Source organism: Stutzerimonas stutzeri, assembly GCF_024448985.1.
GTDB classification, from domain to species: Bacteria; Pseudomonadota; Gammaproteobacteria; order Pseudomonadales; family Pseudomonadaceae; genus Stutzerimonas; species Stutzerimonas stutzeri_AP.
Window position 1 is genome coordinate 57,672 of record NZ_JAMOII010000009.1, and the last position, 57,671, is coordinate 115,342.

Sequence of the window (57,671 nt, forward strand, 5' to 3'; positions counted from 1 at the left end):
CAGGCGCGACTTGGTCGGGCTAATCAACCGCTACCCTGCCGAGCTTCAGCGAACGCGGGAACAAATCCAACAACGCAGCGAACTGATGACCAGCAGCACGCAAAAAATCGCTGCGCTGCAGCTGGCCCTCGCCGAACTGGAACCGGTAATCCGCGCCGAACATGGACGTATCCAATCGGAGGTTCGCATCATCCAGGGCACCATCATCGCCCTGATCTTACTGGTCGCGCTCGCCATTGATCGCTTGCAGCGCCAGTTGACGCGCTCGTTGGGGCAGCTCGCGCCGGCGCTTTCGGCATGGGCCCGGGGCGATTTCGAAAAGCCCGTCGAGCTCGACACCAGAACACCTGAAATGATCGAGATCGGCACATCGCTCAACCAACTGCGCAGCTATCTGCTCACGCTGGTCGGAACGCTGCGCCAGCACGCACAAGAGGTCACTGGCAACAGCCGCAGCCTGGCGGATATGAGCAGCGACCTGCACCGAAGCGCCAGCCGCCAGAGCAGCGATACCGCTCAGATACGAGACGCTCTTGGAGAACTGGAAGCAACCATTCAGGAAGTCGCCAATGGCGCCGAACAGACAGCCGACGCCGGCCGCGCCGCTAGCCTGGCCGTCAACCAGGGACAGGACGTCATCGGCAAGAGCCTGACGGGACTGCATAGTTTGGTTAGCGAAGTGCACGGCAATGCCCAAGCCATTGAGCACCTTGCCGATGAAACCGGTACCATCGGTAAGGTGTTGATCGTGATTCGCTCGATCGCCGAGCAGACCAATCTACTTGCGCTGAACGCCGCGATCGAGGCGGCCAGAGCAGGCGAGCAGGGCCGTGGCTTCGCCGTGGTCGCCGATGAAGTTCGCACCCTGGCGCAGCGCACCAGCGGCGCTACCGAAGAAATCCAACTGCTGATCGGCAATTTGCAAAAAGCCGCCCATCAATCCGTAGAGGCCATGCGCATCCAGGTCGATCATGCCGAAGCCACCGCCCTGCTGGCCGAAACAGCCGATTCGGCTTTGGATCAGATCGTCGTCACCATCGGCTCGATCGAACGCATGGCGGCGCAGATCGCCCATGCCACCGCACAGCAGAGCGAGGCGGTGAGCGAAATTCGCGGTCACAGCGAACGCATCCATCAGTTAGGGGATAGCAACCTGACGCATATCGGTCGCGGTCGCGAGCAAAGCGAACAGATGCTGCGCCTAGCCAGCGAACTGAACCAGGCGACACTTGCTTTCAAGAGCTGAGAGCGCCACCGGACCATCGAAGCTGGGGTGGCGACAACCTCAACGCGGCGCGGCGGGACGCTGCGAAGGTTTACGGCTCTTGCCGGATGGCTTTCCAGCACCGGCCGCGGCCTTGCGTCGCGCTTCAGCAGCGGCCTTGGCCTGCTCGCGCTTGTCCCAGGCATTGCCGTCGTGGCTGCGCGGCGGCAGGCCGTTGTGCTGGGTTAGGATTTTGCCGCCCTGCCCGGCCTTCTTGCTTCCCACCGGCGTGGAATTCTTGCGCCGTGCGCTCTGGTAGCCATCCGCTGCCGGCTGATGCACAGGAATCAGTTGGTGCTTGCCGGACCCGATCAGATCGGCGCGCCCCATGCGCTGCAGAGCTTCGCGCAACAGCGGCCAACCCTTAGGATCGTGGTAGCGCAGGAAGGCCTTATGCAAGCGGCGCTGCTCCTCGCTCTTGACGATGGTGACGCCCTCGCTTTTGTAGGTCACCTTGCGCAACGGGTTCTTGCCGCTGTGGTACATCGCGGTGGCCGAGGCCATAGGCGAGGGATAGAAGGCTTGCACCTGATCGGCACGGAAGCCGTTGGCCTTCAGCCATAGGGCGAGGTTCATCATATCCTCGTCGGTGGTCCCCGGATGCGCGGCGATGAAGTACGGGATCAGGTACTGCTCCTTGCCCGCCTCCTTCGAATACTTCTCAAACATCCGCTTGAAGCGATCGTAGGAACCGATGCCCGGCTTCATCATCTTGTCCAGCGGGCCGCGCTCGGTGTGCTCCGGGGCGATCTTCAGATAGCCGCCGACATGGTGGGTGACCAGCTCCTTTACGTATTCCGGCGATTCCACCGCCAAGTCGTAGCGCAGGCCCGAGGCGATCAGGATCTTTTTCACACCCGGTAACGCACGCGCCTTGCGGTACAGCTCGATCAACGAGCTGTGATCAGTATCGAGGTTCTCGCAGATACCCGGGAACACGCAGGACGGCTTGCGGCAGTGCTTCTCGATGTCGTGGCTCTTGCAGGCCAGCCGGTACATATTGGCGGTCGGGCCGCCGAGGTCCGAGACCACGCCGGTGAATCCCGGCACGTTTTTCATCTCCTCGATCTCGTGCAGGATCGACTCGTGCGAGCGGCTCTGGATGATGCGTCCCTCATGCTCAGTGATCGAGCAGAAAGTGCAGCCGCCAAAGCAGCCGCGCATGATGTTCACGGAGAAGCGGATCATCTCGTAGGCGGGAATCTTCGCACCGCCATAAGACGGGTGCGGGACACGCGCGTACGGCGAAGCGAAGACGTAGTCCATCTCTTCGGTGGTCAGCGGTATTGGCGGCGGATTCAGCCAGATGTCGTGATCGCCGTGACGTTGCACCAGCGCACGGGCGTTGCCCGGATTGGTCTCCAGATGCAGCACGCGGTTGGCATGGGCGTACAGCGCCGGATCGTTTCGCACTTTCTCGAACGACGGCAGACGGATCACCGTCCTGTCGCGTTCAACCTTCGGGTTCGGCAGCAACTGGACGACCTTCGGCTCGTTCGGATCCTCGGCAGGTCCCTTGTCCTTTTCGATGGCGCAGGCCTGAAGATCCTGGGTGCTGACGTAGGGATTGATAATCTGGTCGACCTTGCCGGGCCGGTCGATCCGGGTCGAATCGATCTCGTACCAATCTGGAGCCGGGCTCTTGCGGATGAAGGCGGTACCGCGCACATCGGTAATCTGCTCGACCGCTTCGCCACGCGCGATGCGCTGGGCCACCTCGACAATGGCACGTTCGGCATTGCCATAGAGCAGGATATCCGCAGTCGCATCCATCAGGATCGAACGGCGCACCTTGTCGGACCAATAGTCATAATGCGCGATGCGCCGCAGCGAGGCTTCGATACCGCCCAGCACCACCGGCACGTGCTTGTAGGCTTCCTTGCAGCGCTGGCTATAGACCAGACTGGCACGGTCCGGACGCTTTCCAGCCAGGCCACCGGCCGTATAAGCGTCGTCTGAACGCATTTTTCGATCGGCCGTGTAGCGGTTGATCATCGAGTCCATGTTGCCGGCTGCGATGCCGAAAAACAGGTTCGGCTCGCCGAGCTTCATGAAGTCATCTTTGCTGTGCCAGTCCGGCTGACTGATGATGCCAACGCGGAAACCCTGGGCTTCCAGCAGCCGCCCGATGATCGCCATGCCGAACGACGGATGGTCGACGTAAGCATCACCGGTGACGATGATGACGTCGCACGAATCCCATCCGAGCTGATCCATCTCCTCCCTGCTCATCGGCAGGAAAGGCGCCGGGCCGAAACACTCGGCCCAGTATTTGGGATAGTCGAACAAGGGCTTGGCAGCGTGCATGGCGAAAAACCGGGCAACGAAAACGGGCGCGGAATATAGCACAAAAAATGATCAGGAAGGCCCAGCGCAGAGGTCGGATTTCGTAGGGTGGATGTCGTGTTACATCCGCCATTCCGCCGGTGGATGAGCTTCGCGTCATCCACCCTACGCGGCTGGAGCGTGGGCCACCTATCCTGTAGGGCCGAATTCATTCGGCCAGCGGATTTCGCAACGGCCGAACAAGTTCGGCCCTACGCATCAGGCCGGCAGTCGAGGGGGCTTTAACCGAGGTATCTGCGCGGCACCCGCCGCGTCACCTTGGTGAGCAGTTCGTAACCGATGGTGCCGCAGGCGTGGGCCAGTTCGTCGACCGGCATCTGCGCGCCCCAGAGCTCGACCGCATCGCCGATGGCCGCATCGGGCATATCGGTCAGGTCTATCGCCAGCATGTCCATCGACACCCTACCTACCAGCGGTACGCGCTGACCACGAACCACGACCGCCGTGCCCGATGGTGCATGACGTGGATAGCCATCGGCATAACCACAACTGACTGTGCCGATACGCGATGGGCGCTGCGCTATCCAGGTCGCGCCATAACCGACGCTTTCGCCGGCCGGCACTTCGTGCATAGCAATTACTTCGGCGTTCAACGTCATGGCTGGCTGCAATCCCAGCTCGACGGCACTGCGCTCGGCAAACGGCGAGGCGCCATAGAGCATAATGCCGGGGCGCAACCAATCCATGTGCGCCGGGGCCAGCGTCAATACGGCTGCGGAGTTGGCAAAGCTGCGCTGGTCGAAGGCGATGTCCTGCAGCCCCTGATAGCTTTCCAGCTGGCGCTCGGTCAGCTGATGCATGTGTTCATCGGCGCAAGCGAAATGGCTCATCAGATTCAGCTCCGCCACCTGCGGCGCAGCACGCAAACGCTCGGCCCAAGACCTCAATTCAGCCGTATCGAAGCCTAGTCGATGCATCCCTGAATCGAGCTTGAGCCAGACATTTAGCGGGCGCGTCGTCGCGCAATCCAGAAGCCGCTGCGCCTGTTCGGCACCCTGCACCGAGATATCCAACCCCCACTCCATCGCCGCCCGGCAATCCTCTAGATCGAAGCAACCTTCAAGCAGCAGCACGCGTGCTTCGGGCGCCTGTTCCCGTACGATGCGCGCTTCCTCGACGCTGCACACCGCAAAGCCATCGGCTTCGGTGCGTAACGCCGTCACTACCGACGCCGCGCCATGCCCATAGGCATCGGCCTTGACCACAGCAAAAGCCCGCCGCCCCGGCGCGCAACGTTTCGCAAGGGCGTAGTTGTGACGGATGGCGGCCAGATTGATCGTGGCAACGAGGGGGCGCATGGGAGGGTTCCTGGCAACGAAGGGAAGTGGAATCTTAGGCTGAACCGCTGGAAGCTGGAAGTCAGCTCGGACGCTGATCACCAAACACAGTCAGGCTTTTATACTTTTACTTCAAGCTACCAGCTTCAGGCCTCAAGCTACCCCTTACCTACTCATCATCAAACTGGTAACTACCCGGCGCCAGGTTCTCGAAGCGGGAGTATTTGCCGAGGAACGCCAGCCGCGTGGTGCCGATGGGACCGTTCCGCTGCTTGCCAATGATGATTTCGGCCACACCCTTGTATTCGGTTTCCGGGTGATACACCTCGTCCCGGTAAACGAACATGATGATGTCGGCGTCCTGCTCGATAGCGCCGGACTCACGAAGGTCTGAGTTGATTGGGCGCTTGTTGGGTCGCTGCTCAAGGGAGCGGTTAAGCTGCGAGAGTGCGATGACTGGACAATTGAATTCCTTGGCCAAGCCTTTCAGCGAGCGCGATATCTCGGAAATCTCGTTGGTACGGTTGTCGCCACTGGAGCCAGGGATTTGCATCAGCTGCAGATAGTCGACCATGATCATGCCGATCTCCCCATGCTCCCGAGCCAGACGCCGCGTGCGGGCGCGCATTTCCGATGGTGAGATGCCTGCGGTATCGTCGATGAACAACTTGCGGTCGTTGAGCAGGTTCACCGCAGAGGTCAGCCGTGGCCAGTCGTCGTCGCTGAGCTTGCCGGTCCGCACCTTGGTCTGGTCGATCCGGCCAAGGGAGGCCAGCATACGAATTACGATGGAGTCCGCGGGCATTTCCAGCGAAAAGACCAGGATCGCCTTGTCGGAACGCAGTGCAGCGTTCTCCACAAGGTTCATCGCAAAAGTGGTCTTCCCCATGGAAGGACGACCGGCAACGATGATCAGGTCAGCCGGTTGCAGACCGCTGGTGGCCTCGTCCAGATCAGCGAAGCCGGTCGACAGCCCGGTAATGTCCTCGCCAGCATTGAACAGCGAGTCGATCCGGTCGATGGCCTTGACCAGAATGTCGTTGATTCCTATCGGCCCACCCGTATTGGGGCGAGCCTCGGCAATCTGGAAGATCATCCGCTCGGCTTCGTCGAGAATTTCATCGCCCGTCCGCCCCTGCGGTGCGTATGCGCTGTCGGCAATGTCATTGCTGATACCGATCAGCTGACGCAGCGTGGCACGCTCACGAATGATTTGCGCATAGGCCTTGATGTTCGCCACGGACGGGGTGTTCTTGGCCAGCTCACCCAGATAGGCGAGCCCGCCGACCTGCGACAGATGCCCCTCTTTATCCAACTGCTCGGACAGCGTCACCACGTCGAACGGCGAGTTGCGCTCAGCCAGCGTATAGATGGCACGGAAGATCAGCCGGTGATCATGGCGATAGAAATCACCATCTGACACCTGGTCAAGCACACGCTCCCAGGCATTGTTATCCAGCATCAGTCCCCCAAGCACGGCCTGCTCGGCCTCGATGGAATGAGGCGGCACTTTGAGCGCGGCGGTTTCCAGGTCGTATTGCTGGGGCACACTGATGTCGTTCATGGCACTCGGAATTCTTTGACGTTCAGAAAGACAAAAGGCACGTTCCACTCGCGTGGAAACGTGCCCGATGTTACCCGTCAGGCACCAGTGGTGCCAGACGACGGCCAGTATCAGCCAGCGATCACGATCAGCTTCACGGTCGCTTCAACGTCGGTGTGCAGGTGCACAGCCACGTCGTACTCACCAACCTGACGGATGGTGCCGTTCGGCAAGCGGATCTCGCTTTTCGCAACTTCGACGCCGGAAGCGGTGAGTGCGTCAGCGATGTCATGAGTACCGATCGAGCCAAACAGTTTGCCCTCATCGCCCGCAGTAGCGGTGATGGTGACTTCCAGTTCAGCCAGCTGAGCAGCGCGAGTTTCGGCAGAGGCCTTACGATCGGCAGCAGCTTTTTCCAGGTCGGCACGACGAGCTTCGAACTCGGCGATGTTGGCCGGGGTTGCAGCGGTAGCCTTGCGCTGCGGCAGCAGGTAGTTGCGACCGTAACCAGACTTGACGTTTACCTTGTCGCCCAGGTTACCCAGGTTTGCGACTTTTTCTAGCAGGATGACTTCCATTTGAGTCTTACCTCTTAACTTTTAACCTTCACCGTTCGCAGGTCCCGCATCGTCATCACGAGATGCCCGACCGCGAAAATCAAACAAACTGTCGACAATAGCCATGACGGCCAGTAACGGATAAATCAACTGCATGAACAGCACCAGCGTGACGTAAAGCCCCACCAGCCAGAACCGCGACATCCGATTCTTCGCCACCAGCCCGTGCACCAATGCAATACCGGCAAACGCCAGCGGAACACTGCACAGCGGAGCCAGCATCGCCATCTGCACACCAAGGCTTGGCCCTAGCAACATGCCCGCTAGAAGCACCATCGCCGGTACCGGCGAAAAGCGCAGCGCCCGGAACTCGAGTCCGAAGCCACCCGGGTTGTACAACAACGCTTGCCAATAACGTCCGAGCATCAGACTGAGCAGGGTGATTATCTGCAGCAGCGCTGCAAGCAATCCGGTTAGAACCGGTATCAGCAATGCCCCCAAGCGGGTCTGCTCTTCCACCGAGAGCTGCTGATAGGCCTCCGACAGCATGTCGGGCAGCACTTTCTGCAACTCGGTGGCGAGCGCCGCGATCGGCTCGCCGAAAACGATTCCAAGCGCCCAGGCATACAACACCCCGAGCCCCACACTGCACAACATCACTCGAGGCCAGGAGCTCCGGTTGCGCAACAACAACGCCAACCCGAACGATCCCAGCAGTACCAGCAGCGTGCGTGGATCCCCGAAATACCACCAGGCCAGTGCGGGCAATACAGCCCAGACCAATACGCCTAGCGCGTCATTCAGACCACGACGCAACAACACCAGGCTTCCTGCTGCAGCACATAGCCAGAACAACATCGGCAACGCCGCAGAGCCAGCCACTACAACAATCGCCTGCATACGGCCGCGCATGATGAAGTCAGCCAGGGCACGCATGCGATCTATCCTTTACGTCTGTCGAACAGCTCGATCAACGGCCGTGGCTGTCGGTGTAGGGCAGCAGGGCCAGGAAGCGGGCGCGCTTGATAGCGGTAGCCAGCTGGCGCTGATAGCGTGCTTTGGTTCCGGTGATACGGCTAGGAACGATCTTGCCGGTTTCGGAAATGTAGGCTTTCAGCGTGTTGAGATCCTTGTAGTCGATCTCTTTCACGTTTTCTGCAGTGAAACGGCAGAACTTACGACGACGGAAAAAACGTGCCATGAAATAGGCTCCTCAATAGGTCCGTGGATTACTCGTCAGCGTTGTTGTCGCGGCTGTCGCTGTCGCTGTCATTTTCGTTGACAGAGTCAGATTCAGGGCGATCACGACGCTCACGGCGCTCGCTACGGTTTTCCTCAGCCTTGAGCATCTCGGACTGTTCAGTCTCGGCTTCATCGCGACGAATGACCAGGTTACGGATGACGGCGTCGTTGTAGCGGAAGTTGTCTTCCAGCTCGGCCAGAGCCTTGCCACTGCACTCGACGTTCAGCATCACGTAGTGGGCCTTGTGGACGTTGTCGATGGCGTAAGCCAGCTGACGACGACCCCAGTCTTCCAGGCGATGGATCTTGCCACCGTCCTCTTCGATCAGCTTGGTGTAACGCTCCACCATGCCGCCAACCTGCTCGCTCTGGTCGGGATGGACCAGAAAGATGATTTCGTAATGACGCATTGTTGCTCCTTACGGGTTGCAGCCTGCCGCAACGCGCGGATCAGGCAAGGAGTGAATGAGTATGTTGTCTTGCCTGCCAGAGAGGCGCGCAAACGCCTGCCATCCGGGCAAGGGGCGCAATTCTAGAGAAGCCCGCCCAACCACGCAAGGCGCTTTGGTGATTATTTAACCAGCCAGGCTCAGCCGCGCGCAGTGCTTATTCGTTCGGCCCGAATGCTCTCGAGCAGCGTTCTGACCTGATGAATGTCATAGGGCTTGAGCATGGTGCGCAGATTGTCCAGCCCTTCTTCACGGGCATTGATGGCGTATCCGGAGGCGATCACGACGCTCAGCGCGGCATCGCGCGACCGCGCCTGACGCACCAGTTCGATACCGCTCATGCCTGCCAACCCCACATCGGTCAGCAACACATCGAAGCGACGTTGTTCCAGCATTTCCAGCGCCGCCTCCGCCGATTCGCAGGGGCTGACCTGGTGCCCGAGCTCCTCCATCACCTCGCCGGTGAGCATGCGCAACGTGGGATCGTCCTCGACGAAGAGAATGTTCAAACCTGCAGCCTGCTCCGGAATCGGCTCGGCGATGCCGACGCTGGATGCCGACGCTGGGCTGTGCACTTGATCGCCGCCCGACTCGCCCTCTTCAATACCCTCGGCAGCGGCCCTCGGCAGATAAACCCGCACGGTTGTGCCTTTGCCCTCTTCGCCTTCCAGCACAACAAAGCCCCCGCTCTGCCGAACGAAGCCATACACCATACTCAGACCGAGCCCCGACGCATTGGCGTCCTGGCGCGTGGTGAAGAAGGGCTCGAAGGCGCGCGCCAGCACCTCGGGACGCATGCCCTCGCCTTCGTCGATCACGCTCAACTCCACGTAAGCCCCGGCAGCGACACCAGGCTGATCGGCCAGCTGCGCGGCACCCAGCGAACGGTTGCGCAGCTGTATGGACAGCGCACCGCCACCGGCCATCGCATCACGTGCGTTGACCGCAAGATTGAGAATGGCGGCCTGCAGATTGCCGACATCGGCGAAAACCGACCAAAGATCCGACTGGATATCGACCTTCACCTGCACAGCCCGCCCCAGCGCGCCGTTCAACAACTCGCTCATCTGCTCCAGCAGTTCACCCAGATCGATCGACTGCGGCTGAAGCGGCTGACGGCTGGCAAACGCGAGCAGCTGGGAAGCCAGACGTGCTCCTTTTTCCACGCCGCCAACCGCCGATTCCAAACGCCGCTGCGCCGTCTCGTCGCCGCTCAGATTGCGGCGCAGCAACTGCAAATTTCCACCGATGATCTGCAGCATGTTGTTGAAGTCATGGGCGATGCCGCCGGTCAGCTTTCCGACCGCTTCGAGCTTCTGCGCCTGCATCAGCGCCGCCTCTGCTACCCGGCGCTCGGACTCACTATGCAACAGCTCACGCGTTCGCTCGCGAACCAGCTCTTCGAGATGTTCGCGGTGCTCTCGCAGCTCTTGCTGGCTGCGATGCTGCTCGGTCACGTCGCTGCCCTGCACAAAAATGCCAGATGTCCGCCCATCACGCCCGATGATCGGCTGGAAGACCAGATCGAGGTAGACCTCCTCGGGCTCGACACCGGGACGGCGCTGCAAAAGTGCCCGCATCCCCGTGCCGCGGTACGGCTCACCCGTGCGATAAACCTGATCGAGCAAATCGATGAAACCCTGCTCCGCCAGCTCGGGCACGCCGTCAGTCACGCGCTTGCCGATCAAATGACGGTTACCGGTGACTTGTTGATAGGCCTCATTGACCATCTCGTACACGTGCTCCGGTCCGCGCAGGAAGCAGACGAAACCGGGAACTTGCGCGAACAGCTGGCGCAACTGGTTGCCTTCGTCCTGGATCAGCCCAGCACGGGACATAATCGCCGCCCCGATCTGCTGCCACGACGGCCCCCAGCTTTCGGCCGAGCGCAGCGAAGCCTTCATCGTCTGCATCTCGGTGATATCCATGGTGTGCTGCAGAATCGCGATCACCTCGCCCCGCTCATCCAACAGGGGCGTGTGCGTCGCACTCCAGTAACGGTCTTCGTAGGCCGCCCCGCTATCAGCGCTCACGGCGATCGAGTAGCGAATGATCGGCAGCGTATCCACAGCGCCAGTGCGGAGCACACGGGCAAACGATTCCAGCAGCTCCTCGACATGGGTCGTTTCCGGCGCTTGCGGATCAGCGGCGAACGCGTCGTGTATGCGGCGCCCGACGATGTCGTCCAGCTCGCGCGCGGTTAGCTTCAGGTATGCCTCGTTGGCATCCAGGATGGTCAACTCGCGATCAAGCAATAAATAAGCGTTCGGAGAAGCCCTGAACAATGCCTCGAAAGGCGGGCGCTGCGGCATATAACCTCCATGATGCGCGCTTGACTTGGCCGCTAACGACAGCGGCCATCATGCACGACCAAACCAATAGTCGACCAGAAACGGGCTAATGACCGTTACAGGAGCGATCCGTTTCGCGATGAACGGCAACGCGGCGGGAGCTTGTCAGCCAGCCTTTACCCTGCCGAACGACGCTGGCGTAGCGCCTCGAACAGACAGACGCCCGTGGCGACCGACACATTGAGACTGCTAACGCTTCCAGCCATCGGCAGGCGGACCAGGAAGTCACAGTGCTCGCGCGTCAGACGGCGCATGCCTTTGCCTTCCGCGCCCATCACCAGAACGATAGGACCACTGAGATCCTGATCGTAGATCTCCTGCTCGGCTTCTCCCGCCGTACCGACCACCCACAAGCCACGTTGCTGCAGCTTTTCTAGCGTCCGCGCCAGATTGGTCACAGCCACCAGCGGAATGACTTCCGCCGCACCGCAAGCCACCTTGCGCACCGTGGCGTTAAGGGTTGCGGATTTGTCCTTGGGAATGATCACCGCCAGCGCGCCGGCCGCGTCGGCGGTGCGCAGGCAGGCACCGAGGTTGTGAGGGTCGGTTACACCGTCGAGCACGAGCAGCAACGGCGCGCCCTCGGCCCGGTCCAGCAACTCTTCGAGCATGGCATCGCCCCAGACCTGACTGGGGCTGACATCAGCAACCACGCCCTGATGCACGCCTTCGACCCAAGCATCCATTTCACGACGCTCGCACTGACCGACGCGGACTTTCGATTGCGCAGCCAATTGAACCAGCGTCTGTACTCGAGGATCGTCGCGCCCCTCGGCCAGCCAGACCTGCTTGACCCGCTTCGGATGGTGACGAAGCAAAGCCTCCACGGCGTGCAGGCCGTAGATCTTTTCAAGATCACTCATGACTTGGCCTTACGCTTTCGCGGGGCACCGCCTTCAGCCTTAGCGGACGGCTTGCTGCCAACCTTGGGCTTCGAGGCGCTGCGTTTGGGCTTGCTCGCGGTCGACTTGCCTCCTTTCGCATCCGCGAGCAGCGCCTTCTTTACTTCCCGGCTCTTGCGAACCTCTGCGCTGACCGGCTCCCCGCCTTTGGCGGAACTTTCGGTGCCTTTTCGGCCGCGCCCTGTCTTACGGCTATCACCTTTGTCACCAGCCGAGCCACGTTCGCCCGCGCCAGCTTTGCTGCCGCCGCTAATTAGTTCGAAGTCGATCTTGCGCTCATCGAGATCGACACGCATCACCCGCACTTCGACGCTATCACCCAAGCGGAAACTCCGCCCACTGCGCTCACCTGACAGCCGATGGTGCAACGGATCGAAATGGTAGTAATCACCCGGCATTGCGGTGACGTGAACCAATCCTTCCACGTAAATATCAGTCAGCTCGACGAACAAGCCGAATCCGGTCACTGCGGTAATCACGCCGGGGAAGGTTTCGCCGACGCGATCCTTCATGAATTCGCACTTGAGCCAGTTCACCACATCCCGCGTCGCCTCGTCGGCGCGCCGTTCGGCCATCGAGCACTGCTCACCGAGCTGCTCCAACGCAGCCTCATCATAGGGATAGATGCGCGCCTTCGGCATGCTGGTCGCGCCCTCGCGACGCACATGCTCCGTATCTCGACGCGAGCGGATCACGCTGCGGATCGCACGGTGAATCAACAGATCCGGATAGCGGCGGATGGGCGATGTGAAGTGCGCATAGGCCTCGTAATTCAGACCGAAATGACCGTTGTTATCCGGGCTGTAAACCGCCTGACTCAACGACCGCAGCATTACCGTCTGGATCACATTGAAATCGGGCCGCCCCTGAATCCGCTCCAGCAGCGCCTGATAATCTTTGGGCGTTGGCCCTTCCTTGCCCTTGTGCAGCGTCAGCCCCAGCTCGCCGAGAAAGGCCCGCAGCTTTTCCTGACGCTCCAATGGCGGCCCGTCGTGGACACGATACAGACCGGGAATGTCATGATCTTGGAGAAAGCGCGCCGTGGCCACGTTGGCGCACAGCATGCATTCCTCGATCAGCTTGTGCGCATCGTTGCGCTCGGTAGGCGTAATAGCCGCGATCTTGCGCTCCGCCCCGAAGACAATGCGCGTTTCCTGAGTTTCGAAATCGATCGCACCACGCGCGTGGCGCGCCTTGAGCAACACCTTGTACAGCGCGTGGAGCTGCTTGAGATGCGGCAATACTTGCGCGTACTCGCCAGACAATCGCTTGCCTTCGGCCGAGGAAGGCTGCTCAAGCATGCTGCTGACCTTGTTATACGTCAGCCGCGCATGGGAGTGGATAACCGCTTCGTAAAACTGGTAATCGGTCATTTTCCCTGATTTGTTCAGGGTGATTTCGCAGACCATGGCCAGCCGATCGACGTGCGGATTGAGCGAGCAGAGACCGTTGGATAGCTCCTCCGGGAGCATCGGCACGACCCGCTCGGGGAAGTACACCGACGTGCCCCGCAGTTCGGCCTCCTTGTCCAGCGCCGATCCGACTTTCACATAATGCGATACGTCTGCAATCGCGACGTACAGCCGGAAACCGCCAGAAAACAGCTTCCAGCCACTCAGCTTCTCGCAATAGACCGCATCGTCGAAGTCACGAGCGTCTTCGCCATCGATGGTGACGAAAGGCAGATGCCGCAGATCGACACGTTTCTGCTTGTCCTTTTCCTCGACTTCAGACCTGAGCTTGGCCGCTTCACGCTTCACCGCATCCGGCCAGACGTAGGGGATATCGAAACTGCGCAGCGCAACGTCGATTTCCATGCCTGGGGCCATGTAATTGCCGATTACCTCAATTACGTCGCCCTGGGGCTGGAAGCGCTGAGTCGGCCAGTGGGTGATCTTGATCTCGACGAACTGGCCCGGCTTGGCATCCATTGAGCGGCCGGGTGTCACCAGCACTTCCTGCTGAATTTTTGGGTTGTCGGCCATGACGAAACCGATGCCGCTTTCTTCCTGGTAACGCCCGACGATGGTTTCATGCGCGCGACTGATCACCTCGACGATCGCACCTTCGCGCCGCCCGCGGCGATCGAGTCCGGCAACCCGAGCCAGGCAGCGGTCGCCATCGAATACCAGACGCATTTGCGCAGGGCTCAGAAACAAGTCGTCGCTTTTATCGTCGGGAATCAGAAAACCGAAACCGTCGCGATGACCACTGACGCGCCCGCAAACCAGGTCAAGCTTGTCCACCGGGGCATAAGTGCCACGCCGGGTATAGATCAATTGACCGTCACGCTCCATCGCACGCAAGCGGCGGCGTAGAGCTTCGATATCGTCTTCGGAGGATAATCCGAACTCTTCCACCAACTCCTCACGCGCCGCTGGCGAGCCGCGCTCGCTCAGGTGCTGGAGAATCAGCTCGCGGCTGGGAATAGGGTTTTCGTACTTTTCCGCTTCACGCGCGGCCTCGGGATCGAGGGATTGCCAATCGGCCATTAAGAGATGTCACCTTTCATTCATTTTTAGAGGCAGAACGCCCCTATCTATTGAAGCGCGAAACGCATGCCGGCGGCAGCTTTCGAGCGAATTATTTTTCCTGGGCGGGGCTTTACAAGGCATAACCTCGCCCGTATAGTTCGCGCCCACAATGTCTGGTAGACGTTGTAACACGGAAACGATGAAGTATCATCGTTTGCAGTGCCCAGGTGGCGGAATTGGTAGACGCACTAGGTTCAGGTCCTAGCGGTGGCAACACCGTGGAAGTTCGAGTCTTCTCCTGGGCACCACTTATTCGATGAAGCTTTTGCCTCGGCAAGAATTTCATAATCACGAGGTTTGTCGGCCTCGACCAGCAATCGACAGAAGTCGATGAGTAATCATCGCAACGTGCCCAGGTGGCGGAATTGGTAGACGCACTAGGTTCAGGTCCTAGCGATGGCAACATCGTGGAAGTTCGAGTCTTCTCCTGGGCACCACTCTTCAGAAAAAACCGAGCCATTGGCTCGGTTTTTTCGTTTCCGCTACGGCAAATCCGATAGCGCCCCAACAATGCTGATCGCATCGCCCCGGCATCCCGAGATGCTCAGCGCGACTTAAGCAAAAATGGAAAGACCGCCCTGAGGCGGTCTTTTATCATCAGCCGCGATCAGGCGTAAGGATGACGCAGCACGATGGTCTCGTTGCGATCCGGCCCGGTTGAGATGATATCGATTGGCGCCTCGACCAACTCCTCCAGACGCTTGATGTAAGCGCGGGCGTTAGCCGGCAGCGCATCGAGCGACTTGGCTCCGACGGTGGATTCGGCCCAGCCCGGCATTTCTTCATAGACCGGCTGCAGACCCTGGTAGCTATCCGCGTCGGTCGGCGCATCGACGAGCACGTCGCCATTGCGATCCTTGTAGGCAACGCAGATACGGATGGATTCCAGCCCGTCGAGCACATCCAGCTTGGTCAGACAGATACCCGATACACTATTGATCTCGATGGCACGACGCAGCACCACGGCATCGAACCAGCCACAGCGACGAGCACGACCGGTGGTAGAACCGAACTCGTGACCGCGCTCGGCCAGGCGCGCACCGGTCTCGTCGAACAACTCGGTAGGGAACGGACCGGAACCGACCCGCGTCGTGTAGGCCTTGGTGATGCCCAGGATGTAGTCCAGATACAGCGGACCGAAACCGGAACCGGTGGCTGTGCCACCAGCGGTGGTGCTGGAACTGGTGACATACGGATAGGTGCCGTGGTCGATGTCCAGCAACGAGCCCTGAGCACCTTCGAACATGATGCGCGCGCCCTGCTTGCGCAGCTCATGCAGGCGAGCCGACACGTCGGTCATCATCGGCTTGAGAATCTCAGCGTAACCCAGCGCCTCATCCAGCGTTTTCTGGAAGTCGACAGGCTCGACCTTATAGAAATTCTGCAAAATGAAATTGTGGTACTCGAGCAGCTCACGCAGCTTGACGGTAAAGCGCTCAGGATTGAACAGATCGCCGATGCGCAAGCCGCGACGCGCGACTTTGTCTTCGTAGGCCGGCCCGATGCCACGGCCCGTCGTACCGATCTTGCCTTCGGAACGCGCCGCCTCGCGCGCCTGATCCAGCGCCACGTGATACGGAAGGATCAGGGTACAGGCCGGACTGATGCGCAGGCGTTCACGCACCGGCACACCCTTCTCTTCCAGCTTGGTGATCTCACGCATCAACGCGTCCGGCGCCACGACCACGCCGTTGCCAATCAGACACTCCACGTTTTCACGCAGAATGCCGGACGGGATTAGGTGCAGCACAGTTTTTTCACCATCAATAACCAGCGTGTGACCGGCATTGTGGCCGCCCTGGAAGCGGACTACAGCCGCCGCCTGATCGGTCAGCAGATCGACGATCTTGCCCTTGCCCTCATCACCCCACTGGGTGCCCAGGACCACGACATTCTTACCCATAAACCTTTGTCCTCTTGGCGAAGCATTACCGGTCACGACCGGCGAATTCTGGAAACCAGCCTGGCGCTTACGATCCAGCCCGCATCAGCGGGTCAGCGGCGTTACGGTCCAGGACCCCTCTTGCAACACTAGCTGCCGGTCGCAGCCAACACTTAGCGCCGCATCGTCCTGCTGTCCATCTAGAGCCTGCACTACACGCTCGCCCTGGGCGCGCAGCCGACAGATCGACTTCCATAACGCCGGGTCGGTGTCATAGGGCGCCCAGATACCGACTGTGGGGGACGCTAATTCGGCATTACCGAGGCTGACCAAGGTTTTCAGATCCGTCGAGAAACCGGTCGCCGGACGCGCCCGCCCAAAATCCGCACCGATGTCGTCATAACGACCACCCTGCGCGATCGACTGCCCAACGCCGGGCACGAACACCGCGAATACGACGCCGGTGTGATAGTGATAGCCGCGCAATTCGCCCAGATCGAAATACAACGGCAGATTGGGATACCGCACTGCCAGCTGTTCAGCAATCTGAATCAATCCATCGAGCGCTTCTCGCACTGCCGACGGAGCGTCAGCCAGAACGACTTTCGCCGCATCCAGCGTCTCGCGCCCGCCGCAAAGCCGTGCCAGTGCGCGCAGCATGCTCGCCAGCGACGGCTCAACGTTGGCGGTCAAGGCCGCAATCTCATCCATCGCCTTACGCTGCAATGCGTCGAACAGGCGCTGCTCGGCATCTCCCGACAAACCTGCCGCACGCGCCAACCCGCGATAAATGCCTACATGGCCGAGATCCATGTGCAGATCAGGCACACTGGCGAGACCAAGGGTCTCCAGCATGAGGCTAATCACTTCGAGATCGCTTGAGGTGCTGCTGTCGCCATAAAGCTCGGCGCCCAGCTGGATCGGACTACGCGACGTCGCGAGCGCCTGAGGCTTGGCGTGCAGCACGCTGCCGGCGTAGCACAGGCGACTGGGACCCTCCCGACGCAACGTATGCGCGTCAACCCGCGCCACCTGTGGGGTAATATCCGCACGCAGGCCCATCTGCCTGCCGGACAAGGGATCGATGACTTTGAATGTCTTCAGATCCAGATCCTGCCCCGCTCCCGTCAGCAGCGACTCGAGAAACTCCACATGTGGAGTGATGACCAACTCGTAACCCCAGCACTGGAACAGGTCCAGCACACGGCGCCTTGCGGTTTCGATACGCGCCGCATCGGGCGGCAGCACCTCTTCGATGCCATCTGGCAGTAGCCAGCGGTCTACCGTTGCCATTTCGCCAATCACCTCTCGATACGGCAAGCCTAGTCAAGCAGACGAACACCGGGGCTCCGGCCTGGGCCACCCATCGGTCGCGTGCGATTGTGTTCGAACCATGGCAACAGCGCCACGCCCCATAAGGGGATCGGCATGGCTGGCCACGCCCGGATCGGTCTGTTCCACCAGGGCGCAGACGCAAAAAAGCCGGGTTTTTCCCGGCTCGCGGATCATAACAATGTTTCGCCAATGGGTCACCCGGTGGACGGCATCGTCCAGCCGGATGACCCTTGCGGTCATTGTGCCGTAGCGGACTCCAGGTAGCGGAAGAAGTCGCTATTGGGATCCAGCACCAGCACATCTTCCTTACTGGCAAAGCTGTCCCGGTAGGCCTGCAGACTGCGGTGGAAGGAATAGAATTCCCGGTCCTGTCCGTACGCAGCAGCATAGATAGCGGCCGCCTGCGCGTCACCATCACCACGCAACTCTTCAGCCTCACGGAATGCCTCGGCCAGCAGGACGCGCCGCTGCCGGTCGGCATCCGCGCGGATACCCTCGGCCAGCTCTTTACCTTTTGCCCTGTGCTCACGCGCTTCACGCTCCCGCTCGGAGCTCATACGCTCGAACACGCTGCGATTCACTTCGCGCGGGAGGTCGATGCCCTTGACACGAACATCGACGACTTCGATTCCGAGTTCCTGCTGCGCGGCTCGGTTCAGACTATTGGTCACAACGGCCATCAGCTCATCACGCTGACCCGACACCGACTCGTGCAGGGTCCGCTTACCGAACTGGTCTCGTAGCGAGGCTTCCAGCCGGCGCGCGAGGCGCTCGTCCGCGATCTGCTTCATACCCGACGTCGCGGTATAGAAGCGCTCGGCATCATCCACACGCCACTTGGCGTAGGAATCAACCATCAGCGCCTTCTTTTCCAGCGTGAGGAAACGCGAGGTGGAAGTATCGAGCGTCATCAACCGCCCGTCGAATTTGCGAACACTGTTCACGTACGGAATCTTGAGATGCAGACCCGGCTTCACGTCGGGCTCGACGATACGACCGAAGCGCAGCATCACCGCACGCTCTGTCTGCGAGACGATGTAGAAGCTGTTCCAAACGACGATCGCCAGCACCACACCCACAATCAGGGCGGTCAGGGATTTATTGCTCATTAGCGGACCTCCCTTGTACGCACTTCACGCGGATCCAGTTCCGGAGGCATTCGCGTAGTCTGAGTCGAAGCGCCCGAAACGGATGCCGCAGCAGAACGCTCGGCAGAAGCGCCACGACTGTTGATCATCTTGTCCAGCGGTAGGTAAAGCAGATTGTTCTGCCCACTCTCACCGGTCACGAGAACCTTACTGGTGTTACTCAGGACTTCCTGGATGGTTTCCAGATACAGACGTTCACGCGTCACGTCAGGAGCCTTGCGGTATTCGGCAACCAGTTTGGAGAAGCGATCCGCCTCACCCTGGGCACGGGATATCACTGCATCGCGATAACCGCTCGCCTCTTCCAGCATGCGCTGGGCCTGACCACGCGCTTCGGGAATGACGCCGTTGGCGTAGGACTCGGCCTGATTCTTCTCGCGCTGCTCGTCTTCACGCGCACGAATCACGTCATCGAAGGCTTCCTGCACTTCACGCGGCGCTGCCGCACTCTGAAGGTTGACCTGAGTGACGATGATGCCGGTGCCATAGTTGTCGAGGAAGCGCTGTAGCCGTTCTTCGACCTCGTTCGCCATGGCCTCACGACCCTCGGTCAATACCTGATCCATCGCTGTGGAGCCTACGACATGGCGAACCGCACTATCGGTCGCATGTTGCAGCGAGGCTTCTGGATCTTCGACGTTGAGTACGAAGGCTTGCAGGTCGCTGATCTTGTATTGCACCGTTAGCGGCACTTCGATGATGTTCTCGTCCTCGGTCAACATCTGCCCTTGCTTGCTATAAGAACGCTCGCGAGTGACGTTAGCCTGGAACTTGCGATCGAACGGCGGGAAATAGATATTCAGGCCGGGACCGACAGTTTCGTGATATTTGCCGAAGCGCAGCACCACGGCCTGCTCCTGCTCATCGACGATGTAGATCGCATTGGACAACCAGACGGCCAGCAGCACGACCAAGCCGATCCAGAGCAGCGCGAAACCGCCACGCCGACCACTGCCGCCACCCGACGAGCCGCCGCTGCCGCGCTTCTTTTTGCCGAACATGCCGTTGAGGCTGTCCTGTAATTTGCGGAAAGCCTCATCCAGATCCGGCGGACCTTTCTGATCGCCACCACCGCGACGACCACCGCCACCGCTACCCCAGGGATCCTGGTTGTTCGAGTTGCCACCCGGCTCATTCCAAGCCATAGCGCTCTCCATTCAAATAAAGCTAAAGGCGCGCCAACGGCGCGCCCGCCAATGCTACCGAAAGCCCGGAACGAACGGCTTAAAAGCCCCCCGAGCTTTATTGCAAAGTGTGTTGTTCGAAGAACAGTTCCGCTTCGAGACCCGCGCGACTGATGAGACGATGCAGCTCGACACGCTGCAATCTCACGTCGAGTAGACTACCGCCCTCATCGTCATGGGATTCGGATTGCACTGCGCCCAAGTCAAACAACTGCGCCCGTAGCCGCCCAAGATTTTGCGGAAGCCGAAGCGTTCCCACGAACAGATCGTCGCCCAGCAATTCGGCCACAGCCTGCTTCAACAGGTCGAGCCCAAGCCCCTGCTGCGCCGATACCCAAACGCGCTGCGGCACACCGTCTGCGTTGCGCTGGATCTGCGGCTCGATACCCTCCAGCAGATCCACCTTGTTGTAGACCTCCAGTATCGGCAGCTCGTGAGCACCGATCTCGGTCAGCACCGCCAACACCTGCTCGATCTGCTGATCGCGCTCAGGCTCATGCGCATCGATGACATGCAGCAGTAGATCAGCATTGCTGGACTCTTCGAGGGTGGCGCGAAAGGATTCGACCAGTTTGTGCGGCAAATGACGAATGAAACCCACCGTATCGGCGAGCACCACCGGCCCTAGATCATCCAACTCCAGACGACGCAAGGTCGGATCAAGCGTCGCGAACAGCTGATTGGCTGCGTAGACGTCGGCTTCGGTCAACGCGTTGAATAACGTGGACTTGCCGGCGTTGGTGTAGCCCACCAGAGAGATCAGAGGAATGTCGGCACGGCGACGCCCTCGGCGAGCCTGCTCACGCTGGCCCCGAACCTTCTCCAGCCGCTGTTTGATCTGGCGAACCCGCACACGCAACAGCCGCCGGTCCGTTTCCAACTGGGTTTCACCAGGGCCACGCAGACCGATACCGCCCTTCTGCCGCTCAAGGTGAGTCCAGCCACGTACCAGACGAGTACTCATGTATTCCAGCTGGGCCAGCTCGACCTGCAGCTTGCCTTCATGCGTACGCGCACGCTGAGCAAAGATATCCAGAATCAAACCGGTTCGATCGAGCACACGGCATTCCAGGGCACGCTCGAGATTGCGTTCCTGACTGGGAGTAAGTGTGTGATTGAAAATGACCAGCTCGACCTCGCCATCCTTGACGAGGTCACGCAGCTCTTCGACTTTGCCGCTGCCAATCAGAAATTTGGCGGACGGCTGGTGCCTTGCCACATTGACGAAGCCAACAGCTTCAGCGCCAGCTGACCGTGCCAGCTCCTGAAACTCCTGAGGATCTTCACGCGCCGCTGGATCCTGACCATCCAGATGAACCAGGATAGCCCGCTCACCACCACCGGGACGTTCGAAGAACAAAGAAGGCCCCCCTTAGTCGTTACCCGAGTCGGACTGCTCCGCGTCGCCAGCGGCTGGCAAGCGCACCGGACGGCCTGGAACGACGGTCGAAATGGCGTGCTTATAGACCATCTGGCTGACCGTATTTTTCAAGAGGATGACGAACTGGTCGAATGACTCGATCTGCCCCTGGAGCTTGATGCCGTTGACCAGGTAGATAGAAACCGGAACGCGCTCCTTACGCAGTGTGTTGAGGTAAGGGTCTTGTAGCGAATGCCCTTTTGACATGTGCCGCACTCCTTAAAGGATCTTTTCATTAATTTTTAGAATCGAACACGGCTGGCCAGTGATGTGAGGATAGCCGGTCAAATTACAGTGTCAGCTCAATATGGTGAGCCTCTCCAAGTATTTCAATGCTCGCGGCAGATTGTCGCAGGCCGAACTCTCCAACCAATGAACGCCCTCCCAGCCACGCAACCAAGTGAACTGCCGCTTGGCCAGCTGCCGGGTTGCGATGACACCGCGTTGAACCATCTCATCGCGCGAATACGAGCCGTCCAGGTAGCTCCAGACCTGGCGATAGCCTACGGCACGCATGGAGGGTAGCTCAGGATGCAGATCGTCGCGCCTACGAAGCATTTCGACCTCTTCGACAAAGCCCTGTTCAACCATCGCGACGAAGCGTTGCTCGATACGCTGATGCAAGACCTGCCGCTGCGTAGGCGCGACGGACAACTGGGCGACAGTATAGGGCAAGACGCCGCCGTCTGGCGTGCCCGCTCCGGCTTTTTGCGACCTTTGTCGGGCACGGTGTTCGGACATGCTAATGCCGCTGACTCTGAAGACCTCCAAAGCCCTGACCAGCCGCTGGGGGTCGTTGGGGTGAATTCGAGCCGCGGACTCCGGGTCGACCTCGGCTAACTGCCGATGCAGCGCCGCCAGGCCCTCTAGCTGTGCCTGCGCTTCCAACTCAGCACGTACAGCAGAATTGGCAGCAGGCATATCGGCGAGGCCCTCGCTCAACGCCTTGAAGTAGAGCATGGTCCCGCCAACCAGCAACGGGATACGCCCTGCCGCAGTACTTTCCGCCATCGCAGCCAGCGCATCGCCTACGAAGTCCGCGGCCGAGTAGCTCTGCGTCGGGTCGCGGATATCGATCAGCCGATGCGGAAACTCTCGAAGCACTTCGGCCGAAGGTTTGGCGGTGCCGATGTCCATCCCACGATATACCAAGGCCGAATCGACACTGATCAGATCGCAGGGCAGCACACGCGCTAGCTCCAGCGCCAGATCGGTCTTGCCGGCAGCTGTAGGACCCATGAGAAAGATGGCGGGGGGTAACGGGGGCATCGGTGAATCCATTAACAGAAAGCTGGAAGCTGGAAGCTGGAAGCTGGAAGCTGGAAGCTGGAAGCTGGAAGCTGGAAGCGAATCAGTCTGCGGACGCGGCCAGACTTTGCGAAGCTCTTACTTCCAGCTTCGGGCTTTCAGCTTCAAGCTCATATCCGCTAGCGCCCACGCAAAAACAGCTTGTCCAGCTCTCCCATGCCCAGCTGCGTCCAGGTCGGCCGGCCATGATTGCATTGACCGCTGCGCTCGGTCTGCTCCATGTCACGCAGCAGACCATTCATTTCCGGCAGGGTCAGGCGTCGATTCGCACGCACCGCACCGTGGCAGGCCATGGTGCCGAGGAGTTCGTTGAGATGAGCCTGAATACGATCGCTGGTGCCATATTCGAGCAGGTCGGCGAGCACGTCCTGCACCAGCCGCGTGGCTTCGGCCTGCTTGAGCAGGGACGGAATCTGACGAATCGCCAGACTCTCGGGACCAAGCCGCTGCAGTTCGAAACCGAGCATTTGGAACCAGTGTGCATGCTCTTCGGCACAGTCCGCCTCACGCTGGCTGACGGCAATCGATTCGGGTACCAGCAACGGCTGGCCTCGCAGCCCTTCACTGGCCATCGCCGTCTTGAGCCGCTCATACATGATTCGCTCATGGGCAGCATGCATATCTACAAGCACCAGCCCAAGAGCATTTTCCGCAAGGATATAGATACCCTTGAGCTGGGCCAACGCATAGCCGAGCGGCGGGGCGTCATCCTGGCTCTCCGGCAAGGGCGCAGGGCTCACGTCGGCCAGCGGCGAAAAAAACTCACGATAGGCGCCCTGTGCTTCCGCGACATTGCCGGTCGGCATTGGCCGAGGCGCCTGGTAGCCAGCTCCCGCTCCGCGCCAGGGCGGTTGTTGAGTTTGTGGCTGTTCGAGGACGCTGGCAGCGAGGCTCATCTCGTTCTGCCCGGCAAACTCGCCCGCAGCGAGGCCAGTGACCTGACTCATCGGCGTCACGCTGGCCGGCGCGGCCAGTTGATCCTCTGGACGTACATCTCCGAGCGCACGGTGCAGCGTGCCGTACAGGAAGTCGTGCACCATGCGGTTATCGCGGAAGCGTACCTCGTGCTTGGTCGGGTGGACGTTGACGTCCACCACGGCCGGATCGACATCGAGGAACAGCACGAAAGTCGGATGGCGCCCATTGAACAGCACATCCCGGTACGCCTGACGCACCGCATGTGCGACCAGCTTGTCGCGCACCATGCGCCCGTTCACGTAGAAATACTGCAGATCCGCCTGGCTGCGGGAAAACGTCGGCAGACCGACCCAACCCCAAAGATGCAAACCGTTGCGCTCGATTTCCACCGGCAGCGCCTGCTCGAGAAAAGCCGGACCGCACACCGAGGCCACACGCCGCGCCCGCGACGCAGCATCGCTGGCCTGATGCAGGGCGAGTACGACCTTTCCGTTGTGCCGCAGATGAAACGCTACATCGAAACGTGCCAGCGCCAGCCGCTTGATCACTTCCTGCAAATGATCGAATTCAGTTTTCTCGGTGCGTAGAAACTTGCGTCGTGCCGGCGTGTTGAAGAAAAGATCACGCACTTCGACCGAGGTACCAACCGGATGCGCCGCAGGCTGAACGCGAGCCTCCATGTCCCGGCCTTCGGTTTCGACCTGCCAGGCCTCAGCGGCATCGGCGGTGCGCGAGGTGAGCGTCAGACGCGACACCGAACTGATCGACGCCAGCGCCTCGCCGCGGAAACCCAGGCTCATAACACGCTCGAGGTCTTCCAGGTCGCGGATCTTGCTAGTCGCATGCCGAGCCAGGGCCAGCGGCAGATCATCGGCGGGAATGCCGCAGCCATCGTCACGCACGCGCAGCAGCTTCACCCCACCCTGCTCGACATCCACCTCGATACGCGTGGCGCCCGAATCGAGGCTGTTCTCCAACAATTCCTTGATGACCGACGCGGGCCGTTCGACCACTTCCCCAGCGGCGATCTGGTTCGCCAGCCGCGGGCTAAGCAGCTGGATGCGCGCAGCTTCGGTCATGGCTGCGATGCCAGGGTCGTAGCGGGAATGTTCAGAGTCTGTCCAACCTTGATTACGTCGCCTTTCAGGCCGTTGGCACTGCGCAGCGCGGGCAAGCTGATCTGATAACGCTGAGCAAGCAAGGCCAGGCTTTCACCGGAGCGCACCACATGCTCACGGGGAACACTGGCAATCTTGCCGGAGTCCCTCAGCCAGGCGACATAGGTGCCAGGCGGCGGGTTTTCGTGGAAGAACTGCCGCACACCGCTGTGAATCGAGCGAGCCAGCGACTGCTGGTGGGAAGCGGTTTGTAATTTGCGTGCTTCGGACGGGTTGGAGATGAAGCCAGTCTCCACCAGGATCGACGGTATATCCGGCGACTTCAGCACCATGAAACCGGCCTGCTCCACTCGACTCTTGTGCAGGCGCGTGATCCGGCCCATGTTGCTCAGCACCTTCTGCCCCACGTTCAGACTGGACGCCAGCGACGCCGTCATGGACAGATCCAGCAACACGCCGGCAAGCATCTGGTCCTCGCCAAGGTTGACGCTGCCGGCACCGCCGATCAGGTCGGAGCGGTTCTCACTATCCGCCAGCCACCGTGCAGTTTCCGAGGTAGCGCCGCGGTCGGACAGAGCAAACACCGAGGCCCCATAAGCGGACGAGCGCGGCGCCGCGTCGGCGTGTATCGAAACGAACAGATCCGCGCCCTTCTTGCGGGCGATTTCGGTACGTTTGCGCAATGGAATGAAGTAATCACCGGTTCGGACCAGCTCGGCGCGGAAGCCCTTTTCGGCATTGATCTGGCGCTGCAGCTCTTTTGAAATTTGCAGTACCACGTTCTTTTCGTACGCCTTGCCCGGGCCGATCGCGCCTGGGTCCTCACCACCATGGCCAGCATCGATGGCGATAATGATGTCACGCTTGCTACTGGGCAGCGGTGGCAGTTTCAGCGCAGGCAGGGTTGGTGATACGGGCGCGGCAGGCGTGCTCGGCGTGGTCGTTGCTGGAATATCCGCCGTGGTGGACGGATCGGCACCCTCATCGTACAGATCGACCACGAGCCGATGACCGTATTGCTGATTCGGCGTCAGGGTGAAACTCTTGGGCGTGACCTGGGCGGAGAGATCGATTACCACGCGCAACGTATCGGCATCGAACTTGGCCGCACGCAGCCCGGAAATCGGCGTATTTTTCAGCGCAAGCTGCTCGAACGGCTTGGGTAGATTGCCACCATCGACGTCGATAACGATGCGATCCGGCGCCGTCAGGGTAAACACGTTGTGCTGTACCGGACCGGAAAGATCGAACACCAGACGCGTATTGTCCGGCGCACGCCAGAGCCGCACGCTTTGCACATCGGACGCAGCCAGGGCCTGTACGGCCGCGAGCATCAATACCAAACCACTCACCAGCGCGCGCATGCGCATACCCAACCCCATGTTGTTCATTGTTCACCGATGGTCAGGATGGAACACCAGCTTTCACCACGCTCGCCTCGTGGCGTCAGGCGCAGCAACCGGCCGGCGCCCTGGGGCGTAATGGTAATGTCCAGGTCGGCCTTTGGCAAAATGCCGGCGCCACGTTCTGGCCACTCTATAAGGCACAGCGCGTCCCCTTCGAAATAGTCACGAATGCCGAGAAATTCCAGTTCTTCCGGATCGACGAGCCGGTACAGATCGAAGTGAAAGACCCGCGCAGCCGGTGTTTCGTAGGGCTCGACCAGGGTAAAGGTTGGACTCTTGACCTTGCCTTGATGGCCGAAACCACGAATCAGCCCGCGCGATAGCGTCGTCTTGCCCGCACCGAGGTCACCGTGCAGATAGATCACGCCCCGACCGCCGGTCGTCTGGGCGATGCGTGCGCCGAGCACCAGCATCGCCTCTTCGTCTGCAGCAAACAGCGTCACGTCCGGCATGGCGAGCACTCCTCGAGTAACTGGCGGATGGCAGGAATCAGATCGGCGGCAGCCAGCCCGCGCCCTTGCTTGCCGAGACGCTCGCCAGCTACTGCGTGCAGCCACACGGCGAGGCAGGCCGCACCGAACGGCGCGAGCCCCTGGACCAACAGAGCTCCAGCGAGGCCCGCCAGAACATCGCCAAGCCCCGCGCTGGCCATGGCCGGATGGCCGCGATCACACAGCGCCAGTCGTCCATCAGAGTGCGCGATCAGCGTTCCCGCCCCCTTGAGCAACACGGTGCAACCGTAGCGGCTCGCCAGCATTCGGGCCGCCGCGGGACGATCAGCCTGAACGTCACCAACCGTGATACCCAACAACCGCGCAGCCTCGCCCGGGTGCGGCGTCAGCAGGCAATCGCTCGGCAGCTCGACCGCGCCTGCCGCCAGCAGATTCAGTGCATCAGCATCCCATACCTGAGGTACGCGACACTGCGGCGCCAGCGACAGCAAACTGCGCCCCCACGGCGCCTGCCCCAGACCCGGACCGATCACCAGCACATCGGCGCGCTGGGTCAGTGCAGTCAACGCATAGGTAGACTCCACGCCACTGCACATGATTTCCGGACGCCGCACCAGCGATGCCGTCACGTGCTCGGGCCGCGTCGCCAAGGTCACCATGCCGGCACCGCAACGCAGCGCCGCTTCGGCACTGAGCAATGCCGCGCCGCCAGTGCCCAGATCGCCTCCTATCACCAGCACCTGACCGAAGCTGCCCTTGTGCGCCGTCGGCTTGCGAGGCGCCAAGGTCGGAAGGTTCGCCGCACACAGGCGCTCTATGCCGGGTTGGACTTGATCAACGATGGCCCCGTCGACCTGCAAGTCGTCGAATACCAGCTCACCGACCCGATCCGGCCCCTCGCCCGTGAACAGTCCGACCTTCAGGCCGATAAAGGACACCGTGAGGTCCGCCGTCACCGCCTCCCCCAGCACGCGCCCGGTATCGGCACAGAGGCCGGACGGCAGGTCGACAGCGAGAACCGGCTGACGACTATTGTTCATAGCACGAATGGCACTGGCGTACGGCTCGCGAACCTCTCCGGAGACCCCAGTGCCCAGCAGCGCATCGACCAGCACACCTTGCAGGCTTGCCTCCGGCGTCCATGGCAGCATGGTGACGCCAGCCTCCCGGGCCACAGCGAAAGCCTGAGCGGCATCACCTTGAAGCTGCTGCGGATCACCCACCGCGAGCACCTGAACCTGACGACCACCACGCTGCGCCAAGGCAGCGATCAGGTAGCCGTCACCGGCATTGTTGCCACGTCCAGCCATCACGGTGATCCACTGCTCGTCAGGCCAACGCCGACGCAACGAACGCCAGGCAGCGTGGGCAGCGCGCTGCATCAGTTCGAAACCGGGTGTACCTGCGGCGATCAGACGTGCGTCGATCTCTCGCACCTGGGCGGCAGTATATAAAGAGGTGGGCAAGGTATCGGTGGTCTGAGACATGAATCACCCGAACGAATATCTGGCAGAATTATACGCATGCGCCACCCGGCCCGCCCGCGGATGCATCGAGTTTCACCGCAGCCGCTCAAGCGCAACGGGCGCCAGCCGATGCATTCACCACCCTTTCCTATACCGCGCCGAACCAAACGCCCCCCATACGCGACGAAGTCTCGAAGACCTTATCCAATGTCCAACCAAACCCTCGACCCCGCCGCTCTCGCCCAATCCATCAAGGAATGGGGACGCGAGCTGGGCTTTCAGCAGGTCGGCATCACTGGTGTCGACCTGGCCGAGCATGAGGCGCATCTGCAGCGCTGGCTCGCCGAGGGCTACCAGGGCGAGATGGATTACATGGCCGCCCACGGCAACAAGCGCTCACGGCCCGACGAACTGGTGCCCGGCACCCTACGCGTAATCTCGTTGCGCATGGATTACTTGCCCGGCGACACGCGCATGAGCCAGCGTCTGGCCGAGTCGGAAAAGGCCTACGTCTCGCGCTACGCCCTTGGCCGCGACTACCACAAGCTGATCCGCAAACGAATCCAACAACTGGCCGAGCGTATCCAGCAAGTAGTCGGCCCGTTCGGCTTCCGCGCCTTCGTCGACAGCGCGCCGGTGCTGGAAAAAGCCGCGGCGCAGCAGGCAGGACTCGGCTGGATTGGCAAGAACACCCTGCTGCTCAACCGCAAGGCCGGTAGCTGGTTCTTCCTCGGCGAGCTGTTCGTCGATATCGACCTGCCCGTCGACGAGCCCGTTACCAGTCAGCATTGCGGCAGTTGCCAAGCCTGCCTGGACATTTGCCCCACCGAGGCCTTCGTAGGCGAACGGATACTGGATGCGCGGCGCTGCATTTCCTACCTGACCATCGAACTGAAAGGCCCGATCCCGGTGGAATTGCGCAGCAAGGTCGGCAACCGCGTGTTCGGCTGCGACGATTGCCAGATCGTCTGCCCTTGGAATCGTTTCGCCAAACCGACCGAACAAACCGACTTCCAGCCGCGCCACAGCCTGGACAATGCCGAGTTGGCGGCGCTATTCCGCTGGGGCGAAGACGAATTTCTCAGCCGCACCGAAGGCTCGCCGTTGCGCCGCGCCGGTTACGAGCGCTGGTTGCGCAACCTGGCGGTCGGGCTGGGCAATGCACCGTCGAGCATTCCGGTGCTGGAAGCCTTGCAAGCCCGCCGTGACGATCCCTCGGAGCTGGTGCGTGAGCATGTGGAATGGGCACTGGCTCAGCACGGCAACCGTCTAGAGCCCACCGCTCACGCCCAATCCGACGCCGAGCTCCGCCGCCACGGCGAAGGGCAATAACAGCGTATCGAGCAGCAGACTGGCCGGCAGATCCAGAGCGGCATGTTTCGGCGCGGTGGCACCGAAGCGCTCGTGAGGACAGCAGCCGCCGTTGAGGCTGTACCAGTCGAGGCGCGTACCGGAATAGATGATCGGCGCGCCGGGCTTGGCCGCATCGAGGGTGCGGACCGTGGCGCAGCCAGATAGCAGAAGGACGGCAAGCAGAGTCGACCCGAGGGTAGCCTTGTGTTTCACCTGCAGCTCCTGAATATGGGTATCGCTGCGAACAATGCCATCCTCGGCGCGCTTCACTCGTCGCTGACGAAATGGTGCTCACCCCAACGCGGCAGCATGTCCTGGGGAATCTGCAGCAGATTGAGGATGCGCGCGACGACGAAATCCACCAGGTCGTCGAGGGTCTGCGGCTGGTGGTAGAAGCCGGGCGAAGCCGGCAGGATCACCGCACCCAGATTCGACAGCTTGAGCATGTTCTCCAGGTGGATGCTCGAATACGGCGCCTCGCGTGGCACGAGAATGAGTTGGCGGCGCTCTTTGAGGGTGACGTCCGCCGCGCGTTCGATCAGGTTGTTGCAGGCGCCTGTGGCGATAGCTGACAGCGTGCCGGTGGAACAGGGCACCACCACCATCGCCGTCGGTGCGCCGGAGCCGGAAGCCGGCGGCGCCATCCAATCTTCCTTGGCGAATACCCGGATCTGCCCCGCCGCCGCGCCGGTGTATTCGGAAAGAAACGCCTGCATGGCCTGGGGTTTGGCCGGCAGTACTACGTCGGTTTCGGTGGCCATCACCAGTTGCGCGGCCTTGGAGATCAGGAAGTGCACCTCGCGGTCTTCCTGGATCAGGCAATCAAGCAGGCGTAAGCCGTATTGCGCGCCGGATGCGCCGGTCATTGCCAGGGTGATGCGTTCCGGTCCGTTCATTCGTTGCTTATCCTATTGCGTGGTCTTTTCGGTGGGCTGGGTAGGGTGGGCTTCAGCCCACCAAATAAGGCCCTACGCCAGCGCCTCGGCCAATTTGCCGTGCAACCCACCAAAACCACCGTTGCTCATCACCACCACTTGAGTGCCCGGCGTGGCGTCGGCCTTGACCTTGGCGATGATTGCATCCAACGAGTCGCAAACCGTCGTCTCGACAGGCGAGCCGGCGACCGCCGCGGCCAAGTCCCAGCCGAGATTTGGCGGCGCGTACCAGATCGCCTGATTGGCCTGCGCCACCGATTCGGCCAGGCCTTCACGGTGCGCGCCAAGCTTCATCGAATTGGAGCGCGGCTCGACCACGGCGATGATCGGTGCATCGCCGACGCGCTTGCGCAGGCCGTCCAGGGTGGTGGCGATGGCTGTCGGGTGATGGGCGAAGTCGTCATAAATGGTCACGCCATTCACGTCTGCGACCTTTTCCATGCGTCGCTTGACACTGCGGAATTCGCTCAGCGCTTCGGCTCCCTGCTTGGGCAATACGCCGACATGGCGCGCCGCCGCGAGCGTGGCCAGAGCGTTATTGACGTTGTGCTGACCAGTCAATTCCCAGTCCACCACGCCTTGCACAGTGCCGCCGAAGATCACCTCGAAGCGCGAGCCGTCGGCGCTGAGCAGGTTGGCCTGCCATTGCCCGCCTTCGCCGGTTGTCTGCACCGGTGTCCAGCAGCCCATGCCGACCACGCGCTTTAGCGCTTCTTCGGATTGAGGATGGATGACCAGCCCTTCGCTAGGCACGATGCGTACCAGATGATGAAACTGCCGTTCGATCGCCGCGAGGTCGGGAAAGATGTCCGCGTGGTCGAATTCGAGGTTATTGAGGATCGCCGTGCGCGGGCGGTAGTGGACGAACTTGCTGCGCTTGTCGAAGAAGGCGCTGTCGTACTCGTCCGCTTCGACCACGAAGAAAGGCGTGCCGCCCAAGCGCGCAGAGATGCCAAAGTTCTGCGGGACACCACCGATGAGGAAGCCCGGACTCATCCCGGCGTGTTCCAGCACCCAGGCCAGCATGCTGCTGGTGGTGGTCTTGCCATGCGTGCCTGCCGCGGCCAACACCCAACGCCCTTGCAGCACGTGATCGGCCAACCATTGCGGGCCGGAAACGTAAGGCAGCCCTTTATTGAGCACATATTCCACCGCCGGGTTGCCGCGCGACAGTGCATTGCCGATCACCACCAAATCCGGCGCCGGATCGAGCTGGCTCGGCTCATAGCCCTGGGTCAACTGAATGCCCTGGGCTTCCAGCTGAGTGCTCATGGGGGGATAGACGTTGGCGTCGGAGCCGGTGACGCGATGGCCCAGTTCCTTGGCGAGAACGGCCAGCGAGCCCATGAAGGTGCCGCAGATGCCGAGAATATGGATATGCATGGATGACCTCGAAAAAGCGCCGCTCTCGACTTCCAGCAGAGGAGTTCGGCCGCAAAGATTGCGCAGCAGATTAGCACGAGACGGCCCTTCCAGCCGCGATCCAGCTGGGAGTCTGGCAGCTGCGCCAACACCTCGGAGCACGCTCGCCGCGCCCTCACACCTGAGCCGCTTTTCGCCAACTATCGGCTGAGTCGATACACACTGCCTAACAATCGATTGGCACTCATCGGCAAGCGAGGGCAAGTATGACCACTCGGTCACCTACTAAAACAAGCCCAGGAGCCTTGCATGCCGCAGAAATTCCACAACCCGGTCGCGACTTTCTTTGGCGCCGACAGCCTGAAGGAAATTCGCAGCCTTACCGAAAACCAGTACGTCGCCCTTGTCACTTTTCCCGAAGCACGCTCGCTGGGCCTGATCGATCGTGTGCAGGCGCTGCTCGGTGATCGACTGGCCTACATCGTCGAGGATGTGCAGCCCAACCCCGACGTTGCGCAGCTGAGCGGTATATACGAGCGCTTCTGGCAACAGGCCAGCCACTGCCAGACGGTGATCGCTCTGGGTGGCGGCAGCGCCATCGACACCGCCAAGGCACTGATCGTCGGCACCCAAAGCGGGCGCTTCAACGAACTGCTCGAACTGCTGGCCAGCGGCCAGGCGTTCACCTCAGCCAGCAGCAAAAGCCTGATCGCCATCCCCACCACTGCCGGCACCGGCAGCGAGGTGACGCCCTGGGCGACGATCTGGGATTCGGCCAACCTGAAAAAATACTCCCTGCATCTGGAATGCACCTGGCCCCGGGCCGCGATCATCGACCCGCAACTGATGCTGACCGTTCCCAGGGGCGTCACCGTGTCCACGGGTCTGGATGCGCTCTCGCATGCGATGGAATCCATCTGGAACGTGAACGCCAACTCGGTATCGGACACCTTCGCCACATCCGCAATACGTGATGTGCTCGACTGCCTGCCTGCACTCTGCAAGGACCTGGGCAACCTCGAACTGCGCTCGCGCATGGCCCTGGCCGCGATGAAAGCCGGGCTGGCGTTCTCCAACACCAAGACCGCCCTCGCCCACTCGATTTCCTATGAGATGACCCTGCGCCACGGCCTGCCCCATGGCATCGCCTGCTCGTTCACCCTGCCAATGGTTCTGGGGCTGGCCTGGGGCCGCGACCCTGGACGCGACCGCGTGCTGAAGCAGGTGTTCGGTGCCGATCTCGACACCGCTCAGCAACGGCTTCGCCAGTTCCTGCACAGCCTGGACGTGAAGACCGAATTTGCCGATTACGGCGTGGCAGCCGACGAAGCGCAGCAGATGATCGACTACGCCCTGCTCGGCGCCCGCGGCAAGAACTTCATCGGCGCGCCATCAAGCCCCGTGCACTGATCCACCCGATCAACCTCCTCGTTATCCGCCACACCTCAAGAGTGAGCCGGCGCGGCGTCAGCGCGTCGGTCTATAACAAGAAGGATAAACACGATGACAATCGCAGAAGCGTTACCTACTAGCACCACCACGAGGTCATTCCGCCGGATGCAATGGCGAATGCTCTTCGCTGCCATGTTCTGCTACCTGTTCTTCTATACCGGCCGTCAGACGTTCGGCTTCGCCATCCCCGGCATGCAGGAGGAGTTCGAGCTATCCAAACAAACGCTCGGCTGGGTGTCGACAGGGATGCTATGGGCGTACGCCATCGGCCAGGCGATCAACGGCAACCTCGGCGACAAGTACGGCGGACGACGCATGATGAGCGCCGGCGCCATCCTTTCCTGCGGCGCCAACTGGGTCGTCAGCTTCGCCTCGGGCCTGACCAGTCTGTTCGTGCCATGGGCACTGAACGGCTATTTCCAGGCGCTCGGTTGGGCGCCCGGAAGCCGGCTCCTGTCGAACTGGTGGGCTGTGAGCGAACGCGGCAAGGTCTACGGCTTCTACGTATTTGCTGCCGGTTGCGCGTCGATCCTTTCCTACATCACCTCGCTGGTAGTCATTGATGTCCTGCACCTGGATTGGCGCTGGATCTTCCGTCTGCCCGTGCTGTTGATGCTCGCCGGCGGCATCCGCTTCTACCTCATCGCCCGCGAAAAGCCCGAAGACATGGGCTACGAGCCGGTGGATACAGGCGTTGCAAACGAAGAGGACAAGGTTCACGAGAACAGCGACGGCAAGCAGGAAAGCTCCCGTGAGCGTTACATGGCGGTTCTGAGAAACCCCAAGGTTGCGATCGCCGCGATAGCGCTCGGATTCCAGAACGCGGCCCGCTACGGCCTGATCATCTGGGTGCCGGTGCACTTCATCGGCAGCGACTGGAAAAGCGGCGATTCATGGCTCAACCCGACCTGGATCACTGTCGCACTGCCGGTGGGCATGGCGGTCGGTGCACTCAGCAACGGCTGGATCTCGGACAAACTGTTCGGCTCCAAACGCTACCTGGCCATCATGCTGTACATGGTCCTGGGTGCGCTGACCAGCTTGTGGATGTGGAGCCTGCCCGGCCATAGCGTCATCAGCCTAGCGGCATTGTTCCTCTGCGGCTTCTTCGTCTACGGCCCGGCGTCATCGTTCTGGGCGCTCTGCCCCGACCTGGTCGGCGCGAAACGCGCGGGCACCGCCACCGGCATCATGAACTTCTCGTCCTATCTGTTCGCCGGGCTGGCCGAGCCGCTGATCGGGCATATTCTGGACCTGAGCGGCAACACTTCGCCCATCTTCCTCGTCGTCACCACAGCATGCCTGCTGAGTGCGACCGTCGCCTATTTCGTCAAACGCTGAACCGGGGCCTAGCGCATGTACCAGTACCACAAGTGGCTTCGCTCCTTTCACGCGGTGGCGCGAACCGGCAACTTCACCCAGGCGGCGGATTTTCTTAGCCTGGGCCAGCCCACCGTGAGTGAGCAGGTCGCCGCACTGGAGCGCAAGTTCGCGATCGAGCTGTTACACCGCCGCGGCAGGAGTACGGTCCTCACCGACGCAGGGCATCAGCTGTACGCCATTACCCAGGGTCTCTTCGGCCAGGAGGACGAAGCGATTCAGCTACTGCAAAGCTTCCATCAGAAAAAGACCGGGCTGATACGCATTGGGGCCGTGTCACCGCCGATTGCCATGAGTCTCACCTATGAACTGATGCGCCGGCACCCGGAAATCGAAGTCGGCACCTCGTTCACCACCGAAGCTGAAACCCTGGAGCGCCTGTATAACTTCGATATCGATGTGGCAATCCTCGCGCTGACTGACTTCGACCGCCGGCTGCACACCGAACTCTACCGGTCCTGCCCGATCGTCGCGATGGTACGCCACGATCATCCCTGGACCACGCAGAAGTCGGTCCAGCTGCATGAGATCGAAAGCCAGGCACTGGTACTGCGTGAGCAAGGTTCACGCACGCGCCAACTGGTGGAAAGCGCCTGCCTAGACAGAGGCATCAAGCTGAACTGCGTCATGCAGCTCAACAGCCGCGAAGCCATTGTCCACAGCATCGCCCAGGGCATCGGGATCGGCTTCGTCTCGGAGGTCGAATACGCCGAGCTGCCCGGCACCCGCGCCATCCGCTTCGCCAATGATCCGTTACATATCGACTACTTCCTCTGCTGCCTCGGCGTGCGCCGCAACCGCGCATTGATCGCCGACCTGTTTGATAGCTGTCCAGGTGCAGATCCACCCCGCACCGAGACCGCCGTCACCACTGGCGATCCAACACACAACTCGAACTGAATCAAACTAGGAGTACACCCATGAACTATCAGCAACCGAATCAGCTGCAAGCCGCCATCCTCGATTGGGCCGGCACGGTCGTCGACTTTGGTTCCTTCGCGCCGACCCAGATCTTCGTCGAGGCCTTCGCCGAGTTCGGCGTGCAGGTCAGCCTGGAAGAAGCGCGTGGCCCCATGGGCATGGCCAAATGGGATCACATCCGCACCCTATGCAACGTTCCGGAGATTGCCGAGCGTTATCGCGTCGCCTTTGGCCACCTGCCCAGCGACGACGATGTCACCGCCATCTACGAGCGCTTCATGCCGCTGCAGATCGCCAAGATCGGCGAGCACTCGGCGCTGATTCCCGGCGCTCTGGATGCCATCGACCAACTGCGTGAAAAGGGCCTGAAGATTGGCTCCTGTTCTGGCTATCCCGCCGTGGTGATGGAGAAGGTCGTGCAACTTGCTGCAACCAACGGCTACGTCGCCGACCACGTGGTGGCTACCGACGAAGTGCCCAATGGCCGCCCACACCCCGCTCAGGCGCTGGCCAACGTGATTGCACTGGGCATCAGTGACGTCGCCGCCTGCGTCAAGGTCGATGACACAACGCCCGGCATTCTGGAAGGCCGCAGCGCCGGCATGTGGACCGTCGCGCTGATCTGTTCTGGGAATGCGCTAGGTCTGGATTACAAGGGTTACAAGGCACTATCGGCAGAAAAGCTCGCCGCAGAGCGCGCGCGCATCGCTCAACTGTTCGAAGCTTCGCGCCCGCATTACATGATCGACACCATCACCGACCTGCCTGCGGTTGTGGAGGAGATCAACGGTCGTCTTAAACGAGGTGAAACGCCACAAGCCAACTAAGCTTGCTGATGCGCTCACGCTATTTTCACGTGGTTTGACGCTCGATCGACCTTGGCGTCATTCCATCACGGCACACGGCCCACGCTTAGAACAACGCGCCGGCCGTCTGCCCCGATCCATTTCGACAAGAGAGATCGCCGTCATGATTTATGCAAAACCCGGAACGCCTGGCGCACAACTATCCCTCGAAGCGCGCTATGGCAATTACATCGGTGGTGAATTCGCCGCCCCGATCAATGGTGAATATTTCACCAACATAAGCCCTGTCGACGGCTCGGTCATCGGCGAATTCCCCCGCTCCGACGCCGCCGACATCGAAAAGGCCCTGGATGCGGCGCATGCCGCCGCCGATGCCTGGGGCAAGACCTCAGTGCAGGCCCGCTCGCTAATCCTGCTAAAGATCGCCGACCGCATCGAAGCCAACCTGGAGAAACTCGCCGTCGCCGAAACCTGGGACAACGGCAAGGCGGTGCGCGAGACGCTGAACGCGGACATCCCGCTGGCCGCCGATCACTTCCGTTATTTCGCCGGCTGCATCCGCGCCCAGGAAGGCACCAGCGCGGAGATCGACGAGCACACCGCCGCCTACCACTTTCACGAGCCATTGGGCGTAGTCGGGCAGATCATTCCGTGGAATTTCCCGATCCTGATGGCCTGTTGGAAACTCGCTCCAGCCCTCGCCGCCGGCAACTGCGTGGTGCTCAAGCCCGCCGAGCAGACCCCGCTGGGGATCAGCGTATTGGTCGAACTGATCGGTGATCTGCTGCCGCCGGGCGTGCTCAACATCGTTCAGGGCTTCGGCAGAGAGGCCGGCGAGGCACTGGCCAGCAACAAACGCATCGCCAAGATCGCCTTTACCGGCTCCACCCCGGTGGGCTCGCACATCATGAAGCTGGCCGCCGAGAACATCATCCCGAGCACCGTGGAGCTGGGCGGCAAGAGCCCGAACATCTACTTCGAGGACATCATGCAGGCCGAACCGGCCTTTATCGAGAAGGCCGCCGAGGGCCTGGTGCTGGGCTTCTTCAACCAGGGCGAGGTCTGTACCTGTCCGTCGCGAGCGCTAGTGCAGGAATCGATCTACGCGCCGTTCATGGACGCGGTGATGAAAAAGGTCGCGCAGATCAAGCGTGGCGACCCACTGGACACCGACACCATGGTCGGCGCCCAGGCCAGCCAGCAGCAGTTCGACAAAATCGTCGGCTACCTGGACATCGCCCGCCAGGAAGGCGCCGAAGTGCTGACCGGCGGCGGTGTGGAGAAACTCGAAGGCTCACTGGCGACCGGTTATTACATCCAGCCGACGCTGCTCAAGGGCCACAACAAGATGCGCGTCTTCCAGGAAGAAATCTTCGGCCCGGTGATCGGCGTGACTACCTTCAAGGACGAGGCCGAGGCGCTGGCCATTGCCAACGACACCGAGTTCGGCCTGGGCGCTGGCGTCTGGACCCGCGACATCAACCGCGCCTACCGCATGGGTCGCGGGATCAAGGCCGGACGGGTGTGGACCAACTGCTATCACCTGTACCCGGCGCATGCCGCGTTCGGTGGCTACAAGAAGTCCGGTGTCGGTCGCGAAACCCACAAGATGATCCTCGACCACTACCAGCAGACCAAGAACCTGCTGATCAGTTACGACATCAACCCGCTGGGCTTCTTCTGAAGCACCGCGCGGGCGGCGCCGGCCGCCCGCGCTCGAACAAGACGCCTGCCGGGCGCCGTCATGGTGCCGTGGAGCCCGGAAAAGGTGCGTTCCTGCCGCACTCTGCAGACAAAACGCGACGAACCTACAGGTTCTGGCGCAGGGCATGACGCTTGCTAGGGAGAGTTGCCAACCACCTGCGAGGAACGATCATGGCTCTCGAACACAGCAGTTCCACGTCACCGCAACATGCCGTCGACTTCGAAGCCGTCGGCAGCAGCTACTTCCAGGAACGCGAACTCAAGAAAGGCGCCGCCGGCTGGGTGCTGCTGGTCGGCCTCGGCGTCGCCTACGTGATCTCCGGCGACTATGCCGGCTGGAACTTCGGTCTGGCCCAAGGCGGTTGGGGCGGGCTGTTCATCGCCACGCTGCTGATGGCAACCATGTACCTATGCATGTGCTTCTCGCTGGCCGAGTTGTCGTCGATGGTGCCCACGGCAGGCGGCGGCTACGGCTTCGCCCGCACCGCGTTCGGGCCGCTGGGCGGCTTTCTCACCGGCACGGCGATCCTCATCGAGTACGCCATCGCACCGGCGGCCATCGCGGTATTCATCGGCGCCTATTGCGAGTCGCTGTTCGGCATCGGCGGCTGGATGATCTACCTGGCGTTCTACATCGCCTTCATCGGCATCCACATCTTCGGCGTCGGCGAGGCCCTCAAGCTGATGTTTATCATCACCGCCATCGCCGCGCTGGCGCTGGGCGTGTTCATCGTGGCGATGGTGCCGCACTTCTCGGTGGCCAACCTGCTGGACATCGCGCCCACCACCGCGGCGGGCGCCAGCGCCTTCCTGCCGTTCGGCTACGTCGGCATCTGGGCGGCGATTCCCTATGCCATCTGGTTCTTCCTCGCCGTCGAGGGCGTGCCGCTGGCTGCCGAGGAAACCAAGAATCCGCAGCGCGACATGCCGCGCGGGCTGATCGGCGCCATGCTGGTGCTGCTGGCCTTCGCCGGGCTGATCCTGCTGGTCGGACCGGGTGGCGCCGGTTCCAGCACTCTGATCGAATCCGGCAACCCGCTGGTGGAAGCGCTGACCACCGCCTATGGCTCGTCCACCTGGATGAGCGGCTTCGTCAACCTGGTCGGCCTGGCCGGGCTGATCGCCAGTTTCTTCTCGATCATCTTCGCCTACTCGCGGCAGATCTTCGCGCTGTCGCGGGCCGGCTACCTGCCGCGCAAGCTGTCGCTGACCAACCGCAACAAGGTACCGGTGCTGGCGCTGGTGATTCCCGGCCTGGTCGGCTTCGCCCTGTCGCTGACCGGCCAGGGTGACCTGCTGATTCTGGTAGCGGTGTTCGGCGCGACCATCTCCTATGTATTGATGATGGCCTCGCACATCACCCTACGCCTGCGCCGCCCGGACATGCATCGCCCGTACAGGACACCCGGCGGCATCTTCACCTCGGGCGTCGCCCTGGTGCTGGCGTGCATTGCGGTGGTCGCGGGCTTCCTGGTGGACCCGCGCGTGGTGGTCGGCGCGGCGATCATCTACGGCATTTTCATCGCCTACTTCACCTTCTACAGCCGTCATCACCTGGTCGCAGGTACGCCGGAGGAAGAGTTCGCGGCGATCGAAAAAGCCGAGGCAACGCTGAAGTAAGGAGAACGCCATGACCTACTCGCACAGCGTGGGCGGCACCACCTGGCGCTTCGACGACCTGCGCGAGCTGCTGGCCAAGGCCAGCCCGGCGCGCTCCGGCGACCTGCTCGCCGGAGTCGCGGCGGGCAGCGATGCCGAGCGCGTGGCGGCGCAGATGTGCCTGGCCGAGGTGCCGCTCAAGCGCTTTCTCGACGAAGCGCTGATTCCCTACGAGCGCGACGAGGTCACCCGCCTGATCATCGACAGCCACGACGCGGCTGCCTTCGCGCCGGTCAGCCATCTCACCGTAGGCGACTTCCGTAACTGGCTGCTCGGCGATGAGGTCGACGGCGCCACGCTGGCAGCCCTGGCGCCGGGCCTGACGCCGGAGATGGTCGCCGCCGTATCGAAGATCATGCGCGTGCAGGACCTGATTCTGGTGGCGCAGAAGCCGCAGGTGGTCACGCGCTTTCGCAACACCATCGGCCTGCCGGGGCGCATGTCCACCCGCCTGCAACCCAACCACCCCACCGATGACGGTGCCGGCATCGCCGCGAGCATTCTCGACGGGCTGCTCTACGGCAACGGCGATGCGGTGATTGGCATCAATCCGGCCACCGACAGCACCAGCGGCATCTGCGAGCTGCTGAAGATGCTCGACGCCATCATCCAGCGCTACGAGATCCCCACCCAGGCCTGCATCCTCACCCACGTCACCACTTCCATCGCCGCAATCGAGCGCGGCGCGCCGTTGGATCTGGTGTTCCAGTCCATCGCCGGCACCGAGGCGGCTAATGCCAGCTTCGGCATCAGCCTGGCGACCCTGCAGGAGGGTTATGAGGCGGGCCTTTCGCTCAAACGCGGCACGCTCGGCGACAACCTCATGTACTTCGAGACCGGCCAGGGCAGCGCGCTGTCGGCGGGCGCCCACCATGGCCTCGACCAGCAGACCTGCGAGGCCCGCGCCTACGCGGTGGCGCGCCGTTTCAAGCCGCTGCTGGTGAACACCGTGGTCGGCTTCATCGGCCCGGAATATCTGTACAACGGCAAGCAGATCATCCGCGCCGGGCTGGAAGACCATTTCTGCGGCAAGCTGCTGGGCGTGCCCATGGGTTGCGACATCTGCTACACCAACCACGCCGAAGCCGACCAGGACGACATGGACATGCTGCTGACCCTGCTGGGCGCGGCCGGCATCAACTTCATCATGGGCATCCCTGGCTCGGACGACGTGATGCTCAACTACCAGACCACCTCCTTTCACGACGCGCTCTACGTGCGTCAGGTGCTGGGCCTGCGCGCGGCGCCGGAATTCGAGGAATGGCTGGCGAAGATGCAGATTCTTCGGCAGGACGGCAATCGGCTGCACCTCGGGCGCGAACTGCCCGAGCCGTTCCGCCGCGCGCTGGAGCGACTGACCTGAAACCAGCACGCGCTCCCCTGTAGGAGCGAGCTTGCTCGCGAAAAAGCACCGGCATCGTCCGTTTCGCCAGCAAGCTGGCTCCTACACCACGAACACGAGGCCCTATGAACGAACGGACGCCAACCATCGCCAACCCCTGGCAACACCTGCGCCAGCTCACCCCGGCGCGCATCGCTCTGGGCCGAGCTGGCACCAGCTTGCCCACCAGCGCGCAGCTGGATTTCCAGTTCGCCCACGCCCAGGCGCGCGACGCCGTGCACTTGCCGCTGGACAGCGAGGCACTGATGCGCGAACTGCAAAAACACGAGTTGGACTGTCTGCACCTACATAGTGCCGCCGCGGATCGACAGGTCTACCTGCAGCGGCCGGACCTGGGGCGGCGCCTGGACGAAACCAGCGCCGCGCAACTCGACGAGCGAACCGAAGCGGGCTGCGACGTCGCCCTGGTGATCGCCGACGGCCTCTCGGCTTTGGCCGTGCAGCGCCACGCCCTGCCCATGACGCTGAAGATCGCCGAGCATTGCCGCGCCGAGGGCTGGTCGCTGGGGCCAGTCGCCGTCGTCGAACAGGGCCGCGTGGCCATTGCCGACGAAATCGGCGAACGCCTCAAGGCCCGAATGGTGGTGATCCTGCTGGGCGAACGCCCCGGTCTCAGCTCGCCGGACAGCCTGGGTCTGTATTTCACCTGGGCGCCGCAAGTCGGCCGCCACGACGCTCAGCGCAACTGCATTTCCAACATCCGCCCTGAAGGCTTCGCCTACAACCTGGCCACGCATCGCCTGCTATATCTCATGCGCGAAGCTTGTCGTCGCCAGCTTTCAGGCGTGAACCTCAAGGACGAAGCCGAGGTGCCGACGCTGGACGGCGCGCCCCGCACCGGCAACTTCCTGCTCGGCTAAATTCCAAGCACTTTTCGTCGGATTCCCCATTTGCAGGCTGCGACGAAGCCGCCCGCCTCGTCCGCAAAACGAGCGGCGCACCGCACGTTGCAGCGGCAGTCACGCCTCGGGCAGCAACACCACCGCCTCTATCTCGAAGAGCATGCCGTCCAGCGCCAGGCGTGGCACCGGGATCAACGTGCAAGCCGGCTTCGGCCCCGGTCCCAACGCGCCGACCAGCTCCTCGCCAAATACCTGCAAACGTGCCTCACTGTGGTCGACGATAAGCACGGTGAGTTTTGCGATCTGCTGCGCACTGCCGCCCACTGCCTCGATGGCGAGGCGGAGATTGGCCAGCGCCTGGCGGACCTGCTCGCGAAATTCCTTGGACAAGCGCCCGTCGACAGTCTCGCCTCCCTGCCCGGCGATGAATGCGAGCCGGGCTCCGGGCGGCAGCAACGCCACATGGGAATAGCCATTGGGTGCCGGGTCGTACAGACCCGGCGGATTGAGCAGCGACAGGCCGTTGCGGCCCGAATTTTCAGTCATTACTTACTCCTCTCAGTAACGCCACGCAGATCGGCAAAGCGCTCCAGCGCCCGCTTCATCGCCCCATCGAGGTCGCCAGGTCGGTACTGCCCCGGTTCGCGCCCGAAGGCAACGCTCAGGCGGTTCCAACTGTTGATCACGACGAGGGCGAAGGTCAGCCGGGTGATCGCCCGCGGCGAGAAATGCTCGGTCAACTCACCGTAGCAGCGGTCGAGCGTTTCGCCATCCGGCAGTTCGGTGACGGCCTCGGCCCATGCCAGCGCGGCACGTTCGGCCGGGCTGTAGACATTGGCCTCACGCCAGGCCGACAGCAACAGGATGCGCGGCAGCGGCGTATCCAGCGCCAGCAGATCCTTGCTGTGCATGTCGATGCAATAGGCGCAGCCGTTGAGTTGCGAGGCGCGCAGCTCCATCAGCTGCAGCAGTTGCGGATCCAGATCGGATTCGTGCAGGTAGCCGCTGATAGCCGTCAGTGCTTGCAGTGGCAGCAGGTCGGCGTGCTTGAGGTAGTCGAGTCGCATGGGAATTCTCCGGTTTAGTCATGAGTGACATTGCCAGGACGGACCCACCGGGCTAGTTGTGACAGCTCGTCTCGGCTGTCACAACGGCGCGCGTCGGACCGTCCATACTGGATCAACCGTCACGAGGAGCCGCCGTGCAGAATCACGCCCATTACTACCAAGGATTGCGTCCGCGCCTGTACGGCCTGGCTTACCGCCTGTTGGGCAGCCGCGCCGACGCCGAGGATGTGCTGCAGGACGCCTGGTTCAAATGGAGCGCGGCCGACCCCGCGGCGATCCGCGATGCCGAGGCCTGGCTGGTCACGGTGGTAACCCGGCTGGGCATCGATCAGTTGCGCCAACGCCGCGCCCGCCGCGAGGAATATCTCGGTCCCTGGTTGCCGGAGCCGCTGCTGGGCAGCATCGATCACGAAGGCGAACGCTTGATCGAACTCGGCGCGGACATTTCCATGGCCTTCTTGGTGGCGCTGGAGCGACTGGGCGCCGAGGAACGAGCGGCCCTGCTGCTGCGCGACGTGCCGGAACATTCCTACGAACAGATCGCCGAAACGCTGGGTAAAACCCCTGCGGCCTGCCGCCAGATCATCAGCCGCGCCCGCCGTCGGGTGCGCGATGAGCGACCACGTTTCACCGTCGACCAGGCGGCGCATCGGCGGCTGGTGGAGCGTTTCGCCGCGACCCTGCTGGACCCCGACGGCACGGCCTTCGCCGAGCTGCTCGCCGAGGAGGTGAGCTGGATCGCCGATGGCGGCGGCCAAGCTACTGCCGCCTCGAAGGTGTTGCACGGCGTGCGCGCCTCGGTGCGGCTGGCTGTCGGCATCGCCCGCCGCGCGGATGGCCAATGGAACACCCGGCTCGCCTGGATCAACGGCGAACCCGGCGTGCTGGTGCTGCATGGCGAGCATATTCATGCCGCGATGACCTTGGTTAGCGACGGCCGGCATATCCGGCACATCTACTCGGTGGTCAACCCACACAAGCTCGCCGGGGCAGGCCTGGAGCAGCACGCTGACGCCCTTGCCGCGTCCACCCGCGGCGCTTAAGGTGAGCGCCCCGCCCCGCTGGAACTTCGTGCATGTGGTCCTTCCGCGCCTGGCAGCGCAAACGCATCCTCGCCCGCAACCCGATCAGCACTGAGCTGTGGCGCCGCGTGGTCGACAGCCTGCCGATCCTCGATGGCTTGAGCGACGAGGAACTGACGCGCCTGCGCGAACGCGCCGTGCTGTTCCTGCACGAAAAGCGCCTCACCGCACTGCCAGGCGTCGAGCTGCAAGCCGAAGATCGCCTACGCCTGGCGCTGCAGGCCGAGTTGCCGCTGCTGCACCTGGCCGAGCTCGGCTGGTATCGCGGTTTTCACGAGATCGTTCTTTATCCCGACGACTTCATCAGCCCGCAGAAACACCGCGACCCGGCCGGCGTCGAACACGAATGGGACGGCGAGCACAGCGGCGAAGCCTGGTTGCAGGGACCGGTCATCCTCGCCTGGCCCGGCGTGCAGGAAAGCGGCGGCTGGGAAGGCTACAACCTGGTGATTCACGAACTGACGCATAAGCTCGACATGCTCAACGGCGATGCCAACGGCCTGCCGCCGCTGCACCGCAACATGCACATCGAAGCCTGGGCGAGCGCGATGCAGAGCGCCTACGACCAACTCGACGCCGTGCTGGATGCCGATCCGAATGCCGAGACGCCGATCGATCCCTACGCCGCGGAAAACCCGGCGGAGTTCTTCGCCGTCACCAGCGAATACTTCTTCAGCGCGCCGGATGTGCTGCAACAGGCCTTTCCCGAGGTCTACGCGCAACTGGCGGCCTTCTATCGGCAGGATCCGCTGACGCGCCTGCAGCAGCTACAGCACAGTCATCCGCAGTACGCGGAACCTCATTGAGTTCGGGCCGTCGAATGCGCGCCATTTTGCCGGCAAGGGTTCACACGACCGGCATGGCAAAACGCCCGACAGTGCGCCTATAATCGCGCCCACTTTTTTCGCCCCAGGCCGCGTTGGCCGACCACGGAGCAATGTTCATGAGCTACAGCAAAGTCCCGGCCGGCAAAGACCTGCCCAACGACATCTACGTCGCCATCGAGATTCCGGCCAACCACGCGCCGATCAAATACGAAATCGATCACGACACCGACTGCCTGTTCGTCGACCGTTTCATGGCCACGCCGATGTTCTACCCGGCCAACTACGGCTTCATCCCGCACACCCTCGCCGACGACGGTGACCCGCTGGACGTGCTGGTGGTGACGCCCTACCCGGTCGCGCCGGGCTCCGTCATCCGCTGCCGTCCGGTCGGCGTGCTGAACATGACCGACGAAGCCGGCGGCGACGCCAAGCTGATCGCCGTCCCCCACGAAAAGCTGACCCAGCTGTACGTCGACGTTAAGGAATACACCGACCTGCCCCCGCTGCTGATCGAACAGATCAAGCACTTCTTCGAGAACTACAAGGATCTGGAGAAGGGCAAGTGGGTCAAGGTCGAGGGCTGGGGTAACGCCGACGAAGCCCGCGCAGCAATTACCAAGGCGGTTGCGGCTTACCAAAAATAAGCCAATACCGTCAACGGAAAGCCGGCCCACGAGGCCGGCTTTTTTATGTTTTCAGATTCTTGTTTTCGGCTGGAACAAGCACTTGAAGGGCACCGGCTCGCCTGCCCAATCAGTAGCCACGCCTTTCCCAATCGTCGTAAAAAACCCGCAAGCACACTTCCAAGTGGCTGGCGATCGCACCTCCAGACCAGCGACCTGGCGCTATTGGCCGTCCCGTGCAATATATACAGGGCGACCGCCTCGAAGTCTGAACGGATCCCACGATGCTAACCACCTACAACATTGCATTGGTGAGCCTGTCCATCCTGATTGCCATTGCCGGCTCCTTCACGGCGCTCGACCTGGCCAGCCGCGCGCGCGCTTCGACCGATTGGATGCGACATGCCTGGTTATGCGCAGCGGCCGTCTGCATGGGCGGCAGCATCTGGTCGATGCACTTCGTCGGCATGCTGGCGTTCGGCATGCCCGGCATGGAGATCCAGTACGATCTGGCGCTCACCCTGTGGTCGCTGGTCGTGCCGATTGCGGTGACGGCAATCAGCTTTTTCGCCGTGGGTATTCGCGGGCTGGGTCGCAAGACGCTCGGGATCGGCGGTCTGTTCATGGGGCTCGGAATTGGGGCCATGCACTACATGGGCATGGCGGCCATGACGATGCATGCCGAGCTGTCCTATGACCCGTTTTGGGTGGGTATCTCCGTCATCATCGCAATCGGCGCGGCCACCGTAGCGCTCTGGCTCTCGGCCCGTGGCCGGCGCCTGGTACTGCAGGCAGTCTCGGCCGTGGCAATGGGCTTTGCCGTGGCGGGCATGCACTACACGGCCATGGCCGGCGCACGTTTCACTCCGCTGCACGATGCGATGCCCGCGCCGCACGACAGCGGCCTGGATCTGTTGACGCTGGCGTTATCGGTCGCCGGCTCGACCTTCATCGTGCTGTTCTTCGGCCTTGCCGCCTCGATGCATGACAGGCGCATGGCGATCATCAGCGAGCGCGAAGCGGCGGCCTTGCGCCAAAGCGAGGAGCGGTTCCGCGAGCTGTACAGCAAGACGCCGTTGCCATTGCATTCACTGGATGAAGAAGGCCGGCTCGAATCGGTCAGCGATGCCTGGCTCGTACTGATGGGCTATCGCCGAGGCGATGTGATCGGCCGGCCCCTGATCAACTTCATGACCGAAAGCTCGGCGCGCCAGATGCTCAGCCAGGACTGGCCGGCATTGCTCGAAACCGGCGAATGCCTCAACGCCGAGTACCGCCTGGTGGCCAGGGCCGGCGTGTTCATCGATGTGCTGGCCTCCACGCGCCTCGAACAGACCTCTCGCGGTGCGCTCATCATCGGCGGCCTGGTGAACATCACCGAACGCCGGCACGCCGAGGCCGCGCTCCGGCAGGCGCAGAAGCTGGAAGCGATCGGCAAGCTGACCGGCGGCATCGCTCATGATTTCAACAACCTGCTCGCCGTGGTCAGTGGGAATCTCGAATTGCTGCGCAAACGGTTGCCGAACGACACGGCTCGTACCGGCACCCTGATCGAAAACGCGCTGCTGGCCACACAGCGTGGTGCCAGCCTGGTTCAGCGCATGCTGGCCTTCGCCCGTAAGCAAGATTTGAATCCCAGTTCAGTCGTGCTACCGGACGTGGTGCTGAGCATGCGAGAGCTGCTGCAACGCTCGGTCGGAACCAACATCACCATCGAAACGCGATTCTCTCTGAGTCTCCCGCCGGCCTATGTCGACGCGAATCAGCTCGAAATGGTGCTGATCAACCTGGTGGTCAATGCACGAGATGCCATGCCGACAGGCGGCACGATCTGCATCGAAGGCCAACCGCGTTCCTTCAGGGCGCCAACGGAACAATCGTCGCAGGAGTTCGTCGCCCTGATCGTGCGCGACGACGGCAGCGGCATGAGCCCGGAGACGCTGGCCCGGGCAACCGAACCCTTCTTCACGACCAAGGGGCCGGGCAAGGGCACCGGACTTGGCCTCTCGATGGCCCATGGCCTGGCCGAGCAATCGGGAGGCCGATTGGAGATGACGAGCCAGCCGGGCAAGGGGACGACCGTCGAGCTGTGGCTACCCTTGGGCATTCCCGCTCAAACGGCGGCACCGGCACTCGAACATGCAGAAGAATCCGTCGCGGCGCCGGTACCCGCCTTGTCGATACTCGTGGTAGACGATGACCCGCTGGTGCTCGCCAATACCACCGAGCTACTCGAGGACCTGGGACATCGAGTCACCGCGGTCGGCGATGGCGAGACGGCCCTGACCGTCCTTCGCCAACAGGAGGCTTTCGATATTCTGGTTACCGATCAAATGATGCCTGGCATGACCGGAACCCAGCTGGCCAAGATCGTCAAAGCCGAACGGCCCAACCTGCCGGTCCTGTTGGTCAGCGGCTATGCGGAATTGTCCGAGGATGGCCGCCCACTGCATACGCTGGCCAAGCCGTTTACGCAGCACACGCTCAGCGCAGCGATCGGCGACACGCTAGGGCGTCCGAATTCGCGCGTCGTGGTGCCGTTGCACAACCGCCGTTGAAGCGTGCGGGTTGCGTTTCCCGACCCGGTTCGCTGATCGATGACCGATAAAAACCTGAACGGATTCGGGCGCGCCGACTCTATCGAAACCACAGCTTTTGCTGATTTCGAGGTGATAGATGCGCTATCCGACACGCTTCATCCGTACCCGACTCGTCCCGATAACGCTGGCGGCCCTGCTGCTGTCACCAGGCATCGTGACAGCAGCCGCCGACTCGCCGCAGGTACTCGGCTGGGTCGAGGAAGGGCTGATTCTTCCGGAAAAAGTGGCGGTGAAGTTCAAGCTCGACACGGGCGCGTTGACGTCCTCGATGCATGCGGAAAATATCGACCGTTTCGAGAAAGACGGCGAGGACTGGATACGCTTCACCGTCGAGCTGGAAGACATCAATACCGAAAAGCAGGTGAGGACACGTCTGGAGCGCAAGATGGTTCGGGACCTCACGGTCCGTGGCGCGGGCGGTGCCGAGGAGCGCCCTGTCGTGCTGATGAAAGTCTGCCTGGGTAATCAGACCTATGAGGAGCAGTTCTCGCTAAACGACCGGGACAAGATGAATTACCCCGTGCTGATTGGCCGCCGTACGCTGGAGAAGATTGGCCCGGTGGATTCATCCAAGACATTCACCGTCGAGCCGAGCTGCGCTGACACCGGCAGCTGATGCCGTCTTGCGAGTTCGTGGATCGGCCGTTGCCGCACCGATCCACAGCTCATCGCCTGGGTGCAACTCCCCCTGCGCCCCTCCGGTCAACTGAAAGCGCCACCGTTGTACCGACGACGAGCCTTTTCATCCCCGAACGCCACATTGATGAGATCGCCGGACCGAGTCCGCGCCCACCGACACGGCATGGGTCACATGAAGACAAACCAGGCGGCGCTGGCTCGCGACTTCACCCGTTCCCCGGAAACAGGAGTTTGAGATGACCAACCGCGACCAGACTGCCGTGATCTGCGGCGGAACCGCCGGCGTGGGCCGCGCGACCGCCCATGCCTTGGCGCAGGCAGGTTTTCGCGTGGCCGTGATCGCGCGTGGCGAACAGGGCCTGGCCGACACACGCCAAGCGCTCGAAGCGACCGGCGCCACGGTGCTGACGATTGCCGCCGACGTCGCCGATGCCGAGGCGATCGACCGCGCCGCCGAGCGGATCGAAGCCGAGCTGGGACCGATCGAGCTCTGGATCAACGCGGCCATGGCCACGGTCTTCGCACCGGTCGAGAAAATCACTGCGGCGGAGTACAAGCGGGTCACCGAGGTGACCTACCTGGGCTTCGTCCATGGCACGCTAGCCGCGCTGCGACATATGCAACCGCGCAATCGCGGCACCATCGTGCAGGTGGGGTCGGCGCTGTCCTATCGCGCCATCCCGCTGCAATCGGCTTACTGCGCGGCGAAGTTCGCCATCCGAGGTTTCACCGACTCGTTGCGCTGCGAGCTGATCCACACCAAGAGCAAAATCCGTCTGACCATGGTTCAGCTACCGGCACACAACACGCCGCAGTTCGACTGGTCGCGCAACAAAATGACCAAACGCCCGCAACCGGTGCCGCCGATCCACACGCCCGAGGTCGCCGCTCGCGCCATCCTCCGCGCGGCCACCGATGCGCCGCGTGAACTCTGGCTGGGACGTGCCTCGCTCCAGGCGATCATCGGCAACATGTTCATGCCGGGCCTGCTCGATCGCATGATGGCCAAACAGGCCTGGAGCGGGCAGATGACCGACGAGCCGGCCAACCCCACGCAGCCAGACAACCTCTTCGAACCGGTCGAAGACTTGCATCGCATCAATGGCCGCTTTGGGGACCGGGTTCAGGACCACGCCGTGGCCCTGAGCAGCGAAACCATCGGCAAGCTGGCGGTGGCAGGACTGGCGGCAGTGACCGTGGGCGCGGTGGCGTTGGTCGCCTCTATAGCCTCGGGTCGCGGCCGACGTTAAGGCGCAGTGCGCAGTTCCTGCCGCGCCTGGCGCACCACCGACCAACCGGCGGAAAGCGCCAGCCCCGCCATGAACAGCGCCACGATGAAGTCCGGCCAGCCGGAACCCGTTCCGAAAACGCCCGCTGCGGCAATCATCACCGCGATGTTGCCCAGCGCGTCGTTGCGGCTGCATAGCCAGACCGAGCGCATGTTCGAGTCGCCCTCGCGAAACGCATAGAGCATCAGCGCCACGACGACGTTGGCAACCAGCGCCAGCGCGCCGATGGCGCCCATGGTCAGAGGCTCCGGCACCACGCCGGCATGGACCGCCCAACCGGCGCGACCAAGCACGAACACGCCGAAGGCCAACATCGACAGCCCTTTCACCATGGCTGCACGCGAACGCCAGACCAGGCCCATGGACAGCACCACCAGGGTGATGCCGTAGTTGGCGGCATCCCCGGCGAAGTCGATGGCGTCGGCCAGCAGCGAGACCGACCCGGATCGCAATCCGCCCCCGACTTCCACGACGAACATGATTAGGTTGATCGCCAGCGCGACCCACAGCGCCTTGCGAAAACGCGGGCTGACCGCCGGGGTTGAGCAGCCTGAATCACAGCATCTCGACGACATGGAAATGTCTCCTGAACTATATTCGGAGCCATTGCACACCCTGGAGCCGCTCCAGGGTCAAGCCCTATCCTGAGCACGATTGCAGCGAGACGAAGGAGACCATCATGCGTATAGGCGAGCTGAGCACGGCGGCCGACGTGGACGTCGAGACCATTCGCTATTACGAGAAGATCGGGTTGATGCCCGCACCGGAGCGCGGCGCCAATGGCTATCGGTCTTACTCTTCCAAGCAACTGGCGCACCTGGTGTTCATCCGCCATTGCCGGGCGTTGGATATCGGGCTCGCCGACATCCGTCGGCTGCTGGAGTTTTCCAACCAACCGGACGCCAGCTGCGGCGACATCAATCTGCTGATCGACCAACAGCTCGAGCGTGTCCGTGCGCGGCTCGAAAGCCTCCATGCCCTTGAGCATCAGCTGCAGGCGCTGCGCAGTTGCTGCACTGATGGTCGTCCGATACAGGGCTGCGGAATTCTCAACGAGCTGGCCAGCACGCGACAGGACGAGGCTCGGCACGAGTCTTGAGGCTCCGGTTCGCAAATGCAGCGTCGCTGCTGACAATGCTTGGCGGGCTGCGCGCCCTTGGCTAATCTGCGTCTCTTTTGCCACGAGCCGTTCCGATGCCGCTGTTCGACATGTTGCTATTGATCGCTGCCGGTTTTGCCGCGGGTGGCATGAATGCGCTCGCCGGAGGCGGCACCTTCTTTTCGTTTCCAGCACTGCTGGCTACCGGCCTGCCACCGGTTACCGCCAATGCAACCAACGCCGTGGCGCTCTGGCCCGCCAGCCTTGCCGGCGCCTGGGCTGCGCGCTCGTCTCTCCAGCCGTTGGGACGCTACCTGATCCCGCTGCTACTGGCCGGTCTGATCGGCGGTTTGCTCGGCGGCCTACTGCTACTGGCCAGTGGTGACGACATCTTCAGTCTGCTCATTCCATGGCTGTTGCTGCTGGCCACCGCGTTATTCGCCGCCAGTCCTTGGCTGAGTCGCTGGCTCGCGGCACGCCGAAAAGATGAAAGCGCTGTACCACCGCATGCGCCGGCATCGCTCGCGGCGCATGGACTAGTATCCATCTATGGCGGTTATTTCGGGGCGGGTATGGGCATCCTGCAGCTGGCGGCGTTTTCCATCGAAGGTCATCAGCTGGTTCGCGCCAACGCGCTGAAGAATCTGATTTCTGCCGTCATCTATAGCGTTGCCACAGCCACGTTCATCATTGCCGGACGCGTGAGCTGGTATGAGCTGGCCATCCTGCTGATCGGCACCACACTCGGCGGCTATGCAGGCGGCGCGCTGAGCAAAAAACTGCCGGCCAACTGGCTGCGCGCCTTCGTCATAGGCGTCGGCAGCGCCATGACCGTCTATTACTTTTGGACGACTTACGGGCAATAGCCTGAATGTCGGGTTACGCCTTAGTGACGCAGATTGCGCCTTCGGAGCCCCGGATTACGCCTTCGGCTAATCCAGGCTACGGTCTGAGCGGCGGATCGTCCGGCCGACTTATGGCGTATGCCGTCCAGCTCTGCTAGTGTCGCGCCCGTTTCAGAGCAGCCGCAGAGAACAGGTTCCGCCATGGCCCGCAAGAAAGTCGCCCTCGATTTCGAACAATCCCTCGCCGAGCTGCAGCAGCTGGTCGAGCGCCTGGAAAGCGGCGAGCTGTCGCTCGAAGACTCGCTGACCTGTTTCGAACAGGGGATCGGTCTGACCCGCGACTGCCAGGCCGCCCTGAGCCAGGCCGAACAAAAGGTGCAGATCCTGCTGGAGCGTGACGGCAAGCTGCAGGAAGCCCCCTTCGAGGTGGACCCGGAAGCATGATCGACGAGTACCAGCAACGCTGCCAAAAACGCGTCGATAGCTGTCTCGAGGCGCTCTTCTTCCCCCCCCGCCCGCAACTCGAACGCCTCTATCAAGCCATGCGCTACAGCGTGATGAATGGCGGCAAGCGCGTGCGCCCACTGCTGGTTTACGCCGCCTGCGAGGCGCTCGAAGGCGACAGCGCGCAAGCCGACGGCGCCGCCTGCGCCGTCGAACTGATCCACGCCTACTCGCTGGTACATGACGACTTGCCAGCCATGGACGACGATGACCTACGCCGCGGCCAACCGACCACCCACAAAGCCTTCGACGAAGCCTGCGCGATCCTCGCCGGTGATGGCCTGCAAAGCCTCGCCTTCGAAGCGCTCGCCGCCGAGGCGCACAACCCCAGCGATCCAGCCCTGCGTCTGGAGATGTTCAGCAGCCTCGCACGGGCAGCAGGTCCGGCTGGAATGGTTGGCGGGCAAGCGATCGATCTCGGATCGGTCGGCCTGAAACTTGATCGCACGGCGCTGGAACTGATGCATCGCCACAAGACCGGCGCGCTGATCGAGGCCAGCGTGCGTCTCGGCGCCCTCGCCAGCGGACATGCCGATGCCGACAAGCTGGCCGCTCTGCAGCGGTACGCACAAGCCATCGGCCTGGCCTTCCAGGTGCAGGACGACATCCTCGACGTGGAAAGCGACACCGTCACGCTCGGCAAGCATCAGGGCGCCGACATCGCCCGCGACAAGCCCACTTATCCGGCTTTGCTGGGCATGGACGCGGCAAAAGCCTACGCACTGGAGCTGCGCGATCTGGCGCTCGATGCCGTCGCGCCCTTCGGTGCGGCCGCCGAGCCGTTGCGCCAACTGGCCCGCTTCATCGTCGAGCGCCGCAGCTGAGCCCGCCTGTCCCGTGGCCGTATCGCCGGCGCCTATGGGGCGACCGTTGATGCCTGGGTCATTCTTCTCACTGTAACCATCGGGTAAACTGCGGCTCTTTTTTCAGCCAAAACGATCCGCCCGATGCCCAAGACGTTCCATGAGATTCCTCGGGTCCGCCCTGCGACGCCCGTTCTAGACCGCGCGGCCACTCCCGAGCAGCTGCGCCGACTGAGCGAAGCGGAACTTGAAGAACTCGCCAACGAACTGCGGCAGGACCTGCTCTACAGCGTCGGCCGGACGGGCGGGCACTTCGGCGCAGGGCTCGGCGTGATCGAGCTGACCATCGCCCTGCACTATGTCTACGACACACCAGACGACCGCCTGGTGTGGGATGTTGGCCATCAGGCCTATCCGCACAAGATCCTCACCGGCCGCCGCGAGCAGATGGCCAGCCTGCGTCAGAAAGACGGCCTCGCCGCCTTCCCGCGCCGCAGCGAAAGCGAGTACGACACCTTTGGCGTCGGCCACTCCAGCACCTCGATAAGCGCCGCCCTCGGCATGGCCATCGCCGCGCGCATGCAGGGCAAGAAGCGCAAATCCATCGCTGTGATCGGTGACGGCGCGCTCACTGCCGGCATGGCTTTCGAGGCCTTGAACCACGCCCCGGAAGTTGGCGCCGACATGCTGGTGGTGCTCAACGACAACGACATGTCGATCTCGCGCAATGTCGGCGGGATGTCCAACTATCTGGCGAAAATCCTGTCCAGCCGCACCTACACCAGCATGCGCGAAGGCAGCAAGAAGGTCCTGTCGCGCCTGCCCGGCGCCTGGGAAATCGCCCGTCGCACCGAGGAATACGCCAAGGGCATGCTGGTGCCCGGTACATTGTTCGAGGAGCTGGGCTGGAATTACATCGGCCCCATCGACGGCCATGACCTGCCGACGCTGATCGCCACGCTGCGCAACATGCGCGACCTATCCGGCCCGCAGTTCCTGCACGTGGTGACCAAGAAGGGCAAGGGCTTCGCCCCGGCAGAAGTCGACCCCATCACCTGGCACGCCATCAGCAAGCTGGAGCCCGTCGGCGGTCCGGTTGCGCCGAAGAAGCCCAGCGGCCCGAAGTATTCCAACGTGTTCGGCCAGTGGCTATGCGACATGGCCGCCGCCGACCCGCGCCTGACCGGCATCACGCCGGCCATGAAGGAAGGCTCCGACCTGGTCGATTTCAGCGAACGCTATCCAGATCGCTATTTCGACGTTGCCATCGCCGAGCAACATGCGGTGACGCTGGCCGCCGGCATGGCCTGTGAGGGCGCCAAACCCGTGGTCGCGATCTACTCGACCTTCCTGCAACGGGCTTACGACCAGCTGATCCACGATGTGGCGGTGCAGAACCTCGACGTGCTGTTCGCCATCGACCGCGCCGGCCTGGTCGGCGAAGACGGCCCGACCCACGCAGGCAGCTTCGATCTTTCGTACCTGCGTTGCATCCCCGGCATGCTGGTCATGACGCCGAGCGACGAGAACGAGATGCGCCGCATGCTGACCACCGGTTATCACTTCGAAGGCCCGGCGGCGGTGCGCTATCCGCGCGGCACCGGCCCGAACGCGACCATCGAACCAAGCCTCGAGCCGCTGGAAATCGGCAAGGGCGTGATACGGCGCCAAGGCTCGAAGGTGGCACTGCTGGTTTTCGGCGTACAACTGGCAGAGGCGCTGCAGGTGGGCGAGGCACTCGACGCCACCGTGGTCGACATGCGCTTCGTCAAACCGCTGGATGAAGTACTGGTACGGCAATTGGCCGATTCCCATGAACTGTTGGTGACCGTCGAGGAAAACAGCGTCATGGGCGGCGCCGGCAGTGCAGTGAATGAATTCCTGACGCGCGAAGGCCTGCTCCAACCCATCCTCAATCTCGGCCTGCCCGATTACTACGTGGAGCACGCCAAGCCCGCCGAGATGCTTACCGAATGTGGCCTGGACGCAGCGGGAATCGAGGCTGCAATACGTGCGCGGCTGACGAGCCTGCAGCAACCGTAGAATGGGAAACGCCGAAGATTTTTCCTCACGGCCCGCCAGCCTGTAGGGCAGAACTCATTTGGCCGCCGCTTCACAAAGGCCGAACAAGTTCGGCCCTACGTGCACAATCTGCAGCAGCTAAAGTGCCCGCGCGGTCTCCCTTCTGTTTTCCTTACGGCCCGGCCAGCCAGGCCGCCACCGGTACGCAGCCATGCCATCCCTCCCCCTCTTCACCATCCACACCCCCGATCCCGCGCTGATTCCCGACCTGCGCCACAAGATCGACCGCAAGACCAAACCGCTGGGCGCGCTGGGGCAGCTGGAAAACCTGGCCCTGCAGATCGGTCTGGTCCAGCAGAGCCTGACGCCCAGCCTGCGCCGCCCCAGCCTGACCATCTTCGCAGCCGACCATGGCCTGGTTCGCGCGGGTGTCAGCCTCTATCCGCCGGAAGTCACGCCGCAGATGGTCCACAACTTCCTCGCTGGCGGCGCGGCCACCAACATTTTCGCCCGCCAGCATGGCTTCGCCCTGCAGGTGGTGGATGCCGGCGTGAACGCCGATTTCCCCAGCGATCTGCCACTTCGCCACGAGAAGCTCGGCTACGGTACCGCCAATGCACTGGAAGCCCCGGCCATGACCCGCGCCCAGGCCGTACAGGGCCTGGAAGCCGGCCGGCGCATCGCCCGTGAGGAAGTTGAGAAAGGCAGCAACGTGCTGGCCTTCGGCGAGATGGGCATCGGCAACACATCAAGCGCCACGCTGCTCGCGCACTTTCTCGCCGGCCTGCCGATCGGCGCCACCACCGGGCGCGGCACCGGGCTGGACGATGCCGGCTTGGCGCGCAAGATCGCCACGCTCGAAGCGGTTGCTGCGCGTGTCGGCCCCGGCCCCCATGAGGTACTTGAAGTGCTGGCCCAGGTCGGCGGCTTCGAAATGGTGATGATGACCGGCGCCATGCTGGGCGCGGCGGAGCAAGGCGCGCTGATTGTCATCGACGGCTTCATTGCCAGCGCGGCGCTGCTGGCGGCCATGCAGCTCGCGCCCGCGGTGCGCGACTACGCCGTGTTCGGCCATCGCTCCCACGAAGGCGGTCATCCACTGTTGCTGAATCATTTGCTCGCCACCCCGCTGCTGCAGCTGGATCTGCGCCTCGGCGAAGGCAGCGGCGCGGTTCTGGCCTGGCCACTGCTGCAGGCCGCTTGCGGCTTTCTCAACGAGATGGCCTCGTTCGAGGAAGCGGGCGTATCCGGCGAGGCCGCCCAATGAGCGGACGTTCCTTGCTGCGCCGGGAAAGCGATCGTTTCCTGCTCTCGCTGCAGTTCTTTACTCGCCTCCCCATTCCGGCCCGGGTGCCCTATTCCGAAGACGAGCTCAACCAGGCGGCGATCTACTTCCCGCTGATCGGCACCCTGATCGGCGTGCTCTGTGCGCTGGTCTACTGGGGCGCGACCTTTCTCTGGCCGGTCCCGGTGGCGGTGCTGCTGAGCATGGTGGCCGGCCTGCTGCTGACCGGCTGCTTTCACGAGGACGGCCTGGCCGACTGCATGGACGGCATGGGAGGTGGCTGGGATCGCGAGCGCATTCTCACCATCATGCAGGACTCGCGCCTGGGCACCTTTGGTGCCGCCGCGCTCATTGGTGCGCTGGGCGGCAAGTTCCTGCTGCTGAGTTCGCTGCCACCGGCCGTCATCATCCCGGCCATGATCCTGGCGCACACCCTCAGCCGCCTCAATGCCGCCAGCATGATGCTCACCGAGCCCTACGCGCGCCCCGAAGGCAAGGCCAAGCCGCTGGCGGTGCGCATGTCGGCCAGCGGCTTGCTGATCGCGGCAGCCCTGGCGCTGTCGCCATTTCTCTGGATCGAGGTACCGCATCCGTTCTGGCTGGCGCTGCTGCCGCTGATCGCACTACGCCTGTGGTTCGCCCGCTGGCTGCGCAAGTGGATCGGTGGCTTCACCGGCGACTGCCTGGGTGCACTGCAACAGCTGAGCGAGCTGACCTTCCTGCTGGGAGTCCTGGCCCTGTGCCGCTTTGTCTGATTCGCCACACCCGCGTGGCGGTTTCCGGCCTGTGCTATGGCCGGCTGGACGTGCCGCTGGCCGCGAGCTTTGCCGAAGAGGCTCGGGCAGTCCGCAAAGCCGTGGCGCTACAGTTTCCAGACGGCTTGCCGCCAATCTGGAGCAGCCCAAGCCTGCGCTGTCGACAGCTGGCCGAAGCACTGGGCACACCCTTTCGCATCGACCCGCGCTTGCAGGAACTGAATTTCGGCACCTGGGAAGGACGCACCTGGGCGGAACTGGACTCCCCCGCCGCGCGCCATTGGGGTGACAACTGGCAGACCGCGGCACCACC

Annotated in this window: 51 protein-coding genes and 2 tRNA genes (2 of these 53 cut by a window edge); 26 read left to right on the forward strand and 27 right to left on the reverse strand. The window is 62.3% G+C overall.

The features are described 5' to 3' along the window. Window positions 1-1,246, forward strand: partial view of a methyl-accepting chemotaxis protein gene (locus tag NA647_RS11980; RefSeq protein ID WP_256057898.1) — the 3' portion only. The gene continues 719 nt to the left of window position 1, outside the view; the window shows 1,246 of its 1,965 coding nt (coding positions 720-1,965); the start codon falls outside the window, past its left edge; its stop codon occupies window positions 1,244-1,246. 39 nt (window positions 1,247-1,285) lie between these two features. On the opposite strand, the gene NA647_RS11985 is transcribed toward NA647_RS11980, so the two are convergent. The 10 genes from NA647_RS11985 to rnr all read right to left on the reverse strand — a co-directional run bounded on the left by NA647_RS11985 (window position 1,286) and on the right by rnr (window position 14,423). Beyond that, on the reverse strand, window positions 1,286-3,571 hold the full coding sequence (locus tag NA647_RS11985; protein ID WP_256057899.1) for a YgiQ family radical SAM protein: 2,286 nt from the start codon (window positions 3,569-3,571) through the stop codon (window positions 1,286-1,288). A 260-nt stretch (window positions 3,572-3,831) separates the two neighbouring features. After that, the gene (alr, locus tag NA647_RS11990) at window positions 3,832-4,908 is read right to left on the reverse strand and encodes an alanine racemase (RefSeq protein ID WP_256057900.1); all 1,077 of its coding nucleotides are present in this window, start codon (window positions 4,906-4,908) and stop codon (window positions 3,832-3,834) included. 148 nt (window positions 4,909-5,056) lie between these two features. After that, window positions 5,057-6,451, reverse strand: coding sequence for a replicative DNA helicase (dnaB, locus tag NA647_RS11995; protein ID WP_256057901.1), 1,395 nt, complete (start codon window positions 6,449-6,451; stop codon window positions 5,057-5,059). A gap of 110 nt (window positions 6,452-6,561) precedes the next feature. Further along, a complete protein-coding gene (gene rplI / locus NA647_RS12000; protein WP_256057902.1) occupies window positions 6,562-7,008 on the reverse strand; it encodes a 50S ribosomal protein L9 in 447 nt (148 codons plus the stop codon). 21 nt (window positions 7,009-7,029) lie between these two features. Next, complete coding sequence (locus NA647_RS12005; RefSeq protein WP_256057903.1) at window positions 7,030-7,923, reverse strand: hypothetical protein; 894 nt, start codon at window positions 7,921-7,923, stop codon at window positions 7,030-7,032. Between the two features lie 34 nt (window positions 7,924-7,957). After that, window positions 7,958-8,188 (reverse strand): 30S ribosomal protein S18, encoded by a 231-nt coding sequence (rpsR, locus tag NA647_RS12010; RefSeq protein WP_019340128.1) that lies wholly within the window; start codon window positions 8,186-8,188, stop codon window positions 7,958-7,960. 28 nt (window positions 8,189-8,216) lie between these two features. After that, a complete protein-coding gene (gene rpsF, locus NA647_RS12015; RefSeq protein WP_131649791.1) occupies window positions 8,217-8,639 on the reverse strand; it encodes a 30S ribosomal protein S6 in 423 nt (140 codons plus the stop codon). Window positions 8,640-8,818: 179 nt separating this feature from the next. Next, window positions 8,819-10,990 (reverse strand): hybrid sensor histidine kinase/response regulator, encoded by a 2,172-nt coding sequence (locus NA647_RS12020; protein ID WP_256057904.1) that lies wholly within the window; start codon window positions 10,988-10,990, stop codon window positions 8,819-8,821. A gap of 155 nt (window positions 10,991-11,145) precedes the next feature. After that, a complete protein-coding gene (gene rlmB / locus NA647_RS12025; RefSeq protein WP_256057905.1) occupies window positions 11,146-11,892 on the reverse strand; it encodes a 23S rRNA (guanosine(2251)-2'-O)-methyltransferase RlmB in 747 nt (248 codons plus the stop codon). After that, window positions 11,889-14,423: a ribonuclease R gene (rnr, locus tag NA647_RS12030; RefSeq protein ID WP_256057906.1), complete on the reverse strand. Its 2,535-nt coding sequence runs from the start codon at window positions 14,421-14,423 to the stop codon at window positions 11,889-11,891. Before rnr ends, rlmB begins: the two co-directional genes overlap by 4 nt. A 203-nt stretch (window positions 14,424-14,626) precedes the next feature. Here rnr and NA647_RS12035 point away from each other — a divergent pair. After that, window positions 14,627-14,713: transfer RNA gene (locus NA647_RS12035), tRNA-Leu, on the forward strand. A 102-nt stretch (window positions 14,714-14,815) separates the two neighbouring features. Continuing rightward, a tRNA-Leu gene (locus NA647_RS12040) sits at window positions 14,816-14,902 on the forward strand. 170 nt (window positions 14,903-15,072) lie between these two features. Here the strand turns inward: NA647_RS12040 and NA647_RS12045 are convergent. The 11 genes from NA647_RS12045 to NA647_RS12095 all read right to left on the reverse strand — a co-directional run bounded on the left by NA647_RS12045 (window position 15,073) and on the right by NA647_RS12095 (window position 28,123). After that, entirely contained in the window at window positions 15,073-16,368 is a 1,296-nt protein-coding gene (locus NA647_RS12045; protein WP_256057907.1) for an adenylosuccinate synthase, read from the reverse strand. An 84-nt stretch (window positions 16,369-16,452) separates the two neighbouring features. After that, window positions 16,453-17,640 carry an ATP phosphoribosyltransferase regulatory subunit gene (locus tag NA647_RS12050; RefSeq protein ID WP_256057908.1) on the reverse strand — a complete coding sequence of 396 codons (1,188 nt, stop codon included), beginning with the start codon at window positions 17,638-17,640 and terminating at the stop codon, window positions 16,453-16,455. 278 nt (window positions 17,641-17,918) lie between these two features. Next, window positions 17,919-18,791, reverse strand: coding sequence for a protease modulator HflC (gene hflC / locus NA647_RS12055; protein ID WP_256057909.1), 873 nt, complete (start codon window positions 18,789-18,791; stop codon window positions 17,919-17,921). Then, window positions 18,791-19,975, reverse strand: a complete 1,185-nt coding sequence (gene hflK / locus NA647_RS12060) for an FtsH protease activity modulator HflK (RefSeq protein WP_256057910.1) — start codon at window positions 19,973-19,975, stop codon at window positions 18,791-18,793. The genes hflC and hflK overlap by 1 nt, the downstream gene beginning before the upstream one ends. Before the next feature lie 97 nt (window positions 19,976-20,072). Continuing rightward, window positions 20,073-21,374 carry a ribosome rescue GTPase HflX gene (gene hflX / locus NA647_RS12065; protein WP_131649783.1) on the reverse strand — a complete coding sequence of 434 codons (1,302 nt, stop codon included), beginning with the start codon at window positions 21,372-21,374 and terminating at the stop codon, window positions 20,073-20,075. 12 nt (window positions 21,375-21,386) lie between these two features. After that, a complete protein-coding gene (gene hfq, locus NA647_RS12070) occupies window positions 21,387-21,641 on the reverse strand; it encodes an RNA chaperone Hfq (RefSeq protein WP_256057911.1) in 255 nt (84 codons plus the stop codon). A gap of 90 nt (window positions 21,642-21,731) precedes the next feature. Beyond that, window positions 21,732-22,703 (reverse strand): tRNA (adenosine(37)-N6)-dimethylallyltransferase MiaA, encoded by a 972-nt coding sequence (gene miaA / locus NA647_RS12075; RefSeq protein WP_256057912.1) that lies wholly within the window; start codon window positions 22,701-22,703, stop codon window positions 21,732-21,734. Window positions 22,704-22,861: 158 nt separating this feature from the next. After that, window positions 22,862-24,739 (reverse strand): DNA mismatch repair endonuclease MutL, encoded by a 1,878-nt coding sequence (mutL, locus tag NA647_RS12080; protein ID WP_256057913.1) that lies wholly within the window; start codon window positions 24,737-24,739, stop codon window positions 22,862-22,864. Beyond that, the gene (locus tag NA647_RS12085; RefSeq protein WP_272889669.1) at window positions 24,736-26,148 is read right to left on the reverse strand and encodes an N-acetylmuramoyl-L-alanine amidase; all 1,413 of its coding nucleotides are present in this window, start codon (window positions 26,146-26,148) and stop codon (window positions 24,736-24,738) included. Before NA647_RS12085 ends, mutL begins: the two co-directional genes overlap by 4 nt. Before the next feature lie 17 nt (window positions 26,149-26,165). Continuing rightward, on the reverse strand, window positions 26,166-26,636 hold the full coding sequence (gene tsaE / locus NA647_RS12090) for a tRNA (adenosine(37)-N6)-threonylcarbamoyltransferase complex ATPase subunit type 1 TsaE (protein ID WP_256057914.1): 471 nt from the start codon (window positions 26,634-26,636) through the stop codon (window positions 26,166-26,168). Then, window positions 26,624-28,123 (reverse strand): NAD(P)H-hydrate dehydratase, encoded by a 1,500-nt coding sequence (locus NA647_RS12095; RefSeq protein WP_256057915.1) that lies wholly within the window; start codon window positions 28,121-28,123, stop codon window positions 26,624-26,626. Before NA647_RS12095 ends, tsaE begins: the two co-directional genes overlap by 13 nt. 186 nt (window positions 28,124-28,309) lie before the next feature. On the opposite strand from NA647_RS12095, the gene queG reads away from it, so the two are divergent. Then, window positions 28,310-29,434, forward strand: a complete 1,125-nt coding sequence (gene queG / locus NA647_RS12100; protein WP_256057916.1) for a tRNA epoxyqueuosine(34) reductase QueG — start codon at window positions 28,310-28,312, stop codon at window positions 29,432-29,434. Here queG and NA647_RS12105 read toward each other — a convergent pair. From NA647_RS12105 to mpl, 3 genes are all read right to left on the reverse strand, one after another. Then, entirely contained in the window at window positions 29,372-29,668 is a 297-nt protein-coding gene (locus NA647_RS12105) for a YceK/YidQ family lipoprotein (RefSeq protein ID WP_256057917.1), read from the reverse strand. The genes queG and NA647_RS12105 overlap by 63 nt on opposite strands. Window positions 29,669-29,721: 53 nt before the next feature. Continuing rightward, complete coding sequence (gene ubiX, locus NA647_RS12110) at window positions 29,722-30,351, reverse strand: flavin prenyltransferase UbiX (RefSeq protein ID WP_256057918.1); 630 nt, start codon at window positions 30,349-30,351, stop codon at window positions 29,722-29,724. A 72-nt stretch (window positions 30,352-30,423) separates the two neighbouring features. Continuing rightward, window positions 30,424-31,773, reverse strand: coding sequence for a UDP-N-acetylmuramate:L-alanyl-gamma-D-glutamyl-meso-diaminopimelate ligase (mpl, locus tag NA647_RS12115; RefSeq protein WP_256057920.1), 1,350 nt, complete (start codon window positions 31,771-31,773; stop codon window positions 30,424-30,426). A gap of 288 nt (window positions 31,774-32,061) precedes the next feature. Between mpl and psrA the strand changes: the two genes are divergently transcribed. From psrA to eutC, 8 genes are all read left to right on the forward strand, one after another. Continuing rightward, window positions 32,062-33,162: an iron-containing alcohol dehydrogenase PsrA gene (gene psrA, locus NA647_RS12120; RefSeq protein ID WP_256057921.1), complete on the forward strand. Its 1,101-nt coding sequence runs from the start codon at window positions 32,062-32,064 to the stop codon at window positions 33,160-33,162. Between the two features lie 93 nt (window positions 33,163-33,255). Further along, window positions 33,256-34,545 carry an MFS transporter gene (locus tag NA647_RS12125; RefSeq protein ID WP_256057922.1) on the forward strand — a complete coding sequence of 430 codons (1,290 nt, stop codon included), beginning with the start codon at window positions 33,256-33,258 and terminating at the stop codon, window positions 34,543-34,545. 15 nt (window positions 34,546-34,560) lie between these two features. Beyond that, window positions 34,561-35,484, forward strand: coding sequence for a LysR substrate-binding domain-containing protein (locus NA647_RS12130; RefSeq protein WP_256057923.1), 924 nt, complete (start codon window positions 34,561-34,563; stop codon window positions 35,482-35,484). A gap of 20 nt (window positions 35,485-35,504) precedes the next feature. Further along, complete coding sequence (gene phnX, locus NA647_RS12135) at window positions 35,505-36,332, forward strand: phosphonoacetaldehyde hydrolase (RefSeq protein WP_256057924.1); 828 nt, start codon at window positions 35,505-35,507, stop codon at window positions 36,330-36,332. A 142-nt stretch (window positions 36,333-36,474) separates the two neighbouring features. After that, the gene (exaC, locus tag NA647_RS12140; protein WP_256057925.1) at window positions 36,475-37,995 is read left to right on the forward strand and encodes an acetaldehyde dehydrogenase ExaC; all 1,521 of its coding nucleotides are present in this window, start codon (window positions 36,475-36,477) and stop codon (window positions 37,993-37,995) included. A 191-nt stretch (window positions 37,996-38,186) separates the two neighbouring features. After that, window positions 38,187-39,635, forward strand: coding sequence for an ethanolamine permease (eat, locus tag NA647_RS12145; RefSeq protein ID WP_256057926.1), 1,449 nt, complete (start codon window positions 38,187-38,189; stop codon window positions 39,633-39,635). Window positions 39,636-39,645: 10 nt separating this feature from the next. Further along, window positions 39,646-41,037 carry an ethanolamine ammonia-lyase subunit EutB gene (locus tag NA647_RS12150; RefSeq protein WP_256057927.1) on the forward strand — a complete coding sequence of 464 codons (1,392 nt, stop codon included), beginning with the start codon at window positions 39,646-39,648 and terminating at the stop codon, window positions 41,035-41,037. A gap of 104 nt (window positions 41,038-41,141) precedes the next feature. After that, on the forward strand, window positions 41,142-41,936 hold the full coding sequence (gene eutC / locus NA647_RS12155; RefSeq protein WP_256057928.1) for an ethanolamine ammonia-lyase subunit EutC: 795 nt from the start codon (window positions 41,142-41,144) through the stop codon (window positions 41,934-41,936). A 99-nt stretch (window positions 41,937-42,035) separates the two neighbouring features. On the opposite strand, the gene NA647_RS12160 is transcribed toward eutC, so the two are convergent. Continuing rightward, the gene (locus tag NA647_RS12160; RefSeq protein ID WP_256057929.1) at window positions 42,036-42,464 is read right to left on the reverse strand and encodes a RidA family protein; all 429 of its coding nucleotides are present in this window, start codon (window positions 42,462-42,464) and stop codon (window positions 42,036-42,038) included. Next, window positions 42,464-42,985: a carboxymuconolactone decarboxylase family protein gene (locus tag NA647_RS12165; protein ID WP_256057930.1), complete on the reverse strand. Its 522-nt coding sequence runs from the start codon at window positions 42,983-42,985 to the stop codon at window positions 42,464-42,466. The genes NA647_RS12160 and NA647_RS12165 overlap by 1 nt, the downstream gene beginning before the upstream one ends. Window positions 42,986-43,119: 134 nt before the next feature. Between NA647_RS12165 and sigJ the strand changes: the two genes are divergently transcribed. From sigJ to NA647_RS12195, 6 genes are all read left to right on the forward strand, one after another. Further along, complete coding sequence (gene sigJ, locus NA647_RS12170) at window positions 43,120-44,028, forward strand: RNA polymerase sigma factor SigJ (protein WP_256057931.1); 909 nt, start codon at window positions 43,120-43,122, stop codon at window positions 44,026-44,028. Between the two features lie 32 nt (window positions 44,029-44,060). Further along, window positions 44,061-44,873 carry a zinc-dependent peptidase gene (locus tag NA647_RS12175; RefSeq protein WP_256057932.1) on the forward strand — a complete coding sequence of 271 codons (813 nt, stop codon included), beginning with the start codon at window positions 44,061-44,063 and terminating at the stop codon, window positions 44,871-44,873. Window positions 44,874-45,010: 137 nt separating this feature from the next. After that, complete coding sequence (gene ppa / locus NA647_RS12180; RefSeq protein WP_256057933.1) at window positions 45,011-45,538, forward strand: inorganic diphosphatase; 528 nt, start codon at window positions 45,011-45,013, stop codon at window positions 45,536-45,538. Window positions 45,539-45,801: 263 nt separating this feature from the next. Beyond that, window positions 45,802-48,075 (forward strand): MHYT domain-containing protein, encoded by a 2,274-nt coding sequence (locus tag NA647_RS12185; protein WP_256057934.1) that lies wholly within the window; start codon window positions 45,802-45,804, stop codon window positions 48,073-48,075. Between the two features lie 139 nt (window positions 48,076-48,214). Then, window positions 48,215-48,733 carry an ATP-dependent zinc protease gene (locus NA647_RS12190; protein ID WP_423836470.1) on the forward strand — a complete coding sequence of 173 codons (519 nt, stop codon included), beginning with the start codon at window positions 48,215-48,217 and terminating at the stop codon, window positions 48,731-48,733. Window positions 48,734-48,992: 259 nt separating this feature from the next. Further along, window positions 48,993-50,006 (forward strand): SDR family oxidoreductase, encoded by a 1,014-nt coding sequence (locus NA647_RS12195; protein WP_256057937.1) that lies wholly within the window; start codon window positions 48,993-48,995, stop codon window positions 50,004-50,006. Here NA647_RS12195 and NA647_RS12200 read toward each other — a convergent pair. Next, window positions 50,003-50,620, reverse strand: a complete 618-nt coding sequence (locus NA647_RS12200) for a cation transporter (RefSeq protein WP_256057939.1) — start codon at window positions 50,618-50,620, stop codon at window positions 50,003-50,005. The genes NA647_RS12195 and NA647_RS12200 overlap by 4 nt on opposite strands. A gap of 104 nt (window positions 50,621-50,724) precedes the next feature. Between NA647_RS12200 and NA647_RS12205 the strand changes: the two genes are divergently transcribed. The 8 genes from NA647_RS12205 to NA647_RS12240 all read left to right on the forward strand — a co-directional run. Beyond that, complete coding sequence (locus tag NA647_RS12205; RefSeq protein ID WP_256057941.1) at window positions 50,725-51,144, forward strand: Cd(II)/Pb(II)-responsive transcriptional regulator; 420 nt, start codon at window positions 50,725-50,727, stop codon at window positions 51,142-51,144. Between the two features lie 95 nt (window positions 51,145-51,239). Next, window positions 51,240-52,010, forward strand: coding sequence for a sulfite exporter TauE/SafE family protein (locus NA647_RS12210; RefSeq protein WP_256057942.1), 771 nt, complete (start codon window positions 51,240-51,242; stop codon window positions 52,008-52,010). 180 nt (window positions 52,011-52,190) lie between these two features. Continuing rightward, on the forward strand, window positions 52,191-52,433 hold the full coding sequence (locus tag NA647_RS12215; protein WP_102837024.1) for an exodeoxyribonuclease VII small subunit: 243 nt from the start codon (window positions 52,191-52,193) through the stop codon (window positions 52,431-52,433). Beyond that, entirely contained in the window at window positions 52,430-53,317 is an 888-nt protein-coding gene (locus NA647_RS12220) for a polyprenyl synthetase family protein (RefSeq protein WP_256048458.1), read from the forward strand. Before NA647_RS12215 ends, NA647_RS12220 begins: the two co-directional genes overlap by 4 nt. 123 nt (window positions 53,318-53,440) lie before the next feature. Next, window positions 53,441-55,339 (forward strand): 1-deoxy-D-xylulose-5-phosphate synthase, encoded by a 1,899-nt coding sequence (gene dxs, locus NA647_RS12225; protein ID WP_256057943.1) that lies wholly within the window; start codon window positions 53,441-53,443, stop codon window positions 55,337-55,339. Between the two features lie 190 nt (window positions 55,340-55,529). After that, complete coding sequence (gene cobT, locus NA647_RS12230; RefSeq protein ID WP_256057944.1) at window positions 55,530-56,585, forward strand: nicotinate-nucleotide--dimethylbenzimidazole phosphoribosyltransferase; 1,056 nt, start codon at window positions 55,530-55,532, stop codon at window positions 56,583-56,585. Then, window positions 56,582-57,358 carry an adenosylcobinamide-GDP ribazoletransferase gene (locus NA647_RS12235; protein ID WP_256057945.1) on the forward strand — a complete coding sequence of 259 codons (777 nt, stop codon included), beginning with the start codon at window positions 56,582-56,584 and terminating at the stop codon, window positions 57,356-57,358. The genes cobT and NA647_RS12235 overlap by 4 nt, the downstream gene beginning before the upstream one ends. Continuing rightward, a protein-coding gene (locus tag NA647_RS12240; protein WP_256057946.1) for a histidine phosphatase family protein crosses the window boundary here: on the forward strand, window positions 57,343-57,671 show its 5' portion. The gene runs 196 nt beyond the window's last position; the window shows 329 of its 525 coding nt (coding positions 1-329); the start codon lies at window positions 57,343-57,345; its stop codon lies off the right edge, out of view. The genes NA647_RS12235 and NA647_RS12240 overlap by 16 nt, the downstream gene beginning before the upstream one ends.

What these genes read in the sequence shown, in the direction of transcription:
- NA647_RS11985 (WP_256057899.1), bottom strand. Translation starts at nt 3,571, where the DNA reads ATGCACGCTGCCAAGCCCTTGTTCGACTATCCCAAATACTGGGCCGAG.
- alr (WP_256057900.1), bottom strand. Translation starts at nt 4,908, where the DNA reads ATGCGCCCCCTCGTTGCCACGATCAATCTGGCCGCCATCCGTCACAAC.
- dnaB (WP_256057901.1), bottom strand. Translation starts at nt 6,451, where the DNA reads ATGAACGACATCAGTGTGCCCCAGCAATACGACCTGGAAACCGCCGCG.
- rplI (WP_256057902.1), bottom strand. Translation starts at nt 7,008, where the DNA reads ATGGAAGTCATCCTGCTAGAAAAAGTCGCAAACCTGGGTAACCTGGGC.
- NA647_RS12005 (WP_256057903.1), bottom strand. Translation starts at nt 7,923, where the DNA reads ATGCGTGCCCTGGCTGACTTCATCATGCGCGGCCGTATGCAGGCGATT.
- rpsR (WP_019340128.1), bottom strand. Translation starts at nt 8,188, where the DNA reads ATGGCACGTTTTTTCCGTCGTCGTAAGTTCTGCCGTTTCACTGCAGAA.
- rpsF (WP_131649791.1), bottom strand. Translation starts at nt 8,639, where the DNA reads ATGCGTCATTACGAAATCATCTTTCTGGTCCATCCCGACCAGAGCGAG.
- NA647_RS12020 (WP_256057904.1), bottom strand. Translation starts at nt 10,990, where the DNA reads ATGCCGCAGCGCCCGCCTTTCGAGGCATTGTTCAGGGCTTCTCCGAAC.
- rlmB (WP_256057905.1), bottom strand. Translation starts at nt 11,892, where the DNA reads ATGAGTGATCTTGAAAAGATCTACGGCCTGCACGCCGTGGAGGCTTTG.
- rnr (WP_256057906.1), bottom strand. Translation starts at nt 14,423, where the DNA reads ATGGCCGATTGGCAATCCCTCGATCCCGAGGCCGCGCGTGAAGCGGAA.
- NA647_RS12045 (WP_256057907.1), bottom strand. Translation starts at nt 16,368, where the DNA reads ATGGGTAAGAATGTCGTGGTCCTGGGCACCCAGTGGGGTGATGAGGGC.
- NA647_RS12050 (WP_256057908.1), bottom strand. Translation starts at nt 17,640, where the DNA reads ATGGCAACGGTAGACCGCTGGCTACTGCCAGATGGCATCGAAGAGGTG.
- hflC (WP_256057909.1), bottom strand. Translation starts at nt 18,791, where the DNA reads ATGAGCAATAAATCCCTGACCGCCCTGATTGTGGGTGTGGTGCTGGCG.
- hflK (WP_256057910.1), bottom strand. Translation starts at nt 19,975, where the DNA reads ATGGCTTGGAATGAGCCGGGTGGCAACTCGAACAACCAGGATCCCTGG.
- hfq (WP_256057911.1), bottom strand. Translation starts at nt 21,641, where the DNA reads ATGTCAAAAGGGCATTCGCTACAAGACCCTTACCTCAACACACTGCGT.
- miaA (WP_256057912.1), bottom strand. Translation starts at nt 22,703, where the DNA reads ATGCCCCCGTTACCCCCCGCCATCTTTCTCATGGGTCCTACAGCTGCC.
- mutL (WP_256057913.1), bottom strand. Translation starts at nt 24,739, where the DNA reads ATGACCGAAGCTGCGCGCATCCAGCTGCTTAGCCCGCGGCTGGCGAAC.
- NA647_RS12085 (WP_272889669.1), bottom strand. Translation starts at nt 26,148, where the DNA reads ATGCGCATGCGCGCGCTGGTGAGTGGTTTGGTATTGATGCTCGCGGCC.
- tsaE (WP_256057914.1), bottom strand. Translation starts at nt 26,636, where the DNA reads ATGCCGGACGTGACGCTGTTTGCTGCAGACGAAGAGGCGATGCTGGTG.
- NA647_RS12095 (WP_256057915.1), bottom strand. Translation starts at nt 28,123, where the DNA reads ATGTCTCAGACCACCGATACCTTGCCCACCTCTTTATATACTGCCGCC.
- queG (WP_256057916.1), top strand. Translation starts at nt 28,310, where the DNA reads ATGTCCAACCAAACCCTCGACCCCGCCGCTCTCGCCCAATCCATCAAG.
- ubiX (WP_256057918.1), bottom strand. Translation starts at nt 30,351, where the DNA reads ATGAACGGACCGGAACGCATCACCCTGGCAATGACCGGCGCATCCGGC.
- mpl (WP_256057920.1), bottom strand. Translation starts at nt 31,773, where the DNA reads ATGCATATCCATATTCTCGGCATCTGCGGCACCTTCATGGGCTCGCTG.
- psrA (WP_256057921.1), top strand. Translation starts at nt 32,062, where the DNA reads ATGCCGCAGAAATTCCACAACCCGGTCGCGACTTTCTTTGGCGCCGAC.
- NA647_RS12125 (WP_256057922.1), top strand. Translation starts at nt 33,256, where the DNA reads ATGACAATCGCAGAAGCGTTACCTACTAGCACCACCACGAGGTCATTC.
- NA647_RS12130 (WP_256057923.1), top strand. Translation starts at nt 34,561, where the DNA reads ATGTACCAGTACCACAAGTGGCTTCGCTCCTTTCACGCGGTGGCGCGA.
- phnX (WP_256057924.1), top strand. Translation starts at nt 35,505, where the DNA reads ATGAACTATCAGCAACCGAATCAGCTGCAAGCCGCCATCCTCGATTGG.
- exaC (WP_256057925.1), top strand. Translation starts at nt 36,475, where the DNA reads ATGATTTATGCAAAACCCGGAACGCCTGGCGCACAACTATCCCTCGAA.
- eat (WP_256057926.1), top strand. Translation starts at nt 38,187, where the DNA reads ATGGCTCTCGAACACAGCAGTTCCACGTCACCGCAACATGCCGTCGAC.
- NA647_RS12150 (WP_256057927.1), top strand. Translation starts at nt 39,646, where the DNA reads ATGACCTACTCGCACAGCGTGGGCGGCACCACCTGGCGCTTCGACGAC.
- eutC (WP_256057928.1), top strand. Translation starts at nt 41,142, where the DNA reads ATGAACGAACGGACGCCAACCATCGCCAACCCCTGGCAACACCTGCGC.
- NA647_RS12160 (WP_256057929.1), bottom strand. Translation starts at nt 42,464, where the DNA reads ATGACTGAAAATTCGGGCCGCAACGGCCTGTCGCTGCTCAATCCGCCG.
- NA647_RS12165 (WP_256057930.1), bottom strand. Translation starts at nt 42,985, where the DNA reads ATGCGACTCGACTACCTCAAGCACGCCGACCTGCTGCCACTGCAAGCA.
- NA647_RS12175 (WP_256057932.1), top strand. Translation starts at nt 44,061, where the DNA reads ATGTGGTCCTTCCGCGCCTGGCAGCGCAAACGCATCCTCGCCCGCAAC.
- ppa (WP_256057933.1), top strand. Translation starts at nt 45,011, where the DNA reads ATGAGCTACAGCAAAGTCCCGGCCGGCAAAGACCTGCCCAACGACATC.
- NA647_RS12185 (WP_256057934.1), top strand. Translation starts at nt 45,802, where the DNA reads ATGCTAACCACCTACAACATTGCATTGGTGAGCCTGTCCATCCTGATT.
- NA647_RS12195 (WP_256057937.1), top strand. Translation starts at nt 48,993, where the DNA reads ATGACCAACCGCGACCAGACTGCCGTGATCTGCGGCGGAACCGCCGGC.
- NA647_RS12200 (WP_256057939.1), bottom strand. Translation starts at nt 50,620, where the DNA reads ATGTCGTCGAGATGCTGTGATTCAGGCTGCTCAACCCCGGCGGTCAGC.
- NA647_RS12205 (WP_256057941.1), top strand. Translation starts at nt 50,725, where the DNA reads ATGCGTATAGGCGAGCTGAGCACGGCGGCCGACGTGGACGTCGAGACC.
- NA647_RS12210 (WP_256057942.1), top strand. Translation starts at nt 51,240, where the DNA reads ATGCCGCTGTTCGACATGTTGCTATTGATCGCTGCCGGTTTTGCCGCG.
- NA647_RS12215 (WP_102837024.1), top strand. Translation starts at nt 52,191, where the DNA reads ATGGCCCGCAAGAAAGTCGCCCTCGATTTCGAACAATCCCTCGCCGAG.
- NA647_RS12220 (WP_256048458.1), top strand. Translation starts at nt 52,430, where the DNA reads ATGATCGACGAGTACCAGCAACGCTGCCAAAAACGCGTCGATAGCTGT.
- dxs (WP_256057943.1), top strand. Translation starts at nt 53,441, where the DNA reads ATGCCCAAGACGTTCCATGAGATTCCTCGGGTCCGCCCTGCGACGCCC.
- cobT (WP_256057944.1), top strand. Translation starts at nt 55,530, where the DNA reads ATGCCATCCCTCCCCCTCTTCACCATCCACACCCCCGATCCCGCGCTG.
- NA647_RS12235 (WP_256057945.1), top strand. Translation starts at nt 56,582, where the DNA reads ATGAGCGGACGTTCCTTGCTGCGCCGGGAAAGCGATCGTTTCCTGCTC.